53 protein-coding genes, 1 tRNA gene and 1 pseudogene (1 of these 55 running past the window's edge) are annotated in these 56,621 nt (G+C 60.9%); 26 read left to right on the forward strand and 29 right to left on the reverse strand.

Annotated features, from left to right (window positions below):
• Together C476_RS13425 and C476_RS13430 are read left to right on the forward strand one after the other, a co-directional pair.
• A pseudogene (locus tag C476_RS13425) lies at positions 1-1,117 on the forward strand (IS200/IS605 family accessory protein TnpB-related protein); the annotation flags it as partial.
• A gap of 91 nt (positions 1,118-1,208) precedes the next feature.
• A complete protein-coding gene (locus C476_RS13430) occupies positions 1,209-1,406 on the forward strand; it encodes a hypothetical protein (RefSeq protein WP_008013884.1) in 198 nt (65 codons plus the stop codon).
• 22 nt (positions 1,407-1,428) lie between these two features.
• On the opposite strand, the gene C476_RS13435 is transcribed toward C476_RS13430, so the two are convergent.
• On the reverse strand, positions 1,429-1,860 hold the full coding sequence (locus tag C476_RS13435) for a DUF488 domain-containing protein (protein ID WP_008013887.1): 432 nt from the start codon (positions 1,858-1,860) through the stop codon (positions 1,429-1,431).
• A 59-nt stretch (positions 1,861-1,919) separates the two neighbouring features.
• On the opposite strand from C476_RS13435, the gene C476_RS13440 reads away from it, so the two are divergent.
• Positions 1,920-2,741 carry a nucleoside phosphorylase gene (locus tag C476_RS13440; RefSeq protein ID WP_008013888.1) on the forward strand — a complete coding sequence of 274 codons (822 nt, stop codon included), beginning with the start codon at positions 1,920-1,922 and terminating at the stop codon, positions 2,739-2,741.
• 12 nt (positions 2,742-2,753) lie between these two features.
• On the opposite strand, the gene C476_RS13445 is transcribed toward C476_RS13440, so the two are convergent.
• The 3 genes from C476_RS13445 to C476_RS13455 form a co-directional block, all read right to left on the reverse strand.
• Positions 2,754-3,521 (reverse strand): mechanosensitive ion channel family protein, encoded by a 768-nt coding sequence (locus tag C476_RS13445; RefSeq protein ID WP_008013890.1) that lies wholly within the window; start codon positions 3,519-3,521, stop codon positions 2,754-2,756.
• Between the two features lies 1 nt (position 3,522).
• Positions 3,523-4,335 (reverse strand): diadenylate cyclase DacZ, encoded by an 813-nt coding sequence (gene dacZ, locus C476_RS13450; RefSeq protein WP_008013891.1) that lies wholly within the window; start codon positions 4,333-4,335, stop codon positions 3,523-3,525.
• A 218-nt stretch (positions 4,336-4,553) separates the two neighbouring features.
• Positions 4,554-4,638, reverse strand: a tRNA-Leu gene (locus C476_RS13455).
• A 433-nt stretch (positions 4,639-5,071) separates the two neighbouring features.
• Here C476_RS13455 and C476_RS13460 point away from each other — a divergent pair.
• The gene (locus C476_RS13460) at positions 5,072-5,380 is read left to right on the forward strand and encodes a transcription initiation factor IIB family protein (protein ID WP_008013895.1); all 309 of its coding nucleotides are present in this window, start codon (positions 5,072-5,074) and stop codon (positions 5,378-5,380) included.
• Between the two features lie 97 nt (positions 5,381-5,477).
• On the opposite strand, the gene C476_RS13465 is transcribed toward C476_RS13460, so the two are convergent.
• Positions 5,478-5,945: a phosphopantetheine adenylyltransferase gene (locus tag C476_RS13465; RefSeq protein ID WP_008013897.1), complete on the reverse strand. Its 468-nt coding sequence runs from the start codon at positions 5,943-5,945 to the stop codon at positions 5,478-5,480.
• 151 nt (positions 5,946-6,096) lie between these two features.
• On the opposite strand from C476_RS13465, the gene C476_RS13470 reads away from it, so the two are divergent.
• Together C476_RS13470 and C476_RS13475 are read left to right on the forward strand one after the other, a co-directional pair.
• On the forward strand, positions 6,097-8,352 hold the full coding sequence (locus C476_RS13470) for an NADP-dependent malic enzyme (RefSeq protein ID WP_008013899.1): 2,256 nt from the start codon (positions 6,097-6,099) through the stop codon (positions 8,350-8,352).
• Between the two features lie 4 nt (positions 8,353-8,356).
• Positions 8,357-9,790, forward strand: coding sequence for an outer membrane protein assembly factor BamB family protein (locus tag C476_RS13475; protein ID WP_008013901.1), 1,434 nt, complete (start codon positions 8,357-8,359; stop codon positions 9,788-9,790).
• A 6-nt stretch (positions 9,791-9,796) separates the two neighbouring features.
• On the opposite strand, the gene C476_RS13480 is transcribed toward C476_RS13475, so the two are convergent.
• Entirely contained in the window at positions 9,797-10,741 is a 945-nt protein-coding gene (locus C476_RS13480; protein WP_008013904.1) for a hypothetical protein, read from the reverse strand.
• 382 nt (positions 10,742-11,123) lie between these two features.
• Here C476_RS13480 and C476_RS13485 point away from each other — a divergent pair, with 382 nt between their 5' ends.
• Positions 11,124-11,495, forward strand: a complete 372-nt coding sequence (locus C476_RS13485) for a 30S ribosomal protein S8e (protein WP_049911865.1) — start codon at positions 11,124-11,126, stop codon at positions 11,493-11,495.
• A gap of 216 nt (positions 11,496-11,711) precedes the next feature.
• On the opposite strand, the gene C476_RS13490 is transcribed toward C476_RS13485, so the two are convergent.
• The 4 genes from C476_RS13490 to C476_RS13505 form a co-directional block, all read right to left on the reverse strand.
• Positions 11,712-12,707 carry a phosphate uptake regulator PhoU gene (locus C476_RS13490; protein ID WP_008013907.1) on the reverse strand — a complete coding sequence of 332 codons (996 nt, stop codon included), beginning with the start codon at positions 12,705-12,707 and terminating at the stop codon, positions 11,712-11,714.
• A 191-nt stretch (positions 12,708-12,898) separates the two neighbouring features.
• Positions 12,899-13,126 carry a DUF7511 domain-containing protein gene (locus C476_RS13495; protein WP_049911876.1) on the reverse strand — a complete coding sequence of 76 codons (228 nt, stop codon included), beginning with the start codon at positions 13,124-13,126 and terminating at the stop codon, positions 12,899-12,901.
• A 272-nt stretch (positions 13,127-13,398) separates the two neighbouring features.
• Entirely contained in the window at positions 13,399-15,825 is a 2,427-nt protein-coding gene (gene ppk1 / locus C476_RS13500) for a polyphosphate kinase 1 (RefSeq protein WP_049911879.1), read from the reverse strand.
• Between the two features lie 13 nt (positions 15,826-15,838).
• On the reverse strand, positions 15,839-16,531 hold the full coding sequence (locus tag C476_RS13505) for a metallophosphoesterase family protein (protein ID WP_008013912.1): 693 nt from the start codon (positions 16,529-16,531) through the stop codon (positions 15,839-15,841).
• 169 nt (positions 16,532-16,700) lie between these two features.
• Between C476_RS13505 and C476_RS13510 the strand changes: the two genes are divergently transcribed.
• Positions 16,701-17,366 (forward strand): 2,5-diamino-6-(ribosylamino)-4(3H)-pyrimidinone 5'-phosphate reductase, encoded by a 666-nt coding sequence (locus C476_RS13510; protein ID WP_008013914.1) that lies wholly within the window; start codon positions 16,701-16,703, stop codon positions 17,364-17,366.
• Positions 17,367-17,369: 3 nt separating this feature from the next.
• Here C476_RS13510 and C476_RS13515 read toward each other — a convergent pair whose 3' ends face one another.
• Entirely contained in the window at positions 17,370-18,140 is a 771-nt protein-coding gene (locus C476_RS13515) for an enoyl-CoA hydratase/isomerase family protein (RefSeq protein WP_008013915.1), read from the reverse strand.
• Between the two features lie 123 nt (positions 18,141-18,263).
• Here C476_RS13515 and msrA point away from each other — a divergent pair, with 123 nt between their 5' ends.
• The 3 genes from msrA to C476_RS13530 all read left to right on the forward strand — a co-directional run bounded on the left by msrA (position 18,264) and on the right by C476_RS13530 (position 21,049).
• Positions 18,264-18,797: a peptide-methionine (S)-S-oxide reductase MsrA gene (gene msrA, locus C476_RS13520; protein WP_008013917.1), complete on the forward strand. Its 534-nt coding sequence runs from the start codon at positions 18,264-18,266 to the stop codon at positions 18,795-18,797.
• A gap of 56 nt (positions 18,798-18,853) precedes the next feature.
• Positions 18,854-20,077, forward strand: a complete 1,224-nt coding sequence (locus C476_RS13525; protein WP_008013920.1) for an FAD-dependent oxidoreductase — start codon at positions 18,854-18,856, stop codon at positions 20,075-20,077.
• 126 nt (positions 20,078-20,203) lie between these two features.
• Positions 20,204-21,049: a hypothetical protein gene (locus C476_RS13530; RefSeq protein WP_008013922.1), complete on the forward strand. Its 846-nt coding sequence runs from the start codon at positions 20,204-20,206 to the stop codon at positions 21,047-21,049.
• 60 nt (positions 21,050-21,109) lie between these two features.
• Here the strand turns inward: C476_RS13530 and C476_RS13535 are convergent, their stop codons facing one another.
• Positions 21,110-21,475 (reverse strand): winged helix-turn-helix domain-containing protein, encoded by a 366-nt coding sequence (locus C476_RS13535; protein WP_008013924.1) that lies wholly within the window; start codon positions 21,473-21,475, stop codon positions 21,110-21,112.
• 112 nt (positions 21,476-21,587) lie between these two features.
• Between C476_RS13535 and C476_RS13540 the strand changes: the two genes are divergently transcribed.
• The 3 genes from C476_RS13540 (at position 21,588) to C476_RS13550 (ending at position 22,910) form a co-directional block, all read left to right on the forward strand.
• A complete protein-coding gene (locus C476_RS13540; protein ID WP_049911881.1) occupies positions 21,588-22,277 on the forward strand; it encodes a cob(I)yrinic acid a,c-diamide adenosyltransferase in 690 nt (229 codons plus the stop codon).
• A 70-nt stretch (positions 22,278-22,347) separates the two neighbouring features.
• Positions 22,348-22,626, forward strand: coding sequence for an acylphosphatase (locus C476_RS13545; RefSeq protein ID WP_008013929.1), 279 nt, complete (start codon positions 22,348-22,350; stop codon positions 22,624-22,626).
• A 38-nt stretch (positions 22,627-22,664) separates the two neighbouring features.
• Positions 22,665-22,910 (forward strand): hypothetical protein, encoded by a 246-nt coding sequence (locus C476_RS13550; RefSeq protein WP_008013930.1) that lies wholly within the window; start codon positions 22,665-22,667, stop codon positions 22,908-22,910.
• 11 nt (positions 22,911-22,921) lie between these two features.
• On the opposite strand, the gene C476_RS13555 is transcribed toward C476_RS13550, so the two are convergent.
• Together C476_RS13555 and C476_RS13560 are read right to left on the reverse strand one after the other, a co-directional pair.
• Entirely contained in the window at positions 22,922-23,236 is a 315-nt protein-coding gene (locus C476_RS13555) for a DUF3784 domain-containing protein (RefSeq protein ID WP_008013932.1), read from the reverse strand.
• A 64-nt stretch (positions 23,237-23,300) separates the two neighbouring features.
• Positions 23,301-24,200, reverse strand: coding sequence for a DNA-3-methyladenine glycosylase family protein (locus C476_RS13560; RefSeq protein WP_008013935.1), 900 nt, complete (start codon positions 24,198-24,200; stop codon positions 23,301-23,303).
• A 155-nt stretch (positions 24,201-24,355) separates the two neighbouring features.
• Between C476_RS13560 and C476_RS13565 the strand changes: the two genes are divergently transcribed.
• Complete coding sequence (locus tag C476_RS13565) at positions 24,356-24,808, forward strand: DUF555 domain-containing protein (RefSeq protein WP_008013938.1); 453 nt, start codon at positions 24,356-24,358, stop codon at positions 24,806-24,808.
• 151 nt (positions 24,809-24,959) lie between these two features.
• On the opposite strand, the gene C476_RS13570 is transcribed toward C476_RS13565, so the two are convergent.
• The 4 genes from C476_RS13570 to C476_RS13585 form a co-directional block, all read right to left on the reverse strand.
• Positions 24,960-25,196: a UPF0058 family protein gene (locus tag C476_RS13570; RefSeq protein WP_008013940.1), complete on the reverse strand. Its 237-nt coding sequence runs from the start codon at positions 25,194-25,196 to the stop codon at positions 24,960-24,962.
• 413 nt (positions 25,197-25,609) lie between these two features.
• On the reverse strand, positions 25,610-25,789 hold the full coding sequence (locus C476_RS13575) for a DUF7836 family putative zinc-binding protein (protein WP_049911868.1): 180 nt from the start codon (positions 25,787-25,789) through the stop codon (positions 25,610-25,612).
• A 100-nt stretch (positions 25,790-25,889) separates the two neighbouring features.
• Positions 25,890-26,867, reverse strand: a complete 978-nt coding sequence (locus tag C476_RS13580; protein WP_008013943.1) for a transcription initiation factor IIB — start codon at positions 26,865-26,867, stop codon at positions 25,890-25,892.
• Positions 26,868-27,125: 258 nt separating this feature from the next.
• The gene (locus C476_RS13585) at positions 27,126-27,413 is read right to left on the reverse strand and encodes a DUF357 domain-containing protein (RefSeq protein WP_008013945.1); all 288 of its coding nucleotides are present in this window, start codon (positions 27,411-27,413) and stop codon (positions 27,126-27,128) included.
• A 247-nt stretch (positions 27,414-27,660) separates the two neighbouring features.
• On the opposite strand from C476_RS13585, the gene C476_RS13590 reads away from it, so the two are divergent.
• From C476_RS13590 to C476_RS13600, 3 genes are all read left to right on the forward strand, one after another.
• Positions 27,661-28,989, forward strand: a complete 1,329-nt coding sequence (locus C476_RS13590; protein WP_008013946.1) for an FAD-dependent oxidoreductase — start codon at positions 27,661-27,663, stop codon at positions 28,987-28,989.
• Positions 28,990-29,344: 355 nt separating this feature from the next.
• Positions 29,345-30,934 (forward strand): COG1361 S-layer family protein, encoded by a 1,590-nt coding sequence (locus C476_RS13595; protein ID WP_008013947.1) that lies wholly within the window; start codon positions 29,345-29,347, stop codon positions 30,932-30,934.
• Positions 30,935-30,937: 3 nt separating this feature from the next.
• Positions 30,938-33,424 carry an efflux RND transporter permease subunit gene (locus tag C476_RS13600; protein WP_008013948.1) on the forward strand — a complete coding sequence of 829 codons (2,487 nt, stop codon included), beginning with the start codon at positions 30,938-30,940 and terminating at the stop codon, positions 33,422-33,424.
• Between the two features lie 1,069 nt (positions 33,425-34,493).
• Here the strand turns inward: C476_RS13600 and csg are convergent.
• Entirely contained in the window at positions 34,494-37,364 is a 2,871-nt protein-coding gene (gene csg / locus C476_RS13605; RefSeq protein ID WP_008013949.1) for an HVO_2072 family ArtA-dependent S-layer glycoprotein, read from the reverse strand.
• Positions 37,365-37,920: 556 nt separating this feature from the next.
• Positions 37,921-38,526, reverse strand: coding sequence for a TetR/AcrR family transcriptional regulator (locus C476_RS13610; protein WP_008013950.1), 606 nt, complete (start codon positions 38,524-38,526; stop codon positions 37,921-37,923).
• Positions 38,527-38,902: 376 nt separating this feature from the next.
• Between C476_RS13610 and C476_RS13615 the strand changes: the two genes are divergently transcribed.
• Together C476_RS13615 and C476_RS13620 are read left to right on the forward strand one after the other, a co-directional pair.
• Positions 38,903-39,142 (forward strand): hypothetical protein, encoded by a 240-nt coding sequence (locus tag C476_RS13615; RefSeq protein WP_008013951.1) that lies wholly within the window; start codon positions 38,903-38,905, stop codon positions 39,140-39,142.
• Positions 39,139-39,492 carry a type II toxin-antitoxin system PemK/MazF family toxin gene (locus tag C476_RS13620; protein ID WP_008013952.1) on the forward strand — a complete coding sequence of 118 codons (354 nt, stop codon included), beginning with the start codon at positions 39,139-39,141 and terminating at the stop codon, positions 39,490-39,492. Before C476_RS13615 ends, C476_RS13620 begins: the two co-directional genes overlap by 4 nt.
• Positions 39,493-39,719: 227 nt before the next feature.
• On the opposite strand, the gene C476_RS13625 is transcribed toward C476_RS13620, so the two are convergent.
• The 4 genes from C476_RS13625 to C476_RS13640 form a co-directional block, all read right to left on the reverse strand.
• Entirely contained in the window at positions 39,720-40,004 is a 285-nt protein-coding gene (locus C476_RS13625) for a type II toxin-antitoxin system RelE family toxin (RefSeq protein WP_008013953.1), read from the reverse strand.
• The gene (locus C476_RS13630) at positions 39,997-40,281 is read right to left on the reverse strand and encodes a ribbon-helix-helix domain-containing protein (RefSeq protein ID WP_008013954.1); all 285 of its coding nucleotides are present in this window, start codon (positions 40,279-40,281) and stop codon (positions 39,997-39,999) included. The genes C476_RS13625 and C476_RS13630 overlap by 8 nt, the downstream gene beginning before the upstream one ends.
• A 100-nt stretch (positions 40,282-40,381) precedes the next feature.
• Positions 40,382-40,717 carry a chorismate mutase gene (locus tag C476_RS13635; RefSeq protein ID WP_049911873.1) on the reverse strand — a complete coding sequence of 112 codons (336 nt, stop codon included), beginning with the start codon at positions 40,715-40,717 and terminating at the stop codon, positions 40,382-40,384.
• Positions 40,714-41,586, reverse strand: a complete 873-nt coding sequence (locus C476_RS13640) for a shikimate kinase (protein WP_008013956.1) — start codon at positions 41,584-41,586, stop codon at positions 40,714-40,716. Before C476_RS13640 ends, C476_RS13635 begins: the two co-directional genes overlap by 4 nt.
• Positions 41,587-41,720: 134 nt before the next feature.
• Here C476_RS13640 and C476_RS13645 point away from each other — a divergent pair, with 134 nt between their 5' ends.
• The gene (locus C476_RS13645; protein ID WP_049911882.1) at positions 41,721-42,152 is read left to right on the forward strand and encodes a DUF5796 family protein; all 432 of its coding nucleotides are present in this window, start codon (positions 41,721-41,723) and stop codon (positions 42,150-42,152) included.
• Complete coding sequence (locus C476_RS13650) at positions 42,152-42,397, forward strand: DUF7508 domain-containing protein (RefSeq protein WP_008013959.1); 246 nt, start codon at positions 42,152-42,154, stop codon at positions 42,395-42,397. The genes C476_RS13645 and C476_RS13650 overlap by 1 nt, the downstream gene beginning before the upstream one ends.
• A 24-nt stretch (positions 42,398-42,421) precedes the next feature.
• On the opposite strand, the gene C476_RS19680 is transcribed toward C476_RS13650, so the two are convergent.
• Entirely contained in the window at positions 42,422-42,556 is a 135-nt protein-coding gene (locus C476_RS19680) for a DUF7128 family protein (protein WP_008013960.1), read from the reverse strand.
• A 140-nt stretch (positions 42,557-42,696) separates the two neighbouring features.
• On the opposite strand from C476_RS19680, the gene C476_RS13660 reads away from it, so the two are divergent.
• A complete protein-coding gene (locus tag C476_RS13660; RefSeq protein ID WP_008013961.1) occupies positions 42,697-44,925 on the forward strand; it encodes an AAA family ATPase in 2,229 nt (742 codons plus the stop codon).
• A 186-nt stretch (positions 44,926-45,111) separates the two neighbouring features.
• Here C476_RS13660 and C476_RS13665 read toward each other — a convergent pair whose 3' ends face one another.
• Positions 45,112-47,343 (reverse strand): CDC48 family AAA ATPase, encoded by a 2,232-nt coding sequence (locus C476_RS13665; protein ID WP_008013962.1) that lies wholly within the window; start codon positions 47,341-47,343, stop codon positions 45,112-45,114.
• Positions 47,344-47,551: 208 nt separating this feature from the next.
• Between C476_RS13665 and larC the strand changes: the two genes are divergently transcribed.
• Complete coding sequence (larC, locus tag C476_RS13670) at positions 47,552-48,925, forward strand: nickel pincer cofactor biosynthesis protein LarC (protein WP_049911884.1); 1,374 nt, start codon at positions 47,552-47,554, stop codon at positions 48,923-48,925.
• A 186-nt stretch (positions 48,926-49,111) separates the two neighbouring features.
• Here the strand turns inward: larC and C476_RS17895 are convergent, their stop codons facing one another.
• The gene (locus C476_RS17895; RefSeq protein ID WP_152418210.1) at positions 49,112-50,002 is read right to left on the reverse strand and encodes a hypothetical protein; all 891 of its coding nucleotides are present in this window, start codon (positions 50,000-50,002) and stop codon (positions 49,112-49,114) included.
• Positions 50,003-51,157: 1,155 nt separating this feature from the next.
• On the opposite strand from C476_RS17895, the gene C476_RS13680 reads away from it, so the two are divergent.
• Positions 51,158-52,213 (forward strand): PGF-CTERM sorting domain-containing protein, encoded by a 1,056-nt coding sequence (locus C476_RS13680; RefSeq protein WP_083857066.1) that lies wholly within the window; start codon positions 51,158-51,160, stop codon positions 52,211-52,213.
• A 234-nt stretch (positions 52,214-52,447) separates the two neighbouring features.
• On the opposite strand, the gene C476_RS13685 is transcribed toward C476_RS13680, so the two are convergent.
• Together C476_RS13685 and C476_RS13690 are read right to left on the reverse strand one after the other, a co-directional pair.
• Positions 52,448-52,897, reverse strand: a complete 450-nt coding sequence (locus C476_RS13685; protein WP_008013966.1) for a hypothetical protein — start codon at positions 52,895-52,897, stop codon at positions 52,448-52,450.
• 938 nt (positions 52,898-53,835) lie between these two features.
• Positions 53,836-54,285, reverse strand: coding sequence for a hypothetical protein (locus tag C476_RS13690; RefSeq protein WP_008013968.1), 450 nt, complete (start codon positions 54,283-54,285; stop codon positions 53,836-53,838).
• Positions 54,286-54,913: 628 nt separating this feature from the next.
• Here C476_RS13690 and C476_RS13695 point away from each other — a divergent pair.
• Positions 54,914-56,621, forward strand: partial view of a PGF-CTERM sorting domain-containing protein gene (locus C476_RS13695; protein WP_008013970.1) — the 5' portion only. The gene runs 140 nt beyond the window's last position; only the first 1,708 of its 1,848 coding nucleotides appear in the window; the start codon lies at positions 54,914-54,916; the stop codon falls past the right edge of the window.

Raw genomic sequence — 56,621 nt, forward strand, 5'->3', positions numbered from 1 at the left:
ACGTCCTACGCGAAGGACGCGCTCAAGAACTACGTCCCACAACTCCGCCGGACATACAACGCGTCGGAACTCGAAGACGACCATCCGGTCCGGTTCACCAACCGGGGGTTCCGAATCGATCACTCTGACGAGCGAACGCACGAGTTCTGCTGGCGCGTTCCGCAGGCCGGACGTGGCAACGCCTTCTGGATTCCACTTCGAATCAACCCCGAACAGGAATCGCTCTGGTTCGACCTGCTCGACGAGGATGTGACGGTTGGGGAGTTNGGCAACGCCTTCTGGATTCCACTTCGAATCAACCCCGAACAGGAATCGCTCTGGTTCGACCTGCTCGACGAGGATGTGACGGTTGGGGAGTTCCGACTCCAACAGCACCGCACGAATTGGGTGCTGCACGTCACCGTCGAGTACGAGGTCGCCGACCCAGAGATCCCGGACGACCCGACCCGAATTGGTTTCGATATCGGTGAGTCCAAGCTTCTGACGGGCTGTGCCTGTCAGAACGATACTCCGACTCAACCGTACATCTACNGAGCAGTGGCGCGTGGACGAACGCTTCGACCACTACCAGAACGCCCTGACGGACATCGTCGAGAAGGCGTCTCGAGAAGCCGTCGAGTATGCTGAGTCCTTTGACGATCCAGTGATCGTGCTCGAGGACCTGTCGTATATCCGTGAGAATCTGGATTACGGGAAGTACATGAACCGGCGCTTGCACTCGTGGGCATTCGCCCGACTCACCGACCGTATCGAGGACAAGGCCCTCGAAGCCGGTGTCCCAGTCGAATACGTGAACCCGCGTTACACGAGTCAGACGTGNGCCCGACTCACCGACCGTATCGAGGACAAGGCCCTCGAAGCCGGTGTCCCAGTCGAATACGTGAACCCGCGTTACACGAGTCAGACGTGCCACGCTTGCGGTCACATCGGCCGTCGTGGGGCGCAAGCTGAGTTTACGTGTACGAACGCGGAGTGTTGGGTGACGGAGTATCAAGCGGATATCAATGCAGCAGCGAACATCGCTGGTCGCGTTGACCCGTGGGGAGAGAGCGTTCCTTGGAAACCGGAACGCGATGACTCGCCACGGGATGGGAGCCGTTGTNCTTGCGCTCTTTGAGTCCTGAAATCTCCCTCGACGCGAGGCTTCCCTTGTAGGAAGCCCCGTCCTTTAGGACGGGCGAGGATGTCACACGGTGAATCCTGACAAGATGCCCAAGGCTGACAAATGTATTCCGGTAACCGAAGAAACACACGAGCAACTCCATCGACTCAAGGGAACGAACCAGACCTATAATGAACTCCTCCGAGAACTGGCTCAGGAACGCAACCGCAAAGAGCTCCAGCAGAAGGCCCGCGAGGTCGAACAGAAGGTCGCCGACGAACTGACGTCGCTGGAAAATGTCTGAGTACCGGGTGCTACTCGCAGTCTCACGAGGTCTCCTCGAGTTGCTCTCGAAGAATCGTCCGATGACACCGCTTTTTGTCAGTGTTCTCGTAGCAGACCAAGGCTAGTGATTCGCCGGCCGAGAGCCGATCTTCGAGCTCTGACAGTACTGCTTGCGCTTCGGCCGACTCCTCAAGATACGCTCGATACGCCGCGTCGAATCCGACCTGCTCCCACGCGGCGTTGTGGGCACCTTCCTCACAGAACCCCTGCAGCTTCATGTCAGCTTCGGCGTCACGAAACGCCTCGAGCAGGTCGGTCGGTGGCCCGAGTTCGGGCTGATTCTCATCGACGGCTGCGTAAAACCACCCGGTCGGTTGCCGAACGACGCCGACGCGAGTTACGTCCGGCGGCAGATCGGCCAAATCGTGCTGGATGGCAGCGACGTATGTGTCTGTGAGTTCGCCCCATGACATAGCGTGACTCTACTCTCCCTGCAGTTATATACCGTGACGGATCGAATCGCCGCTGTTCAATGGCTCGCGACAGCGAAGATCCGAACGCCGACGTCCAGTACCATCTCGAGGTCGGCCCCGACGACGTGGCAGACACCGTGCTGTTGCCCGGTAATCCCGAACGACTCGAGAAAATCGTCGCGTTCTGGGACGACCACGAGATTCGGGCCCACCACCGCGAGTATCGGACGGCGACGGGCACGTGCGAGGGGACGCCGATTTCGGTCACCTCGACTGGCATCGGTAGCCCGTCGGCGGCGATCGCCGTCGAAGAACTGGCTCGCGTGGGCGTCGAGACGATGATCCGCGTTGGGTCATGTGGGGCGATCCAGCCGGAGATGGCCGTCGGCGATCTGGTGATCACGACCGGTGCGGTCCGTCAGGAGGGAACCAGCGACGAGTACGTCCGCGAGGACTACCCGGCCGCCGCGGATTACGAGGTTGTTTCCGCACTCGTTGCCGCCGCCGAACGACTCGGCTACGACTACCATACCGGTGTCACGATGAGCGCAGATTCGTTCTACGCCGGACAGGGTCGACCCGGCTTCGACGGGTTCGAAGCCGCCGGCGCTGACGACTTGGTCGACGATCTCAAAGCGGCGAACGTCAAAAACATCGAGATGGAGGCGAGCGCGATTCTCACGCTTGCAAACCTGTACGGTCTCCGTGCGGGTGCAGTCTGTACCGTTTACGCCAACCGCGAAACCGGCGAATTCAGAACCGAAGGCGAATCGCGGGCCGCCGAGACTGCGACACTCGCGACCCATCTCCTGGCGAAAATGGATGCCGTCAAACGCGAGGCCGGCGTCGACCGCTGGCACGCCGGTCTCTCGCTCGAATAGTCCTTCCCTTCCTTACTCCCGAATACGGACGATCCCGTCCTCGAAGACCTTTCGATTCGGGACGATGTATTCCTCGGAGTCATCTTCGATCTTGGTGACGAACAGATCGACCTCTTGGACGATCCCTCGCTGGTCGCCGATCCGAACCTGATCACCGATCCCATAGGGCTGGTTGAGCAGCAGGTAGATCCCCGCTGCACTCGAGACGAGGAAATCCTTGAACGCGACTGTGCCGACGATGACGACGCCAACGGCATAGACCGTCAGCAGGATCAGCAAGGCGAGGACGTGGACGCCGATTTGGCCAAGTGCGATGATGAAGGTGACGTACAGCACGGAGTATTTGACCAACTTCGGGATGATCGATACTTCAGGGAGCTTCACGCCGCGCAGATACTCGCTGACGACGAGTTCGGACTTGTCCGCGACGATGAACCCGATGATGAGCACGAGGACCGCAATAAACAGCTGTGGGATAAACTCCGTCACCCGAAGCCAGAAGGCGTTCGTATCGAGCAGTTGCGCGATGTGGATCGCCGTAAGGACTGCGATACCGTAGATAAACCACGAACTCAGTCGGGCGATAATCTCGACCGTCGAGGTGCCAAGCGACTGGGCGGTCCGCTCGAACGGCGTCCCCTCGACAGCGTCCGGAACACCCGACGCCGAGAGCAACTCCTCGTTGAGTCGGCCGACGAAGTACCCGACGATGAGCCCGAGCGCAAGCACTGCCGCCGCGATGACCGCCGGCTCATTGAGCAACGACTGCCAGACTACCATATCAGTACGCCTCCGGGTCGACCTCCAGGATGAGTTCACCGCCTTTGAACGCTCGGACGAGCCCGTCGCTCTCCGAAAGCACGATCGCGATCGCGTTTGTATCCCGCGTGATCGCGCCGCCAGCCATGTGACGTGCACCCAGCCCCTTCGGAATGTCGACACCCTCCGCAGAGGGCTCTAAGTAGCGATACGCCGAGACGATCTTGCCCGCATCCGAGATGACGAACGCGCCGTCGAGTCGCGAGAATTCCTTTAACATCACGTTGACGATCGGATCGCCGACGTGGACGTGGGACTTCTCGAAGGGGTTGTACGACAGGGGCCGGGACTTGTTCATCACCTTCCCGGCGTCGCCGACGACGAACAACGCGCCCACCGGTTTTCCCTTCTGCCCCTTCTGTCCCAGTTCGATCGCCAGCTCGAGGACCGCCTTGACCACCTCGGGGTCGGCACGGGATTTGGCGAAGAGATCGTAGATCCCCGTGTGGGATTCTGCGTCCGCACGAACCCGCGAGATCGTATCGATCCCGTCGCTGAAGGCGCTGGTCGCACAGAGGAGTTCGTCGCCATCCTCAATGACGTCCTGTTCTAACGCCCCCTCGAGACCAAACCGGATCCGCTCGGTGACGTCCTCGAACTCGAGCGGCAACTCGACGAACGTTTCCGCGCCGACGCTGTTTTCGGTGCCGACAACGATCACGTTCAGGTCCTCGACGGCTGCGACCTGTTCGTAGTAGGAGCCGCTGGGCGAAAAGAGGGCCACGCCATCCACACTCGCAAAGAGATCCCCAAACACGTCGTCTAACCCAGCCATTGATACTACAACTCGTTCCTGCGCGAATAAGCGTTATGGGGTGTCTGACGCACGTCTTTCGATTATCGGTCGTGGCGGTCGAATTCAAGTCGGCTGTCGAACCGTGGCCGGCACTCCCTGTCGGGCGATCGATCGCTGGACGCTGGCTCGAGCGCTGTGACTTGCAGAGTTCGAACCGGCCGGCGATGCTTCTCCGCGAGAAACTGTTTGGAGAAACATGCGCGGGACCGGATTCGAACCGGCGGACCCCTACGGGACAGCGTCCTAAGCGCTGCGCCGTTGGCCTAGCTTGGCTACCCGCGCTCGTCTTCGCCTTTTGCCGAATCGAGTAAGTACCTGTCGGTCCGCGTTAGCAACGAGTCACTGATTCCTCCGGCGACCAATCCGGTGGTACGATGTACGTCACGTGCTCGGGATCTCGCGACTGATGTAACTCAGCGGCCTCTTCGGCGAGCGCCCGATCCTGATAGGGCATCTCGAGACCGCAGCCAGTACAGACGAGTTCACACGTTGGCTCTGTCATGGGCGTCGTGGACCGCTACCGACCGCTGGCGTTGCGCCCTGATCCGGTCGGCAACCGGTTTAGTAGGCGTCTTCTAGTGCAATCCGTGGTGAACGGCTGTGCTACTGATCTGTTCGTAGCACACTGTTGCGGGCGGTAGTGTCGAATTGGGGCGCGATGGACACGGATCGGACGGGCCCACACGTTTATTTTATCCGACCCGATAGGCGACGTATGCACAGCGCGCGTGACCGCATCGAGTACGAACCGTGGCTCGAGGAACTCTCGGAGATCGCCGACCGGCTGGAGCTGTCGACGGAGGCGCGGTCGTGTGCGGCCGATCTCTTTCTCGCCGACGTTCCCGACTCCGATCGATCGAAGCAAGCGGTGTTGGCCGCAAGCGTGTACGCCGGCTCACTCGTCGCCGGTGACGGTCGCACCCAGAGTGCAGTCGCCGACGCCGCGGACGTCTCCCGGCTATCGATTCAGTCCCGCTGGAAGGACCTGCTCGAGTCGGCAGGGCTCGAACCGCCGCGCTGGTAGCCTGTAACGACCCCGTACAACTGCCACGGCTGACGCTCTGAGACAACGATTGGCGTAAGTATCTGCTACGAGATCATTCCTGCGTCGGAGAGACACGTCAATCGTCGTTACGAACAGCGCCATGCTCGTCGATCTCGCCGTTGACGATCCGTGTACTCGAGATGATGTCGCCGTCCTCGGCGAGGACGTGCGGGACGACGACGACCTCGAGCGGGTCGTGGCCGCGCTCGCGGCGAATCTCGTTGATCCGTGCGCCGCCCTCGCGGGTTTCCGGAGAGACAACGAGGTAGTCGAACTGTGGTTCCGTCGCAATCCCCGTCGGCGACTCGAGTTTGCGAATCGCGAACTCGCGGTCGTACTCGGCCGCGATCGACTCGAGTTCGGCCGCAAGCGTCTCCGTTCGCTCGTCGTACGACCGTACCTGCCGATCCGAGTCCCGTGTCTTCGGCGCGAGTTCGTCGCTGGTCAACCCGACCGTCACGTCTCCGAGCTCGAACGCCCGTTCGAACAGCCGCCGATGACCGTCATGAACGGGGTCGAAGGTCCCACCAAGCGCGACGTCCATACCCCACGTCACTCTCGCGGCCCGTATAAAACGGTCGAATTGCTGTGTTTTCTCGCTCACACTCTCGGCTCTCAGTTTCGCCCTTGATATTCGACGATCGTCGATTGTCCCCTTCACATTGTTTTTAGTGGTCGCCGACAGTGTCCCCAATATGGGATTAGACGAGGACGCACTGGAGTACCATCGGACGGATCCCCCAGGCAAGATTGAGATTTCGACGACGAAACCGACGAATACGCAGCGTGATCTCGCGCTTGCGTACTCGCCGGGCGTCGCCGCGCCGTGTCTCGACATCGATGAGGACGAAACCGACGCCTACAGTTACACGGCGAAGGGCAACCTCGTCGGTGTCGTCTCGAACGGGTCGGCCGTGCTCGGACTCGGTGACATCGGCGCACAGGCCTCGAAGCCCGTCATGGAGGGGAAAGGCGTCCTGTTCAAGCGGTTTGCCGATATCGACGTCTTCGATATCGAACTCGACGAAGCAGACCCCGACAAACTGGTTGAGGCCGTCAAGATGATGGAGCCGACCTTCGGCGGGATCAATCTCGAGGACATCAAAGCCCCCGAGTGTTTCACCGTCGAGGAACGCCTACGCGAGGAGATCGACATCCCGGTCTTCCACGACGACCAGCACGGCACCGCGATTATTTCCGGTGCAGCGCTGCTCAACGCCGCCGACGTCGCGGATAAGAACCTCGACGAACTCGAGGTCACGTTCTCGGGTGCGGGAGCGAGTGCGATCGCGACCGCCCGATTCTACGTCTCGCTTGGCGTCCAGAAAGAGAACATCACGATGTGTGATTCGACGGGGATCATCACTGAAGAACGCGCTCAATCGGGTGACGTCAACGAGTACAAACAGCAGTTCGCTCGTGACGTCCCCGAGGGAAGCCTCGCGGACGCAATGGACGGCGCGGACGTCTTCGTCGGCCTCTCGGCCGGCGGCATCGTCAGTCAGGAGATGGTCGCGTCGATGGCGGACAACCCGATCGTCTTCGCGATGGCCAATCCCGACCCGGAAATCGGCTACGAGGAAGCCAAGGCGGCCCGTGATGACAACGTCATCATGGCTACTGGCCGCTCGGACTACCCCAATCAGGTCAATAACGTCCTTGGGTTCCCCTTTATTTTCCGCGGCGCACTCGACGTGCGCGCGACGGAGATCAACGAGCAGATGAAAGTCGCCTGCGCCGAGGCACTGGCCGAACTCGCACGCCAAGACGTGCCCGACGCCGTCGTCAAGGCATACGGCGACGAGCCACTGCAGTACGGCCCCGACTACATCATCCCCAAGCCCGTCGATCCGCGCGTGCTCTTCCGCGTCGCACCAGCGATCGCCGAGGCTGCGATGGAATCCGGTGCTGCCCGCACCGAACTCGACTTAGAGGAGTACGAAGAAGAACTCGAGGCCCGGCTGGGCAAGTCCCGCGAGATGATGCGCGTCGTCCTCAACAAGGCCAAGAGCGATCCCAAGACGATCGCGCTCGCAGAGGGCGAAAACGAGAAGATGATCCGGGCGGCCTACCAGATCCAAGAGCAGGGAATCGCCCTGCCGATCCTCATCGGCGACGAAGACGAGATCAAGGGAACGGCTGCGAACCTCGGTCTCGACTACGATCCGCAGGTCGCTGATCCGTCCGTCGGCGACTACGAGGAGTACGCCGACCGACTCCACGAGCTTCGCGCACGCAAGGGAATTACGCGAAGCGAGGCCGGCGAACTCATCGAACACGATACGAACTACTTCGGGAGCGTCATGGTCGAACAGGGCGACGCCGACGCCTTGCTATCCGGACTCTCCCATCACTACCCGTCGGCACTCCGACCACCGCTGCAGGTGATCGGTACCGCTGACGACGTCGACTACGCGGCGGGCGTCTACATGCTGACGTTCAAGAACCGCGTGATCTTCATCGCCGACGCGACAGTCAACCAAGCGCCCGACGAAGACGTGCTCGCGGAAGTCACCAAACAGACCGGAAAACTCGCACGCCGGTTCAATGTCGAACCCCGCGCAGCCCTGCTCTCGTACTCGAACTTCGGCAGCGTCGACAACGAAGGAACACGCAAACCGCGCAAGGCGGCCGCGATGCTCCGAGAGGACCCCGAAGTCGACTTCCCCGTCGACGGCGAGATGCAGGCCGACACCGCCGTCGTCGAGGATATCCTCGAGGGCACCTACGGCTTTTCCGACCTCGACGAGCCCGCGAACGTGCTGGTCTTCCCGAACCTCGAGTCAGGGAACATCGGCTACAAGCTGCTCCAGCGCCTCGGCGGTGCAGACGCGATCGGTCCGATGCTGGTTGGCATGGACGAGCCGGTTCACGTCCTCCAGCGCGGCGACGAAGTCAAAGACATCGTGAACCTCGCGGGTGTGGCAGTCGTCGACGCCCAGAAAAACTAGACGTGTGAGCGAGGAGGCCGCCGACCGTCGGGACGAAACGTCCGACCGAGAGGGCGAGATAGCCGACGGGCCGCGGTTCTCCAGACGCCAGCTGCTCTGTACTGCCGGCACTGCTGGCATGGTGGGTCTTGCCGGCTGTTCTGGACGACCGTATCGCTCGAGACCCGAGTGTTCGCCCATCACTGCCGCGATGAATACGGACGGATACGTCCCGCTTCCGGCAGACGACGACATCTCGATGTTTCGCCGTGGCCTGCGCCGGTATGGTTACTACCCCAACGAAACCGTTCCCTCGTCCGTACGCGTCGATTGGTCGTTCCCAGTCAACGGCATCGGCCACACCGCGGCCAAGTCGACGCCCCGGCCGACGCCCGACGGCGAGACGATCCTCATTGCCGGCGATACCGGGACGATTCACGCCGTCAGGCCAACCGGCGAGCGCCGCTGGACGCTCGAGACGGGAGCCGGTCGCAGCCTCGGCTTTCATGGCACGCCAGCGATCGTCGGCGACACCGCCTACATCGGCGGCTACGACGGCGAACTCTACGCTATCGATATCCCGTCGGGGACCATCGTCTGGCACACCCGACTGCGCGAGTTCGGCGGCTCGATCGCGATCGGCTCGAGTCCCGCCTACATCGATGGCAATCTCTACCTCGTCGCGGAGTACAAAAACCCCGCCAAGGGCGCATTGTGGGAGGTCGACGCCGAAACGGGAACGCCGACCTGGAGCGACGACCGCATCTGGGGGATGCCCCATCCCTCGCCGGCGATCGACTGCGAGGCCGGCAAGCTCGTTACCGGTTCCAATGACGGCGTTGTCTACTGCTGGGAGTTTCCTTCCCTCGAGTTCGCCTGGTCGTTCCAGGCCGGCGGCGAGGGTGGCCCCGACGGCAAGCCGATGGCCGACGGACGATTCAACCTCGGCGCACAGATCAAGGGGACGATCCCAGTCTACGACGGCGCGGCGTTTGTCGGCTCCTGGGACGGCCGCTTTTATCGGCTCGATCTCGAAGACGGCAGCGAGGAATGGTCGTTCGACACCGGAGATATCGTCATGTCGAATCCGGCGATCGACCCCGACCAGGGCATCGTCTACGTCGGCGGCGACGACCACCACGTCCGTGCGCTCGACGCTGCAACCGGCGACGAACGCTGGTCGGCGTACGTCGGTGACCGCGTCATCGGCTCGATCACGGCGACTGCCGACACGATTCTCGTCGGGTCCTACGATACGAACCTGTATGCACTCGACAGAGCAACTGGCGACCGCCGCTGGCGGGTCAACAACCGTGGCCACGTGACCAGCGGTGCGATCCCCCACGACGGGCGGCTCTACTACGCCGAACGCGGCATCTTCTCGAACTACTACGACGAGGACGAGGAAACGGTGCTCGAGGAGCGTGGTCACGCATACTGTTTGGTTCCCGACGAGTGAGGGCGTCTACCGACAGCCCTCCCCCTCGAACCGGTCGAATGCTTCGATGGTGACTGCAATCGCATCCTGCTCCGGGAGGTCACGGACTGCGTACGCGGTCGGGTAGCGACCGGCCTTGGCGTACGTTTCGGGCTGTGCGATCGTTCGCCGGTCGGTCCCGGAATGCTCGCGGAGGTACGCCCGGGTGAGCATTGGCTCGACGAACGTGAGCGTTGCAGTCCCGTCGCCGTCCGGGTCAGCGGCTCCCCAGATGAGCGTGTTCGTAAACGTCCCACCGTTCATCTCGGGGACGGTGGGGTCGACCAGGTGTTCGCCCATGTCGGTGATGACCCGTTCGTCGACGACTGGATTTCGAGCGTATCCCTCGGGGATGTATCTGGCCGGGAGATCGTAGGTCGGCGCGGCCGGCCCAGTGATGGCGTCGACAGTCTCGGTCGGCAGCATATGAAAGTGGACGTCGAAGTGAGGCACCGTCCAGACGCCATCCGGCGGATGGCCTCCTGGGTTCCAGTTCAGCCCGAGGAACGTCACTGGTGTCGCATCCGTCTCCGGAAACGGAACGAAGAATTCCTGGGACCATTTGTGGTGGATGATCGTCGACTCACCGTTCGAACCGTACTTGTCTGTGTACTCGTCCTCGCCCGAGTTTGCGAGTGCATCGGCCGACGGGAGCCCCTCGAGGACGGCCCGCTCTATCAAGAGGCCATGATATTTCGGCCTCCCTGACGGCGTGACAGTCGTGAACGGCGTCGCCTCGCCGTGTCCGAGGCTGACGGATCGTCCCCATTCAGTGATGCCAGCTGGGGGGAATCCCTCATTCGTGTCTGCAGTTGCCAGTCCACTCAGTCCGATAGCCGCGCCACTGGCAGCTACGGTCCCGATAAATTGTCGTCTCCCGCCGTGAAATCGATCGTGGTCAGCGTTCCGCTCTCGAGTGTGTTTTCGTGTCATTGGTGACTGAGAGTGCCGCGGTAACAATCCCTCTCGAGCCCATACCACATCAAGATGGTAAGGTAACACGCATCATAATCGGCGGATAATCTCGCACCGGTAGACGTGAGCCAGTCCATCGGCAGCTGGCCATCTCGGAGCGTCTGTCAGACGACAACGGTGCTGTACCTTCGCCCTACGATGCTCTTCGGCCGCTTCACTCTCCAATCGCTCGAGGGATCGTCAATCACCACCATCCGAGAAACCGACGGTTTCGCTTGCTGATGCGATGCCGGAACCGGCTCGAGCCACGCTGCTTCGTCAACACGAGGCAACAGCAACCGAATCTCAGGTGGAATTTCGTAGCAGTGCATTCAAGTAGACGCCAAGATTTTGATCTGGTATGCAAGATCAGGGACGCTCTATGCGCAAGCGAACCGGTGGTCGACTGAAGAACGTTCGAAAGCGCCGCAAAGACGAACTCGGTCGGCTGCCGACGGAGACGCAGGTCGGCGAGCCACGATTCCGCACCGTCGACGTTCGCGGCAACGGCACGAAGATGCGTGCGCTCGCGACGGACGTCGCAAGCGTCAACAAAGGCGGCGAGACGGTCTCCGCGGAGATCGAAGACGTCGTCGAGAACGACGCGAACCCGAACTACGTCCGCCGGAACATCATCACGAAGGGTGCCGTCATCGAGACCTCGGAAGGACAGGCACGTGTCACGTCCCGTCCCGGTCAGACCGGTCAGGTCAACGCCGTCCTCGTCGAATAACGCCGATTCTGCCGAACTGAACTGTTCTCCGATTGTTGCTCGTGGGCGAGGAGAGTCGTCTCTCCTCGCCGCTTCGTATCGGCAGCGATCCCACTGTCACGCGCCCCTTCGGCTCTAGAATTCTCGAGTACTAAACCTGACAGCCAGCCGATCGGCGAGGCTCGAGAAGCAAAGTGGCGTGAGCGGCCGGAGAAAGGTACCGATGACCGAGAGCAATTAGGGTCGCGGTGCGGCCTTCTGGAGTGCCGTTTCGGCAATGTTGCCGCCGTAGTCGGCGCTTCGGGATAGCGAGTCGACGATCAGTCCGAGCGACTGGGCCTGTGCGGGCTCGAGATCACGGAGTTTGTCGTCGATTCTGCGAGTGTGTTCGTCGATGTCGACGACGGCTGCAAGCGCATCGTGGCCGAGTCGGTTTGCCTCGTCGGCCTCCTCGGCAAATAGCGCGTCCATCGACTGTTCAAAGACACTGCCTGCTTCGGCGTGGAGGCCGTGAATCGCGTCGGCGACGTCCGCCGGGAGGTCGTCGAGTTTGAGCGCGATGTCGCTGATCTTGACGGCGTGGTCGGCGATCCGCTCGAGCTGGCGGGCACTCGAGTGGAAGTCGAAACAGTCCTCGCGGGAGACACCCAGTTCCTCGACTGCCCGTGGCGAACGAAGCGTCGCGCGAAAGATCCGCGAGACGACGAGCCAAAGTCGGTCGACGTCGTCGTCGCGCTCGATCACGTCGTGGGCGATGTCGTCGTCGTTTTCGACCAGCGCACGGACGGCGTCTTCGAGCATCGACTGGGCGATCAGGCGCATCCGTGTGACCGCGTTGACGATCGAGAGTTCGGCGGAATCGAGCAAGTCCTGAATGACGACGCTGTCGCTCGTCTCCTCGATCACTTCGACGCCGACGAGGCGCTGGGTCGCATCGCGAATCGCGCTGCGCTGGTCGGTCGTGATCCGGCTGGCCTCGAGCCTGATAATATCGAAGCCGCTGACGTACATCGTCATCACGGCCCGCATCAGCTGTTCGTCCTCGAGACCGGAGACATCGATCGACCCCTTCTGTCGTCGGGTTTCCCGCTCGGGGGTCAAGAGCAATTCGTCGCCTTCGGGATAGAATTCGACTGTCGTCCCGCTACTGACGTCGTTCTCGGTCGCCCACGTTTTCGGCAGCGAAACGGTATACGTCGACCCACCAGTCATCTGGACCTTTCGCGTCTCCATACGCGGCGCTTTCTACTACAACAATATAAATCCACTAGACTATAGAGCGATATGGTGATAGCGAGATTGGCGATAGAGCGACTAAATATGCTGTTTTCGGCACCTCCGGAGTGATATCCCTCTATCGATAACAATTATCAACAATAGGTCTATATAGATGTTCCACTCCGTATATCCGGAGCGGCGTGTCGCTAGCGCACCTCGTCGAGATCGACGACCGCCTCGAGATCCACTGACAGCCACGTGGTCAACCGCTCGGCTTCGGAACACTCGCGTGGCGCGATCGTACACCGATCCGGTCCGTCCTCGTATCGGACGACGGTCGACTCGAGGGCGAACGTGTCCTGCTCGTACTGTGTGGCCGTGGCAAGTCGCTGTCGGGTGGTCCGGTCGTCGTAGCCGCTGGTGGATCCGGTCATGAGTTCGTGGAGTCGCGTATTCGAACCGACCAACGGCACGTACAAAGCCACTGCTAGTTGTGCTATTGAGATGTTTGTATCAGTTCCAGCCACTCCATACGGATGTCACAGACGGCTGTCGGTTCTACAGGCGGTGCAAGGCGAGTGCTTCGGGGCTTGACCCCGAGGCGGTTCACGGCAATGCAGAATCTTGCATGCGGGACGACAAAACCAAAGCGGCGATAGCAAGCGAGACGGCTGTGTCCACTCCAGCGTGCAAGTGCCCGGCGTTACTACGGTCGGGGATCGGCCTGTCCGTCGTCAAGCGCTCTCCGCATGGAGGTCTCGTGGACATCCGTCGTCGAACCGTCCTCATCGGGACGACATCGCTCGTAGCTCCCGTCAGAGCGCATCACCCATCGGTTCTGGTTGTCCGACAGCAGCGTCTCGAGATTCGTCTCGAGGCGGTCCTGCAGCCGTGGTGCTTCGATCGGCGTAATCGCCTCGACCCGGCTATCGAGGTTGCGGGTCATCCAGTCGGCCGAGCCGGTGTAGTATCGATCCTCGCCGCCCGCCAGGAAATAGAAGATTCGGGAGTGTTCGAGAAAGCGGCCGACGACGCTGTAGACGTCGATCGTCTCGCTGATCCCCTCGAGGCCAGGCCGGAGCCGGCAGATGTCACGGACGACGAGATCGATGTCGACGCCGGCCATCGATGCCTCGTAGAGTTCGCGGACGATTGCGGGATCCTCGAGCCGGTTCATCTTGGCGACGATGCGAGCGTCCTCCCCGTTGCGGGCGCGCTCGGCTTCCGCCCGGATGAGCTCGACGAAGCGATCGCGCATGTTCCCGGGCGCGATCAAGAGCTTCCGGTAGTCGCGGTGCATCGAGTGACCCGTGAAGTAGTTGAATAGCTTGACGAGGTCCTGCCCCACGTCTCGATCGACCGTCAGCAAGCCGAGATCCTCGTAGTGCTTTGCGGTCTCTGAGTGATAGTTACCGGTGCCGACGTGGGAGTACAGTCGTACCCCGTCGTCTTCCTGGCGGACGACCAGCGACGTTTTCGTGTGGGTCTTGTAGCCGATCGTCCCGTAGGCGACGTGAATCCCTTCTTCTTCGAGTTTCTTCGCCCACTCGAGGTTGTTCTCCTCGTCGAAGCGAGCTTTGAGTTCGACCATGACGGCGACTTGCTTGCCGTTGCGCGCGGCCTCGAGCAAGCTCTCGATGATCTGTGAGTCGCTAGCGGTCCGGTAGATCGCGGCCTTGATCGCGAGGACGTCGGGATCGTTGGCCGCTGCCTCGAGGAATCGCTGGACGGTTCCCTCGAAGGAGTGATAGGGGTGATGGACAAGCACGTCGTCGTTGCTGATCACGTCGAAGACCGTCATGCCGTCGTCAGCCCGCTTGAGCCGCGGATGGGGCTGTGGCGACCACGCGGGAAGTTTCAGGTCCGGACGATCGAGGTCCGTCAGCTCTGCGAAGTCCCGATAGTCGAGGGGGCCGTCGAGTTCGAACACTTCCCGCTCGTCGAGATCGAGTTCGCGCGTCAGAATCTCACGGACCGCCTCGGGCGCGTCGCGTTCGATCTCGAGTCGAACAGCGGTCGCAAAGCGCCGTTCCTCGATGACTTCCTCGATCATCTCGATCAGGTCCTCGGCGACCTCCTCGTTGCGCCGAACCTCCGCGTTGCGCGTGACTCGGAACAGCGCGGTGTCGACGATTTCGACGTCCGGGAAGAGCAACTCGAGGTTGGCTCGAACGATGTCCTCGAGCAGGACGTACCGTGTGTCGTCGCCGAGCTGGACAAATCGGAGTTGGTTACGGGGAATCTTCACCCGCGAGAAGGTGAGTTCGGCATCGGGCCGTTCCCGTGTCAGGACCGCCAAGGAGAGGCTCTGATTCGAAATGAAGGGGAACGGATGGGCTGGATCGAACGTCAGCGGCGTCAGCGTCGGCAGGACGGAACTCTCGAAGTACTCGCGTAGGTGTTGGCGTTCGGCAGTGGCGAGGTCGTCATAGTCGACGATCTGAATTCCTTCCTCCGCCAGTGCGGGCCGGATTTCCTCGCGGTAACACTCGGCTTGGCGCTCGAACAACGGTCGGGCCTCCTCGAGGGCGTCAACCCACTGCTCGTAGGGCGTGCGTCCGTCGGGCGTCTCCTCGGTGACGCCGACCGCGATCTGCTGTTTCAGGCCACCGATGCGCTTGCGAAAGAACTCATCGAGGTTCGTCGTGACGATCGCGAGAAACTTCACGCGCTCTAACAGCGGGTTGTCCTCGTCTTCGACCTCGTGGAGGACGCGCCGCTGGAAGGCGAGTTCGCTGAGCTCGCGGTTGAGATAGTACGACGGGTCCGAGAGATCGACCGTATGGCTCGCGGTGTCGGATTCCGTGCTGTCACCTGTGGTCGTCGCATCGAGTGCCGCCGATTCGAGGTCGGCGGCTGCCATCGGGTCGGCATCGACCGCTCGATCGGGTCCCCCGTCCTCGAGTGGACCGAGCCGTGCAGCCGATTCGCTGTCGGCGGGGAGCACCCCATCTTCAGCGTTCCCGTCAGTCAGCCGGTCGGGTGCACTCGAGTCGCCGTTTTCGCTCGTCTCGTCCAGCATCGACCGAAACGAGACTGTATCCGTGTTCGCGCCGTCTGTCACCGAGTCATGCCGTTGATCGTCCGATTCTTCCCTCCCCTCGTCGTTCTCCGTCGTGTGTCCATCGCTCATCGAATCGTCCACCTCAGCTATCGCCAAGCGCGACGATTTTCGCGGCCGAGCGTTCGACGTGATCAGGCCCGGAGACGCTGTGGAAGCGATCGCGTCGAACGTCGTACGCGGTAAGTTCACCACCGTAGACACAGCCGGTATCGAGGCCGACCGCCCACTCCTGATTGATCGGCTCATCCAGGACGGTGTGGCCGAAAAAGACCCGCGGCTGCCCCTCGTAGGTCTCGAACCAGAACGGACCGTCGTAGCCGTCGCCGTCCGGCGCTCGCATCGTCAACAGGTCCTCGGTGGCGTGTTCCGACAGCGGTCGGTTCGGATCGATGCCGCCGTGGACGACGAGGCCACCGTCCCACGAGATCGCCGTCGGAAGCGACTCCAGGTACTGCTGGTCGGCCAGGTCGAGCGACGACAGCGACTTCTCCCCGTCGATAAGCTTCTGTTCGTTGTTCCCCCTCACCGATAGCAGCCGTGGCGACCGCCTGACGCGATCGAGGACGGCCTTGCTCTCCGGTCCCTTTCGAACCAGATCTCCGACGAACACGGCGAGGTCGTTATCGGCGAGATCGAGCGTCTCTAGGAGTTCCTCGAGCGCGTCCAGACAGCCGTGAACGTCACCGATGACGTAGACGTCGTCCCGTTTCTCGAGGTCGATATGCCGGTGGTCGAACGATACCGCGTCGTCGAGCGCGAAGTTCCCGGTCGTCACGTGCTTTCTGTTGCAGTGCTCCAGCGAGACCGGATAAGTCGTTTATATGTGTTGTATTGCATACTATGTAGTACCCTATAGCCGGGATGCCTGTCGACAGACCCGTTGGTGTCTGTCGGCGAAGGCTCGAGACACAGGATTTCTTTACGCCCGACATCCCACCACAGATATGCACGTCGTCGTCAACGCCGCCATGAGTGCGGACGGCAAACTTTCCTCGCGTCGACGCGAACAGATCGCGATCAGCGGCGAGGCAGACTTCGACCGCGTCGACCGACTCCGGGCGGACAGCGACGCCGTCGTGGTCGGCGTCGGGACCGTCCTCGCGGACGACCCACACCTGACTGTCAAAGACGAAACCTTACGCGAGAAGCGCCGCGAGAGCGACCGCCCGGCAAACCCCGCGCGTGTCGTCGTGGACTCGAGCGGCCGGACCCCAACAGATGCAGCGATCCTCGACGACGCGGCGACGACCTACGTCTGTCTGAGCGAGGCTGCATCCGTCGAGCGCCGCGCAGCCCTCGCTGACAGCGCTGAGTTGGTCACCGCAGGCGAGGAACGGGTGGATCTCCTCCGTGCGTTCGCGACGCTCCAAGAACAGGGCCTCGAGCAGGTCATGGTCGAAGGCGGCGGCGAACTCATCTTTTCGCTGTTCGACGCCGGGCTGGTCGATGAACTCCGGGTATTCATTGGCTCGAAAATTATCGGCGGCCGCGACGCCCCGACGCTGGCCGACGGTGAGGGGTTCGTCACGGAATTTCCATCGCTCGACCTCGAGTCGGTTGACCGACTCGACGACGGCGTGGTCCTGACTTGGCGCGTCGCCGATCGCTAGGCGTTATTCGAAGTCTGGTTCGCGATCCTCGACGAACGCCGCCATTCCCTCGCGCTGGTCGTGCGTCCCGAAGAGACTCGCGAAGGCGCGCTTTTCGTACGCGATACCGCTCTCCTGGGACCCTTCGTGGGTCTGGTTGATCGCTTGCTTGGCGGTCTGCATCGCAAAGGCCGGCTTCGCGGCGATTTGATCGGCCAGTTCGCCGACAACATCCTCGAGTTCGTCGTCAGGAACAACCTCACCGATGAGTCCTGCCTCGGCAGCCGACTCGGCGTCGAGGCGCTCGCCGAGGAAGATCATCCGGCGTGCGGTCTCGTCACCGACCAGGCGCGGCAGCCGCTGAGTGGCACCCCAGCCGGGGATGATCCCGAGATCGATCTCGGTGTTGCCGATCAGTGCCGACTCGGCTGCGACCCGCAGATCGCAGGCCATCGCCATCTCGCAGCCGCCACCGAACGCGTAGCCGTTGATCGCGGCGATCGTCGGCGCGGGGAACGCCTCGAGCGCGTCAGCGACGTCGTGGCCGAGCGCGCCCCACTCTTCACCCTCCGCCGTGGAGAGGTCCTGCATATACTTGATGTCGGCACCGGCGATGAACGCGTCGCCGGCCCCCGTCAGGACGAGCGCGCGAGCGCCCTCCGCGGCGGCTTCCTCGAGTGCTTCACCCATCGCCTCGAGCGTCTCGATGTTCAACGCGTTCAGCGCGTCGGGTCGGTCGACAGTTAGCGTTGCAACGTCTCCGTCCCACTCGAGTCGGACTGTGTCCCAAGACATACTCCGGCGTTTGACGGCCACCGTCAAATCCTTTCGGACACGGTGACGGTTCGGCGAATCGACGATCGATTTTTGATCCCGGTCCCCGCCACATCTTTCTTCGCGCAGGCTCTTAAATCGGATATGGAACGAGCCACGTTCGGCGGCGGGTGTTTCTGGTGTATCGAGGCGGCCTTCGAGGAACTCGAGGGCGTTGAATCGGTGACCTCTGGCTATGCCGGCGGTCACACCGAGGACCCGGGTTATCGGGAGGTCTGTTCCGGCCAGACCGGCCACGCTGAGGTCGTCCAGATCGAATACGATCCCGATCAGATCGCCTACGAGGACTTACTCGAGGTCTTCTTTACGATCCACGACCCAACGACCAAGGACCGTCAGGGCCCGGACGTAGGTTCCCAGTACCGGTCGGCGATCTACGCACACAGCGACGCGCAACTCGAGACCGCCGAGGCGTTCGCTGCGGAACTGGAACAGGAAGGCGTCTACGACGGGATCGTGACCGAGATCGAGCCACTTGACACGTTCTACGAGGCCGAGGAGTATCACCAGAACTACTTCGAAAAGAACCCGACCGACGCCTATTGTCGGATGCACGCGGCACCGAAAGTCGAGAAGGTCCGCGAGAAGTTCGCTGAGAACGCGGCCGCAGACGACTGAATCAGTCGCTTGCCGACTGGTGAAAGGTATCTCCGTCTCGAGTCAAACAAGCACATATGGAGAGTCACCCGGACGTCCTCGTTATCGGCGGCGGCGCGACCGGAACGGGAATCGCCAGAGACCTCGCACTGCGGGGCGTCGACGTTACACTCGTCGAACGAGACGGACTCGCGGCCGGCACCTCCGGTCGCTCGCACGGCCTGCTCCACAGCGGCGCTCGCTACGCCGAGGCCGACGGGCCGGAGGCCAGGGAATGTCTCGAGGAAAACCGCATCCTTCGTGCGATCGCCGGAGCGTGTATCCGGGACACTCGGGGTCTGTTCGTCCAACTCGCCGACGACGACCCGGCGTACTTCGACGCAAAGCGAGCCGCCTGCGACGACGTTGGCATCCCGACCGACGTGATCGACGGCGCGACCGCTCGCGAGGCAGTCCCGACCCTCACAGGCGACGTCGAACGGGCGATGTGGGTCCCGGATGGCGTCGTCGCTCCATCCCGGCTGGTCGCTGCTAACGCGGTCGACGCCCGCGAGCACGGCGCTCACATCCGTACGCATGCGCCGGTTACGTCGATGACCGTCGAGCGCGGGCGGGTGACGAGCGTCACGCTCGGTGGTGACGCGGACGAGACGATTCACCCGCGCTACGTCGTGAACGCGGCCGGACCCCACGCCGGCCACGTCGCCGAACTGGCCGGCGTCACCGTCGCGATGCGGCCGACCCGGGGTGTCATGGTTTCAGTCGACTACGAAGGCCTCGAGCCAGTGCTCAACCGGTGTCGCGAGCCCGACGACGGTGATATCATCGTGCCACATGACGGGCAGGTCGTCTTGGGGACGACGAGCGTGCCGGTCGACGATCCGGACGACTACGAGCGGGCCGACTGGGAACTCGAGCGAACGATCGACGAGTGTGCGGCGATGCTCCCGCCGGTTGCCGACGCCGAACACGTCCGGACGTGGTGGGGCGTGCGGCCGCTGTACGAACCCGAGGAAGCCGCCCATGGCGGACGTGGCATCTCGAGAGGATTTCACCTGCTCGATCACGCCGGTGAGGGCGTCGAGAACTGCTGTAGCATCGTCGGCGGGAAACTGACGACCTATCGGGTGATGGCCGAAGCGACGGCCGATCTGGTCTGTGACCGGCTCGGCGTTGATGCCGACTGTCGCACGGCGGAGACCGAACTCCCGGGCGCGTCGGACCCCGAAAGGCTCGATGCGTTCGTCGAAGAGTTCGACGGACAGGGACCGACAGATGCGGACATCGTCGACTCGAGCTGAACTGGAACGCCAGCAGCCGAATGTGGACGGCGTCGCTCCGCCACGCGCGCTCATCGGTTTCGAGATCTGACTGTCTTTTCGACCGTGAATTGGCTTTCTTACCCCTGCTGGTGTGCGATGGGGTGCATGAGCGACGACACCGACTCGTCACGGCCGACGATCGATCGACGGTCCACCCTCCGTGCGATGGGGACCACGTTGACGGGACTGGGAACACTCACAGCAGTCCAGACAGCGGCCGCACAGCGCGATCACGAGTGGCCCGCCGGCGGCTCACACGGGCACTCTGATCGGGAGCACGAACGGGACAGAGAGCACGTCGACGATCAGGAGTACGAAGACCAGCAGACGGTCACCGACGACACCGAAACCATCGAAGTCACGATTCCGGCCGCCTGGAGCGACGTCGACACGACGCCGGCCAGCATCGGTCCCTCGATCTGGGCCGCGCCGGATCTCGACGCGTTCATCGCCAGTTGGGACGTTCCCGGCATCGAAGTGTACACGACGACGGAACTAGGTTCCGACCTCGAGACGGCCCTCGACCAGTATCTCGAGGAACTCGAGGTCGGTGAGCAGTGTACCGACGGCGGCCAGCAGCTGTTCAGGACCGCCGAGTACGTGTTCCTGAGTCAGCTCTTTGCCCAGTGTGGTGACAGCGAAACGGTATTTTTGGCGATGGCCGGTGCGCCAGTCGACGAATCGGCGGACGAACTACCGGGCGGAAACACGACGGCTGACCAGCAGATGATGCAAAACGAGACGCCGCGCGGAAACGCAACGCCGGGCGGCGTCCCCGGACCTGGGTTCCCGGGCGGTTCCCAATCCGACGTGTCTGACGATCAAATTCCATCGGACGCCCCGTACGTGATTCTCTTCGGCGCCCAGATTGTCACGGAACGTGACGTTAGGGCTGTCGTCACTGCCCTCGACTCGCTCGAGGCACAGGAACCCGACACAGAAAACACCTGATCGAACAAGCCACCAGCCGCGGCTCGAGCACGTTCCTGGCTCGCTCGGCGGCCGGCGCGTTCAGATATCCCGGCCAGCGTTCGACCAGATACCGAGCGATCGACCGCTCGAGCGATCGACGTCGATGCGAAACGTGTCTTCGTCGTTGAGGCCGATCGTGATTCGATTGAAATCTACCACGTATCGCGACGTCTGGTGGCGGCCCTGCCGAACGCCGAGGGGTTCGCTGACGAGCCCAGCCTTTGTCAGCTGATCGAGCTTTCGATAGGTCGTCGACAGCGGTAGATCCGCTGTCGCTGCGATCTCGGTGGCGGTTTTCGGTGTCTTGAGAACCGCGATGATCTCCCGGCAGCCGTCGTCGTCCAGTGCGGCAAGGACACGCTCGAGTTCGGGTGTTTCGCCGGGGGCAGAAGCCTCGAGAGCCATTGCTGACGGTTGGTTTGCAGCCAGCGGTAAAGACACGTTTGGTTCGGCGTATCATCGACCCAGCAGATAGCGAGTGGCCAACTACATGTCCGCTCAGTTCGATCGGTCGGATATGAGTAACGACCAGTCATCCGACGAACCGATCGAAAACACGCCCGGACAGGGACGGACGCCCGAAGCCGAGCGGATCGAGCCAGCCGCCCCCGAGGAGTTCGGCCTCGTGCAGGTCTGGTGGGGCGACGGCAAGGGGAAGACGACCGCGACGCTCGGTATGGGCATGCGCGCCGCTGGCCACGGCTACCGTGTCCACATGCTTCAGTTCATGAAGGGTGGTGCCTCGAGCGTCGACGCGGTTCGCGGCGAGTACAACGCGATCGCTGCCCTCCCCGGCATCAGCTATGAGAATCTCGGCCACTACGGCTGGCATGGAATGGCAGACGGCAGCGACGAGGCCGACCACGAAGCCGAAGCGCAGGCCGGCCTCGAACGCGCCCACGAACTGCTCGAGGCGGCCGACGGCGCCGCCCTTGACGAGCCGATCGCCCTCGACGCGGAGCCGGAGGCGGGAATGCACATGCTGATCCTCGATGAGGTCCTCTACGCCGCGGACCGCGGACTGCTCTCTGAGGACGACGTTCACGGGCTCATCGACGCGAAGCCCGACGATCTCGAACTGGTGCTGTCGGGAAGCCACACTGAGCCGTCGTATCTCGAGGACCGCGCGGACCTGATCACGAACGTTCGGAAGGTGAAACACCCAATCGACGACGGACAGCGGGCACGACGCGGCACCGAATTCTGATCGCCACAGCGGGTCCCGACCCTGCTCGAATGGACCCGGATTTTTGCCGGTCGAAGCCGACGACTCGCGTATGGCAGAACGGACTCGCGCACACGTGTTCGTCTCCGGAACCGTACAGGGCGTCTATTACCGCGCGAACACTCGTGATACAGCCCGCGAGAAGGGCGTCAACGGCTGGGTGAAAAATCTCGAGGACGGCCGCGTCGAGGCGGTTTTCGAAGGGGCCGAAGATGCGGTCGAGTCGATGATCGAGTGGTGTCACACAGGCAGCCCCGCGGCTGAGGTCGAGGACGTCGAAGCCGAATACGAGGAGCCACAGGGCGAAGACGGATTCGAGATTCGCTACTGACCCGGCGAACAGACTGACTCCACGCCGACAGATCGCGAATGGGAATCATCGACCGCTTCGAAGAGGAATATCTCGATGTCTCGAGCAGCCGCGCAACGGTCCGAGAGTTGCTCGAGTTGTTCGTCGGCGCAGTGTTGTTCGTCGTCGGTGCGAGCGCGCTAGCGTCCTATCTGCTCGGGCAGCAGGTCGCAATGTGGCTCGCTGTAGCGCTGACCATCGTGTTCACGATCACGATCGTCTCACAGGCCTACTGGGCCATGACCGGGCGCGAGGATTATGACTAACGACTGTTCAGTCACTCGTCGATCTCGTAACGGCGAGCACCGCGTATCATGCGGATTGTGAGCAGTCCAACACCGGCGACGAACGCGATCCAGACCGGATCGGCTCTGTCGGGGGCCGTTGCCTCGACGACTGCGACGAGCAGGGTAAGCGCCGCGACGTACAGGACGTTCGTTCCGACGAACTCGGCGAGCCCTTCCTCGTCGGTGACGCGATCAGGGTCGTAACCCGCGATCAACTCAACCATCCCCACGTACTTGATCAGGATCCCCAGCGCACCGACGAATCCCGCGGTCGCGAGGAGCGTGCCAACCGACGCGGTGGCCATACTAAGAAGCGACAACCAGTTCACAAAACAGTTCCGGGCGATCCGGTCGGCAATAGCTGGGCAGTCAGTCCGTAGTTCTGAGATGATGGAAAATATACGTCTGAGCGTACCCGGCGTACTCACCGCCGAGCCGGTCACGGAGCGCCCGTGAGGTGGCAGCGTACGAACCGTGATCGCACTCTGGATAGTACTCCTCGATCGCCGATTTGATCCAGGTGTCGAGCGGGACCGCCTCGTCGAAGCCAAGCGAAAACAACAGGACACAGTCAGCTACCTTGTCGCCAACGCCGACGAACCGTGTCAGGTACTTTCGTGCGTCCCCGTACTCGAGGTCCCGCGCAGCTTCCGGATGGGCCTCACCGTTTGCGACCATCTCTGCCGTGCGGACGACGTAGGGGGCGCGATAGCCCAACCCGAGGTCGCGAAGGTCGGCTTCGGTCGCGGTCGCGAGCTGTTCCGGCGTCGGGAACGCGTGATAGGTCTCGCCGTCGAACGCGACTTCGTCGCCGTACTCCCGTGCCAGCGTCGTGACCATCGTGTGAATACGACTGACCCGCATCTGGGCCGAGCAAATAAACGAAATGAGACAGCCGAAGGCCGGATCATCTACGAGTCGCATCCCACGGTGGGCCTCGTATGCCTCGCGGAGCAGTGGATCGTCCGGCCCGGCCGCGACGATCCCCTCGAGATCGTCGTCGAGGCGCAACAATCGGCGGACGATCGGCTCGGCGTCGGTCGTCGACTCCCACTCGAGGCTGCCGTCGCGGGTCCGCACGCGGATCACGTCCCCGTCGCCTGTGCCGTCCGAGCCGACGACCGTCGTATACCACGCGTCGGGTGCCGGCGTGCCGCCATACATCTCGCCGTCAGAGCGCTGCCAGAGGTAGCTCTGACCGCTCTCGAGCGTTCGGTACAGATCGAAGCCACCGGCGAGTTCGTCGATCGAGATCGTCCCCGTCTCCATTCGTCCGACCCTTCGACGGTGTGGGCTTTTGCCTTTCGACCCACCGCCGAGCTATCAATCACTCGATTATTGCTGGATCGGATGGCACAATGAGACGGGCGATGAGAACTCGTGCGAGGCGAACCTTCTTACTGTAGGCCATCCAATGTCACGGTATGAATTGCAGGGTCGTCGTTGAAGCCGCCGTGCCGGTCTTCGACGTTGAGACGGAGGACGAGGCGATCCGGATCGCCATCTCGAAGACGGGAGAGATGTTGAACCCTGATCTAAACTACGTCGAGATCAACATGGGCGAGCGTACCTCTCCATCGGGAGAGGAACTCCCACCTGCGTTTATCGCGGCCGACGAAGCACTCGTTGCACTCGAGTTGGAGATGACCGTCTTCAACGTCGAGCGTGAAGAACACGCCTCGCGGATCGCACGAAAGGAGATCGGCCAACGTCTCGAGAACATTCCACTCGAGGTGATGGAGGTTGAGGTCATCGAAGAGGAATCGGCTGACGAGGACGCGACCGACGAGTCGACGGATACGGAATCAACCGACGAGACGGAGGAGACAGCGGACGACGACGAGATCCTTCCCGAGTTCGAGGATCTCGTCGAATAACGGCCTCATTTTCCCGATCGGTACGAGACACCGATCCACACCGCATCGTTATCTTTTGGCGCAAACGGCGGAACGGACTCTGCATAGACAAATTGTGCGACGAGTCTCGCCAGTCACCAGTAAGCAACGATCGGAGGATGCGACGATATTCTTAGTCCGCAGTTGCGGCGACTGCTTCCTGCTCCCCTTCCCGCATGTTCTTCGTGATTCCCCCGGCGAGCGCAAAAACAGCAGCTTTGTGGTCGGTCTTCGATTTGTGGATGGATGTCGGCCGAATGCCTCGTGATTCGTATTCTTCGAGGTCGATCTGGCAGTCATCCCACTCTGCACACTGGTTTGATACCTCCGCAAGAAGGCCGTGAAGGTGAATGAGCTCCTGCTTCTTCATAACCATCCACTCCTACCCACTGCAGGGTTATATTATTATCTTGAGTCGCGTTAACACGCAACCTATGTTAAGCGATTGGTGTGTCATCAGCGGAAACGATTCGAATGCTGTGATTACGTGAGCGGAACCAGGTGATGAAACTGTGTTAGGCGTTTGTTTATCGGTGTAATAGCGGCTTTCGTTATATTTTCTGCGACGCTCGAGTGAGTATTAAGCAGTTCATACTCGAGCGTCGGGCGCACGGAAGGCGGCCAGTGACGATCCACGAGGGCAACACAACGTCCGCAACTCACCCATGTTTTGTACCGATCGTGGAGCGGGCATACGATCGGACGAAGTGGTGTGACTGGTCGCTGCAAGAACTGTCGCTGGTCGATGAGTGCGATTGCCCTCCAATCGGAGGAGCGACGATCTTAACCGAGTTGTTTCAGCGTCTGAAGGTCACGATCCGTCCGCATGAACTCGGCAGTGCGATGTGAGGCATGACAGTTCGGGCAGTGAAACATGTCAGCGGGTGCGGGGAGTTCGTCCGGAGAAACCTGCCAATCCTTCGCACATTCGGGACACAACAGTTGGACGGTCGTTTTATCCATGTCACACTCTTTCACACGAGAGGTCAAAAACATTGCCGCAGTTCCAGTCGGTCGAAAATACCACCCGCGACAGCCTGCGAGCGACCGTCAAAAGGGGTCGTTATGCAGGTGCAGCCGTATCAGAGGCCTCGAGCAGCTCCTTGTACCGGTTGCGGATGGTGACTTCGGAGATGCTTGCGACTTCGCTGACCTCGTTTTGGGTGACCTTTTCGTTGGTCAGCAAGGCAGCAGCGTAGACCGACGCGGCCGCGAGGCCGACCGGCGACTTGCCGCTGTGGACACCCTCCTGGCGGGCCGACTCGAGCAGTTCGCGGGCCATGCGCTCGGTCTCGTCGGAGAGATCGAGGTCACTGACGAACCGCGGGACGTAGTGTTCGGGGTCGGCCGGCTTGACCTCGAGGCCGAGTTCCCGGATGATGTAGCGGTAGGTGCGGGTCAGCTCCATCTTCTCGACGCGGGAGACCGCCGAAATCTCATCGAGGCTGCGCGGCGTGCCGGCCTGTCGGGCAGCGGCGTACAGCGACGCGGTCGCGACGCCTTCGATCGACCGGCCCGGCAGCAGGTCCTCCTCGAGTGCGCGTCGATAGATGACACTCGCCGTCTCGCGGACGTTCTCGGGGAGGCCGAGCGCGGATGCCATCCGGTCGATCTCGCCGAGTGCCTGCTTGAGGTTGCGCTCCTTGGAGTCGCGGGTGCGGAAGCGCTCGTTCCAGGTGCGAAGTCGTTGCATCTTCTGGCGCTGGCGGCTCGAGAGCGCCCGGCCGTAGGCGTCTTTGTCCTGCCAGCCGATGTTGGTCGACAGCCCCTGGTCGTGCATCATGTTCGTCGTCGGCGCGCCGACGCGGGACTTCTCGTCTTTCTCGGCGGCGTCGAACGCACGCCATTCGGGGCCGCGGTCGATCTCGTCTTCCTCGACGACGAGACCACACTCGGTACAGACCGTCTCGGCGTGCTCGTCGTCCGAGACCAGTCGGCCGCCACACTCCGGGCAGCGTTCGCGCTCGTCGGATACCGACTCGGTTTCGTCCCTCTCGGTCTCTCGCTCGTTCGTATAGGTTCTGATGTTTGTATCTGTCATCGTGTATCGGGTGGGTTACTTGGGACTCCCGGGTGGGATAACCAGAAGAAACCCGGTCGCCTCAGCTAACATAGAGTAAGGCCGTAAAGCATATAAAGTTTTCGCCTACTTTATAAACCATCTGGGTTTGTTGGTATATATGTTCCGGTTATATGGTGATCGATTATGTTGGATACAGCGACTCGGCGTTCCGTTCGTTCCAGCCTTCCTATCGTCGACCGACCAACTCACGGTTCGATCACACGCGAGCGGCCGTTACTATTCGACGGTGAAAAGATGTCCCTCCCGCGGGACGTCGAACAGCCCGACGCGAGCACCGGCATCGAGCCACGCGTGGCCGTAGGAAAACGACGCCAACGCGTTGACGAGGTCGTCTTGGTCCCGAAAGTGAGTCCCATCCTCGAGATACGACGCCGCCATCTCGTAACAATCGGCGGCCGCATCCGCCATCGGGGTCCCCTCGGGCGGCGCGATCGTCGCCGCATCGAGCGCCTCTGCGAGTAACTCGCCGTACCGGTCCGTTTTCTCCTCGAGATCAGCAGCCATAGTCGGTGATCGTCGCTTGACCCCGTAAGTGCGTCGTGTCGATACAAGACGTGACCTCGCTCGGCGGTCACGCACGCGCCCGTTCATAGGCTCGCTGTGTGCCTCGAGAAACGCTATTGCACCGATCACCGCTGGGTTTCCTACAGCAGAACAAAGCCTGTTGACAGCCCAGCAGCACCGTCACAGCAAGGGGGTGTCGTTGCTGCGAGCACAAGCGGTTTAGGCGCTCTGGACCAACACCTGCAATATGACCGACCAGCCACGCGTCGAGATCTATACCAAGGACGACTGTTCACACTGCGATCGAGTCACGGACCTCTTCGAGGGCAAGGGCGTCGACTACGAGGAGTACAACGTCTCGGAGAACGACGAACGATTCGAAGAGATGGTCGAGCGGACAGACGGCCGCAAGACCGCGCCGGAAGTATTCATCGACGACGAACACGTCGGTGGCTGGGACGACACACACGAACTCGACGAGACCGGTGCGCTCGACGAACTGCTTGGCATTGCCGACGGCGAGATCGTCGACCACCGCCCACTGATCATTGCCGGCACCGGTATCGCGGGCCTGACCGCGGCGATCTACGCCGGCCGTGCGAACAACGAGCCGCTGGTCATCGAAGGCGACGAACCCGGTGGTCAGCTGACACTGACCACTGACGTCGCCAACTATCCCGGCTTCCCCGAGGGCATCGGCGGCCCCGACCTCGTCAACCGGATGAAAGAGCAGGCCACGCAGTTCGGTGCCGAGCTGAAAAACGGGATCATCGAGTCAGTCGAGCGCGTCGAGCAACGCTCGAGCCGTCCCTTCCGCGTCGAACTCAGAAACGGCGACGTCTATACCGCCGACGCCGTCATCGCTGCTTCGGGAGCCAGCGCACGGACGCTCGGGATTCCCGGCGAAGACGAACTCATGGGCTATGGCCTCTCGACGTGTGCCACCTGTGACGGCGCGTTCTTCCGCGGCGAGGACATGCTCGTCGTCGGCGGTGGCGACGCCGCCATGGAGGAAGCGACCTTCCTCACGAAGTTCGCCGACACCGTCTACATCGCCCACCGCCGCGAGGAATTCCGCGCGGAGGACTACTGGGTCGACCGCGTCCACGAAAAGGTCGAGGAAGGCGAGATCGAGATCATGAAAAACACCGAACTGATCGAGATCCACGGCTCTCAGGAAGACGGCGTCGACCACGTCACGCTCGTCGAAAACGACAAGGGCCACCCCACCGACCGCCTCGACGACCCCGAGACCGAGGAGTTCGACTTCGACGTCAGTGCAGTCTTCTATGCGATCGGTCACACCCCCAACACCAACTACCTCGAGGACACCGGCGTCGAAATGGACGACGAGGGATACCTGCAGACCAAAGGCGGCGACGGCGGCGGCCAGACCGAAACACACGTCCCCGGCCTCTTCGGTGCCGGCGACGTCGTCGACTTCCACTACCAGCAGGCCGTCACTGCCGCTGGTATGGGCTCGAAAGCCGCGTTAGATTCGGATGAATACCTCGAGGATCGAGAGCGTGCTGGCTCGAGCGCTGAAGAGGCTGAACCTGCGGCTGCTGACGACTGACGACTTCGGCGCTATCGAACAGGCATACTGATCAGTACAACGAACCATTTCTCACCTATTTTCCGGTCGGACAGCGAAACGGAACGCGAACTTGCTTCGTTTGAACGGGTGTCGTTCTCGAGTGATTGCAGTGTTGCTGCTGTGAAGAATTTTCGATAGAATGCAGACCCACGAGCGTGTATTCGGCAATTTCGCTCGAGATGCATACTACTATATGAGTGGCGTAATACAGCATTAACTGAATGAATATTCAACTCTGCATAGCCGAGAGACTGCGTAGACGGGATGGAAAACCGATCGCGGACTCGAGCGGGGGGATACAATGAAACGGCGTACTCGAGTCGCATCGCTCTTGATGGTTGTACTACTCACGACCGCAGGGGTTGGCCCCGCAATCGCACAACAGTCGTCGGGTCAGGTCGTCGGACAGCCGGACATCTCGATCGACACGTCCGCCGGAAAACTGGCTCCCGGGACATCTGTTAAGCTCCCATTATCGATTACGAACCGTGGGCAGATCGACCGCGCGGGCCCACAGCAGTACGAGAGTCGCGTCACGACCGCACGCGGCATGACGATGACGTTTCAGGATGGTCAGTCGCCGATCGAGGTCAATAGTGGCCCGGTCGCCGTCGGGAACGTCCCGACTGGGACGCGAGACGTTTCCCCAGTCGAGATCACCGTCCCGGAAAACCTCGAGCCAGGCGTCTACGAACTACCGGTCGAATACGAGTACGCGTACACGCGCGTCGCCGAGTTCAACACACAAAGTGCGGAGTACAACGACCTGACGCGAACGCGAACGGAAACGCTCACGATCGAGGTCGACGACAAGCCACAGTTCGATGTCGTCGACGTCGACTCGAACGCACAGATCGGCGATGAAAAGGACGTCTCGATCACGCTCGAGAACACCGGAACCGAACCGGCACGGGACGCGAGCGTGACGGCCCAGTCGGGAACGGGCCAGCTGTCGTTTGGAACCGACCAAAGCCAAAGCTCGACGGGATACGTCGGTGCCTGGGAACCTGGCGAAGCGAAGACGGTCACCTATCGCGCTTCGCTGACGCCTGACGCCTCACATCGATCCTACGCTACTGACGTCACCGTTGCGTACACCGACACGAACGGCATCGACCAAAAATCCGAACAACTCACGGCCGGCATCTCGACTGCCGCCGAACAGTCGTTCGACCTCGAAAACGTCTCCTCGACGCTGCGCGTCGGCGAGGACGGCGAGATTACGGGCACCGTCACGAACACGGGGCCGAACGCGGTCGACAACGCCGTCGTCCGGTTTACCGACCAAGACTCGCCGAACGTGATCCCGATCGAACAGTCCGTCGCCGTCGGGGCGCTCGAGGCCGGCGAGTCGACGTCGTTCCGACTCCCAATCGAAGTGAGCAGCGAAGCCGAAGCGGGCACGAAATCGTTCGACTTCGGGGTACAGTATCGAAACTCGGACGACGAGAAACGCCAGTACGACAAACTCAGTGTTGTCACTGCAGTCGCACCGGAGCGCGATCAGTTCGCCGTCGATATCGAAGAGACGACGATCGGCGCTGGCAACGAGCAGGCGCTCACTGTCGAGGTCACGAACAACCTCAACCAGACAGTGACTGACGTTGAAGCGCGTATCTTTGCCGACGATCCGCTCAGCACCGGTGATGACGATACAGGCTACGTCGAATCGCTCAAACCCGGCGAATCGGTCACGATGTCGTTCGAACTGAGTGCTGCTGAGTCAGCCACCGAGAAGACGTATCCGGTTTCGTTCGACTTCCGATACGATGACGAGCGCGGCAACAGCCAGCTCTCGAACACGATCCGTGTGCCGATGGCCGTCTCCAGCAGCGACGGCGGTGGCTTCCCACTCACGTCGATTCTGGTCGTTGGCTCGCTCGTCGCCGGCGCAGTCGGTGTCCTCTGGCATCGGAGGGACTGACCGATGACAACCGGTGAGCGAATCGAGGCCGCAACCGAAGCCCTCAACGAGGTCATCGTCTCTCGATCGAAGACGGTCGTGGTCGCGTTTCTGGTCATGACCGTCGTCTTCGCCGGTGGATTCGGACTGGTCTCTACCGATACGGACTCGACGGATTCGTTTACCAATGACCTCCCCGAACAGGACGCCCTCGACGCCGTCAACGAGGAATTCGAGGGGCCCTTTGAAGCCTCGGACGAATCCACACAGCTGGTCCACAGCGGCAACAACGTCCTCACGAAGACGGAACTCGTTCGGAGTCTGGCGGTCATCGAACGCGTCGAACAACGCGACGACCTCCGAATGGCGTCTGCAAACGGCCCGGCCCCGCTGATCGCACAGACTATCGACCCGACGGCAACCACTGCAGCCGAGCAGCGTCGGGTGATCGAGTCGGCGACGTCCACCGAGATCCGACAGGCGATCCGGGACCGCAGCGACGACCCGCGGTTTACGGGAGTCGTCTCCGAGGACTTCAACCCGACAGCGGCGTCCGCGTCGGCATCGATCACGACCATTACACACGACGTCCCAAGCGAGTTCAGCGACGACGATCTCGCCGAGATTCAACTCTCCATCGAGACGATCGCAAACGAGGAGTCGGGCGACATCCGCGCGTTTGGGTCCGGGATCGTCGACGCGGAGACCGGAACCGTCATCGGCGATTCGATGACGCTCGTCATGCCCGTCGTCGTCGTGCTCTTGCTCGTGTTTCTCATCGTTGCATATCGCGACCCGATCGACCTCGCACTGGGGCTGTTGGCGCTGTTGATGACGGTCGTCTGGACGTTCGGCTTCCTCGGCTACTCCGGGATTCCGTTCAACCAGCAGATGATCTCCGTCCCCGTCTTGCTGTTGGCAGTCGGCGTCGACTTCGGGATCCACATCATCAATCGCTACCGCGAAGAGACGGTCCAGGGCTTCGAACCGCTCGAGGCGATGCGGACCGCGAACAACCAGCTCATGGTCGCGTTCGTCATCGTCACGGTGACGACGGTCTTCGGATTCGGGGCGAACATCGCCTCGGATCTGGGCCCCATCCGGAACATGGGGATCGCCTCGAGCATCGGTATCATCTTTACGTTCCTCATCTTCGGGCTCTTCCTTCCCGCAGCCAAACTCGAGGTCGACGAACTCCGCGAGCGGTTCGGCGTGCCGGAGTTCAACTCCGAGCCGATCGCCTCCGAGGAGTCGACACTGGGTCGTCTCCTCGCGATGCCCGCCAGGGCGAGCCAGCACGCGCCGTTGGTGTTCGTCGTCGTGATCCTCGTCTCTGGTGCTGCAGCAGCCAGCTACGGAGCTGGTGTCGATACCAGCTTCGAAGAGAAAGACTTCCTGCCGCCGGAGGAGCAGCCGGCATACCTCGAATACGTCCCGGGGCCACTCGCCCCTGGCGAGTATACGGTGACCGAGACGTACAATCTCCTCGAAGACAAGTTCGCGACGAACCAGGACCAGTCCGTGAAAATATACGTCAAAGGATCCTTCGAGGAAGACCACGCGCTCGAGGCGCTGGCCAGTCCGAACGACGATCCACCGAGTAATCTCGCCGTCGGCGATGGCGGTGAGGCGGATGCCCGGAGTATCATCACGGTCATCCAGACCTATGCCGACCAGAATCCCGAGTTCGCCGCCCTCGTCGAGCGGAACGATCGCAACGACAACGGGATTCCCGACCGGAATCTCGACGTGATCTACGACGAACTGTTCGCGTCGCCGGCCGCGCCACAGGCCGAACGGTACCTGACCGAGGACCGGCGCAGCGCACAGGTCGAGTACGCGATCGACGCCGATGCGTCACAGCGAGCGGCGGCCGCGGATGCCGCCGAATTCGCCGATGACTTCCGGTATACGGCGACGGCGACGGGCGGAATCGTCGTCTTCGCCGCCGTGACCGACCTGATCTTCGCGTCGGCGATCGAGGGGCTGATCCTCGCAGTCGGGTTGACCGCCGTGTTCCTCGTCATCTCCTACGCTGCACTCGAGCGCAAGCCGTTGCTCGGGATCGTCAACGTGTTCCCGATCCTGATCGCGATCGCGTTCCTGATCGGCACGATGCGGTATCTCGGGATGTCGCTGAACGCGTTGACGGCGACGATCCTGTCGATCTCTGTCGGCCTCGGGATCGCCTACTCCGTCCACGCGACACACCGGTTCATCGACGAACTCAAAACGGCCGACGACGCGCTTACAGCGCTCGTCACGACGCTGTCGGGAACTGGGGGCGCGCTCATGGGGAGTATGCTCACGACGTCGCTGGGGACCGGAGCACTTGCCCTGGCGATCACCCCCGTGCTGGGCGACTTCGGCTTGCTGATGGCTCTGAGCGTCGCCTACTCGTTCATCACCTCGATCGTCGCACTACCGCCCGCGATGCTGTTGTGGGCCAGATACAACCGGTCACAGTCGCTGTGGAATCGCGTCGTCGCAACGGTCGATAGCTCCAGGTAGTTCCTCCGTCGCTTTTCTCTCGGTGTTGTGTCGTCCGTTCGCCGACGAGTGACATCGAGTCGAGCGCATGTGCGAACGGCACTGTTCGTGGTGGGTGTCGTCTGGACACTCCTCGAGGAGTGTCTGTCCACTGCTCGCGCCGTCTCCGCATGGACGTCGTGTCCGGGCGACCGTCTGAGCAGCTCCTCGAGGCCGTCCCATTCATGTGGCTGTCGACACGTCGGCCACCGTCGGCAACGGGTTGCCGACCTCCGTGCTTCGAATGCCGTCCGTGCGCGGTCTTCAGAGGCAGTGGTCTCGAGCGACGGGACTTACACCGGGCTCCGAGACACGGTCTCGGAGTCGGTCGGCAGGGTGCTGTCCTCGAGCGATACGAATCGCGGCCGACGAACGATTCGCTGTTGTCGGTCGTCTCCATCGTGGGTGGTTCGCGAGGCGATCGGCAACTGTGCTGTGTGCTCGATTCGGTAGCGACTCCTGGAAGTCACTGCATCTCGGTCGTCGCTTCTCGTGTGTCGTGTGTGAACCGATTTTGAGCTGTATAAATCTCCTCGAGTGTCGTATCCGTACTGCACTGATGGCGTGATTGCTGCGGGGTCGGACGCTCGCCGGCAGGAGTTCATTGCTCTGTCGTCCAGACCATCCTGATGGCATCCCAGTAGTGGATTGACTGGTATCGCACTCGTCGCGGTTGCCAGCCGTTACCTCGTCGAACAGCTGTGTCCGTCCCACGGCTAGTTCGCGCTCTCCGCTCGCCGCTTGCGGTTTCTGTCGCCACCCCGTTGCAGGTCACAGATCAATTACCCGCCGACTGACCACCTCTCGAGTCGTGGATGTAGCGGGGCGGCTGCTCGACTCTACGAACTACGAACGAGACGGCTGCAAGCACTCACGCGATCGTGCCGTGTCCGTTCGGTGTCAGTGAGCCACTGCCGTCCGGTCACACGTCGTCGTTGGTCGGCGACTCGATCGCGGGATAGACGGCGTCGCCACTGTCGGAGTAGTGCGTCGAAAGAAAGGAAGGATGCGGCAAAGGCCGGGCGAGTGCCCGGTAGTTAGTTATCAGCGCTTAGTTGTTGCGGCGGAGTGCAACCAGCGCAGCGCCGAGGAGGGCGACGAGGGCGACGCCGACACCGAAGCCGGGCGTACCGTCGGAGCCTTCGTCAGTACCTTCGTCAGTACCTTCGTCGGTCTCGTCAGTCTCGTCGGTCTCGTCGGTTTCGTTGGTCTCGTCCGTCTCGTCCGTCTCGTCTGTCTCGTCCGTCTCGTCCGTCTCGTCGGACTCGTCGGTCTCGTCAGACTCGTCGGTCTCGTTGGATTCGTCCGTCTCGTTGCCTTCGTCAGGCTGCTCGTCCTCGACTTCTTCGACGATCTCGATCTGAGCGCGGTCGGTCGTTTCGCCGTCGTCAGACTCGAGCGTGTAGGTTCCGATGTCGAGGTCCTCGGTGCTGATCTCGAGGGTCCACTGACCGTCAGCGTTCCACTCGTCGGTGCTGGTGATCGTCTGCGAGTTACCGTCCTCGTTCAGGACCTCCACCGTGATCGTGTTGTCGTCAGGCTGGAGGTTGGTCTGACCGTCGACGACGATCTCGCCGTTAGCCGGGACAGGGTTGACGCCGTCGGCGTCAGCGCCTGCGGGGTAGACGGAGTCGATCGTGGTCGACGCGTCGGTGTAGCGGAAGTTCTCCGTGACCATGCGGTCGTCGCTAGCCGAAGCGTCGACCGTCTCTTCGCTGATGCGGTCGCGGATCTGCTCACCGGTCAGGTCCTCGTCGTTGAAGTCAGTGAGCCAGGTCTGGAGTGCGTCGGCGTCAGTGCCATTGACCGCACCGTCGTCGCCCCACACACCGTCACGACCGTTGGAGAGGACGTGTGCGGAGACAGTTCCCTGCGAGAGGTCGCCCAGCGAGAGGTCTTCCTCATCGAAGGTGTAGTCGTCGGAGTCAACCGAGGAGGTGTACGCTTCAACGTTACCACGCTCGTCGACGAACGCGACGACAACGTTATTTTCGCCCATGGCGGTACCGTTGACGTCGATGTCTTCGTCGACGTCAGAGGAGATTTCGCCGCCGATGGTCTCGAAGTCGGCACTCAGGCTACCTTCGGTCACGCGGATCGACATAGTAGCGCTGGATCCCGAGTTGAAGTCGGAGGTGCCGATTTCGTCGTCTTCCATGTACTCGTCAACCGTCGACTGGTCAACGACACCGAAGCGGTACGTACCAGGCATGCTCAGGATGTCCGAGCCCTTTGCAAGATCACTGCTCGAGAGGACGTAGTCCTCTTCGTCGTAGGTGTCGTCGGAGTCAACGTCGACGTTCTGTTCGATGAGTTCCCAGTCGCCGTTGTCGCGGGCGAAGAACGCAACTTCATCTGCGCCTTCAGCCGTACCGTTCACGTCGACTTCGGAGCTGACGACGTAGGTGTCGTCAGGACTGTCGATCGTAATCTCGCCTTCCGAGACTTCGAGGGAAGCGTCGTCTTCGTAGTTGTCGCTAACGTTGTGGAGAGCGACGTCAGTGTCGTACGCCTCGATGTCGACCGAGGAGTCATCGAGGTACTGCGTTTCGATCGAGCCGACGGCCGTCGTGCCGTCCATCTCGACTTGTGCGTACGCGAAGTCGACAACGTCTGCAGTGCTGTTGTCAGTGTCGTTGACGCTACCGTTGATCGCGTCGTAATCATCAACACTGCTGACATTGTGGTCCTCAGAGAACACGCCAACTTCTTCCGTGTCGTCGACGTTACGGAAGATCTTCTCGGCGTTCTCCAGGCTGACTCCGTCGCGGAAGTCCGAGCTGTCAATCACTACATAGTGGAGGTTCTCGTCACTACCGCCAGTGACGGTGTACTGGACGTTGTCACCGCGGACGGCGTCGCCCGAAGCGAGCTCGAGGCCGAGGTCGTCGTCAGTGGAGAGGGAAACCGTCGTGGTTTCGGTTGCACTGTCAACCTCGTCGAGATTCTCCTGACCCTGCACGATGAACGTGTAGTCGCCAGCGTCCTCGTCTTCGAGGTTGACAACGACATCATCGTCCTCGCCGTTGAACAGCGAGTCGCCGCTGGTGACGACCGAGTCCGTGATGTCGGAGCCACTCTCGTCTTCGACGATGAGCTCAGCGTACTCGGCACTCTCGTAGTTGTAGAGGGCCGAGACGTGAAGCTCGTCTGCTTCACCAGTCGTCACACTCGAGCCAGCGATGTCGGGACCGTCCGCACCGCCGCGGTTGATCTCGACTTTGTCAACGCTCGGCTCGGAGACTCGCACATTGAACTCACCGTCACCGTACGTACCAGTTTCCTGGTCCTCTGGGATTACGCCAGTGAGCGAGAGCGATTCACCCTCGGTACCGTTCTCTTCAGAACCGTACAGTTCACTTCGAGTGGTGTCGAACTCGAGGTCTTCCTCGCCCTGGAAGACGGTTTCTCCAGATTCGACAACGTTGGAGTTAGACTGATCGTCGTTGTAACGCGGTCCAGTGTATTCCTCGATCGTGACGTCACTTAGTTCCTCGCCGTCACCAAAGGAGAGCGTATCGTCTGCCCCGATCTGTGCGGCGTAGACCGCGTAGGACGACCCGTCCTCACTAGTCGTATCGAGGCTGAAGGTCGTATTGCTTGCTTCCGAAACGTTCACCTCATCGGTAACATCATCGGTTGCAACGATGTCGCCGTTGCCGCTAGTGTTAGCGAGGTAAACGTAGACGTTATCGTTATCGTTTCCGTTGCCATCTACTTCAACTGTACCACTAATTGTGTCTCCCTCAACGACGGTGATAGAGCCGCTATCAGCGTCGTCAACGAAAGATGTCGATTGATTTACTGCTGCTGCCGCGCCGCCCGCAAACGCTGCGGACATCGCAACAACAGACAGCACCATCATCGCGGTCAGGAACACTGCGCGTCCCTTCTCACGATATGAGATTTCGTTTTCTGTCATGTGTTATGTTGTTATTTCGCTTGTGCGGCCACGCTTGCGTTCCGATCGAGTAACCCGGTAATCAGATCTTACATCCGATCGCCGAGATGTTGGCCGATCGTACTTGCTTGCACGACCATGGGTAGGGGTACGAGTGTTCGTTGCGACCGGTTGCATATATGCTTTGTTGTCCAATGCAGTTCTAACCATATGAATAATCGCACTATCTGACTGTATTTATTGTATATTACCCTCGAGTGCGTCAGACAAAATCAAACGATAGCAGTTACCACGCCTGCGCTATCGCGGGTTTGGCGTGGGTGACTCGATCCGTATGAGTGCCACTGAACTGTCCGGGTCGGTCCCGATCGATCGCCACTCGGACTGTCACTAATCGATACTTACTCGTACAGTTTCGTGGCCCTCGAGCCCGCCACTTGCAGTAAACACGGCTTTCGACGATTGGCGACTACCGCTACGTGTCGCGGTGCCGATCCATCAGTCACACGAACCAGTCAGTGTGGTGTCCCAACAGCCAGACACGGGGTGTGGCCTGACACTGACGCGGTCTCTCCGGTCAGGCGTACACGCGCGTTTCAAGATACTGTTGGACCTCGCTTTGGACGTCCACAGCCCACTCCTCGAGGTCGTCAGCAGTACTGGCCAACCGCAAGAGCCGCCCGAAAAAGAGCAGCTGAAGCCGCTCCGCGACGACAGCCGGCTCACACTCGCGGAACTCGCCGGACTCGACGCCAGCGCGGATGATCGACGCGATCGACTCCGTGAACACCCGATCACTCCGGGTGAAGTGATCCCGATAAGCCGGATCGTGGATCGCCTGGACGCGCAACTCGAGGACCGTCTGCATAAACGCCTGCCACTCGTCGCTCATCCCGGTGCCAAAGCCCCAGTCGAGGAGCCCCTCGAGTCGCTTGCGGGGGTCTTCGATCGGTCCCCGCCCGAGTTCGCCCTCGAAGTGATCGAGCAGATACTCGAGACAGGCGAGGACGAGCGCGTCCTTGTCCTCGTAGTGGTGGTAGATCAGTGAGGGGCTCTGCTCGAGTTCGTCGCCAATCTTCTGGATCGTCAGGTCGGCGTAGCCGTGTCGCTGCAGACTTCGATAGGTCGCTGCCAGGATTGCTTCGCGAGTCGTCGCCGGATCGTCGAAGATGTCGTTGTTCACGGGTGGTCACCTCGCCAGTAGCTGCGCCTCCACTGTACCCGGAAGATAGCTGCCGATCTGGGTCTCGGCATGCGCGAATGCATTGCCCGAACTCTCTCCTTGGAGCACATAATCGATTTGATCGCGTTGGTGGCGGTCCTCGAGATCATGACTGGCTGCCAAGACCAGCTGTGGCAAATCTCTTCGTCCGGCTCGAGAGTAATTGTGGCAACGCAGTTACGGCCCTCTCGAGCGCTAGAATATGGCCTGATTTCGACTATCGACGCTTTCGCTGTTTACGTTCGTTCGCATCGGATCCATAGTGCCACTCACAGACGGGTAGTCCAGTGGGTAATAGTGGGCAAGGCTTATTCAGTGACAGGGCCTACTGAGCAGCATGACGAAAGTGGATGCTCGTGACTTCCAAACCAGCGAGACCGACGACCGAGGTCGAATCTATCTCGGGACGGAATACGCGAATAAGCGCGTGACTGTCGCCGTCGTTGAGGTCGAATCCGACCATCCCGATGAAGACGAATTAGCTGCCGCATACCGCGAGGCTTCTGAAAGTGCGGACGAACTTGCCGAAGAGTGGGACGAGGCGTCGGACGAAGCCTGGAACGAATTGGATGAATGAGTGGGGAGTCGGACATTCGTCGCGGTGACGTTGTAATCGTTCGACTTGACCCTGCTGAAGGACACGAAATGGAGAAAACGCGTCCCGCAGTCGTCGTCCAGAACGATGTCGGGAACAAAAATGCCAGCACGACTATCGTTGCACCTGCGACAGGGGCGTACAGAGGTTACCCCTTCGAGGTACTCGTCGAAGCAGCAGAGTCACCGTTCGAGAAGGACTCGTCGGTCCGTCTTGATCAGATTCGCGTCGTCTCCATCGAGAAACGGATTCACTCGGTGATCGGGAGTCTCGATACAGAGGTAATGGAGGCAGTCGACGAAGCGTTGAAACTGAGCCTTGGACTAGACTGACGAACGTAATACAGTCTTCCAAAGAGAAACCGACTGGTGGCTTCTGATACAGACATTGTATTTGCCCACCCACTGAATAGCATCTGGAAAATTTTCACTCGCTACTCCCCCGATGTGGAGATACGGATTCCAATTCTGGCTACCGATTCTCGCGCTGCTTGACCTTGTTCAGGTCTTGGACTGATATTACAGATTTCGTCTACTTTGGCGGTGTCCAGTACAGTTTCTCAGTCGTCGTCAGCTGTATACGCGCCTCCACGACGCTTGATTCGAGCAACGACCATTCGGTGCTCGTCACGGCGGAAAGTAACCGCAAGACGGAACTCGCCGATACGCACCTTACGACGTGAGCTGTTCTGGAGTGGCTCACCATAGTCTGGTGGATCACGCCACGGAGAATCGACGATTTCGTCGAGCTTGTCGATGATGCGCTGCTGTTCGTTCGAATTGAGGGCAGTGAGGTCGTCCTGCGCTTTCGATGCGAGTTCCCACGTCCACCCGTCGTCACTCATTCGTCCCGTCAGTGCCGAACCGTTCGCGTGTCTCTTCAGCACTCATCGTCCGTTGCTCACGAACATCCTCTTCGGCTTGGAGGAGTGCAACGAGTTCGTCGCGGTCGAACGTGGGATGTTCGATGGCATCGCGTAAGGTATACCGAATAAATTCGCTCCGGCTGTTGAATCCACGTCCTTGCCACGTGTCTTCGATTTCGTCGAGGAACGACCGTGTGACTTTGAAGTTCACCGTGACAATCTCGTCGTCGCCGTTGTTTGTGGCCGCTTCGGACATACGTCTGTATTACTTGCGTGTTACTGTAGGTGTTTCGCCGTCCGAACGCTGAAGTTATTAACGAAAAGAAACAACAGATACGTGAAATACGTATTTCTTGCTACCGACTCTCTCGTTGCTCAACTTTGTTCAGCTCGATCAGCAGCCGGAAAATCGCTTTGACGAGATTCGCGTCGACGTCGAACTGCTCTGCGTTGTCGCCCGCACGTTCCATGACCTGCTGTTCCTGTTTCTCGTCAGTCGTCGGCAGCCCCTGTTCGTCTTTGACCGCCGCGATCGTGTCCGCGACGTAGGTTCGCTGGGCGATCAGCTCGACGATCTCCTGGTCGATCGTCCGGATCTCCTCGCGCAGTTCGTCGAGGCTCATCTCCTCGGGTGTCAGTGTTTCGTCGTCGATTCCACCGTCCATCGCTGTGTCTGTTGACTCTCGAGTCATTGTATTCGTGTTCCGTCGGTTCGCGTTTGCAGTAATCGTGTCGTTCCGTCGCGGTCGTCCCATCGCTCGCGGACGGCCTCGAGCGAGTCTCGATCGCCGACGGCGACGTAGCTGGGGCCGGTCCCAGAAAGCGAGACGCCGTCGACGTCGGGCATGGCGTCGATCATCGGCCCCGTCGAGAACTCAAGGGCAGCGGAGAAGGCAAACCCGTTGACGGTCATCGCCTCGCCATAGCGGCCGTCGAGTGCGAGTTCTTCGACGAGTGTGGCCATCGGCGCGATTTGCTCGCAGGCCGAGACGTCGGCGTCGGCGCTGTAGGCTTGTTCAGGTGGCGTATAGACCAGCGCCCACCAGTCGACTTCGTCGCGGGCGAGCAGCGCGTCGCTCGTGTTGTCGGTCACGGTCACGCCGCCGAGCATGCTCGCGCTCGCGTCGTCGAACGCGCCCGTCGCCGTTACACCGGCGTCGCGAGCCGCTCGAACCCCGAGCCGGCAGGCGTCGATCCGGTCGACCGCATCGGCGACTGCGAGGGCGTCGAGGGTTGCGAGTACCGTCGCATTGGCCGCGGCGCTGGAACTTTTGAGGCCGGCGGCCATCGGTACCTCGCTTTCGGTGCGGACGCGAGCGCCCACGTCGGTTTCGTCGAGTCCCGCCGCGTCGGCGTACTCGTCGATCGTCAGTTCGGCACAGCGCTCGATGAGCGCCGTGTCGGCGTCGGGCTGACCGTCGATCTCGCCGACGATTTCGCCGTCGTCAGTGAGATCGACGGTCGCCGTCGTCTCGAGGTCGATCGCGAACGCCGAGCCGGTCCCGGTCGCGAGCGCGTTGAGTACCGTCCCAGCTGCGGGGGCGACAGCACGGCCATCCATATCCGGACACTCACAGACCGAATACTTACGGCTGACGATCCTCGTGATACGTCGACATGGAGAGCGTCGGTTTTCGACAGCTCGCTGGTGCCCAGAACGCACGCCTTTTGCCGGATCCGACCGAACGTGTGGTCATGAGCGCGCGCAACGACGTCGCCCCCAGCACGATCGGCGTCGATCTCGTCGACGGCGGCATCGTCGTCCAGTATCTCGACGGTCGAGAGGTGTTCTACCACGGGCCGCCCAAACCCGTCGAGGGGCCGCTGACGACCCCGCCGGGCAAGGAGGTACACGTCCTCGTCACTGATCCCGACGGCGTCGAGGGTGTCATGACCTACGTCAACGATCGGAACACCCACGACGACATCCTCGAGTCGACTGGCGTCGGCCGCGTGATGCTCGACCGCGACGACGAGGAGGAACTGTTCCCGGGCGTACGCGTCGCGACGGAGGCCTACTCGGTCCGCGTCGATGCCGACCTCTCGGCCGTCGACGGGCGCGTCTTCGTCTTTGCCGAAGACGAGATGAGCGAACACGCCTACGAACTCGTCGAGAGCGCCGACTGATGCCCTTACAAAAACCCTGGCGTGACCTTACCCGCGAGACGGTCGCCGCTGCCCCGGATCGGCCCGGCGTCTACGAACTGGGCGACGCGTCGGGAACGGTGCTGGCGATCGACCACGGTGTCCTTCGGGACGAACTCAAATCCGCGTTGGCCTACGGCGACGGCGACCGCGTCCGGTGGACGGACACCCACACGATAGAGCAGGCACGCGACCTCGCGGCCGAGCATCGCGACCGCCTCGAGTAACCGATTTCGGATCTAGCGGCTGTCCTACTGAATGTAGGATGGGTCGCTGTCGTCACACATCCGTTCGTGGTCCGTTGCATCCGACTGCTCGTCGAAAAGGAGCCCGCAGGTCTCACACTCGTACCAGGTCGTGTCGTCGCGTTCTGTCTGGACGACCATACGTTTTCATGGGAGACGAACAACAAAAGGCGTTTTTTCAGTTGTCGTGACCGAATGGGCCTCGAGAATCCCGTGTTCGGTGGCGTCTCACGACGCCCGCGGGGACAATTCTCAAGGTGGCTGGCCCGAAAGGAACGACTATGAGTTCGTCGGAGGGAGACGGCGTGACGCTGTCGGTACGCGCTGCCGAGAAGGGGGACGCAGGCCGAGGTGTCGCACGGATTCCCGAGCCGGTGCGGCGACAGCTCGGTATCCTGAGCGGCGACGCCGTCGTCATCGACGGCGAGTCGACGACGGTTGCCAAGATGTGGCCTGCAGACCCGTCCGTTCCGGACGACGCCGTTCAGATCGACGGAGACACGAGAGCCAACGCCGGCGTTCACGTTGGCGACACCGTGACCGTGCGCGCGAAGGACAAATCGACGATCACCGATGCCGACCGCGTCACGCTGATCGCGCCGCCAGGACTCGCCGAGAATCAGCAGCGAGCCGCAGAAACCGGTGCAGCGGATAAACTCCGTAATCGACCGGTTCGTGCCGGCGAGCAGGTCCGAATCGAGGGTATCGATCAACAGCCGTTCAAAGTCACCGACACGGATCCCGACGGCGACGTGCGGATCACGCGGGAGACGACGGTCCGAATCGTCGATACGGATTCGAGTCCCGCAACACCTGCTGGCTCACGAGATGCCGGAACCGCCGTCCGCGATCCTCGCTCGAGCGACTCGACTGACACGGCGACTGCAGCCACGTCCGACGCCGGGGCCGACGAGCCCCCCACGAGTTCTGGCGTCACCTACGAGGACATCGGCGGCTTAGACGAGGAACTCGAGTTAGTCCGCGAGATGATCGAACTCCCGCTGTCTGAACCGGAGCTGTTCAGACGGCTCGGTGTCGAGCCACCGTCCGGCGTCTTGCTGCACGGCCCGCCGGGGACCGGGAAGACACTGATCGCCCGCGCGGTGGCCAACGAGGTCGACGCCCGCTTCGAGACGATCTCGGGCCCGGAGGTCATGTCGAAATACAAGGGCGAGTCGGAAGAACAGCTTCGGCGAACCTTCGAGACGGCGCGCGAGAACGCGCCGACGATCATCTTTTTCGACGAGATCGACTCGATCGCCGGCACGCGCGACGACGACAGCGACGCCGAAAACCGGATCGTCGGCCAGTTGCTGACACTGATGGATGGCTTGGACGCCCGCGGCGAAGTGATCGTCATCGGTGCGACCAACCGTGTCGACGCGATCGATCCCGCGCTCCGGCGTGGCGGGCGCTTCGACCGCGAGATCGGGATCGGCGTGCCCGACGAGACCGGTCGCCGGGAAATCCTCGAGGTTCACACACGCGGGATGCCGCTCGCCGACGATGTCGATATCGACGCGATCGCACGCCGGACGCACGGCTTCGTCGGCGCAGACCTCGACGCCGTCGCGAGCGAGGCCGCGATGGCCGCCATCCGTGATCGACCGGCAGCCGACGACGAGCGCCGCGAGTGGAATCGGAACCCGACAGTCCAGAAAGCCCACTTCGACGCGGCGCTGGCCTCTGTCGAACCCTCGGCGATGCGCGAGTACGTCGCCGAATCGCCGACGACGGACTTTTCGGATGTTGGTGGCCTCGAGGATGCAAAGCAAACGCTCCGCGAATCCGTCGAGTGGCCGCTGACCTACGATCGGCTCTTCGAGGAGACGAACACGAGTCCGCCTTCGGGCGTCTTGCTCTACGGCCCGCCGGGGACCGGAAAGACACTGCTCGCGCGCGCGTTAGCCGGTGAAACTGACGTCAACTTCGTTCGCGTCGACGGCCCCGAGATCATCGACCGCTACGTCGGCGAGAGTGAAAAGGCGATCCGCAAGGTGTTCGAGCGGGCCCGCCAGGCGTCGCCGTCGATCGTCTTCTTCGACGAGATCGACGCGATCACGGCCGCTCGAGGCGAGGGCCACGAGGTCACCGAACGCGTCGTCTCACAACTGCTGACCGAACTCGACGGGATGCGCGAAAACCCCAATCTCGTCGTGTTGGCTGCGACCAATCGCAAAGACGGGATCGATCCGGCGCTGCTCCGACCTGGCCGACTCGACACACACGTCTTCGTCGGCGAACCCGACCTGGAAGCGCGCGAGAAGATCCTCACAGTCCACACCCGCGGCAAACCCCTCGCCGACGACGTTGACATCGATGCCCTCGCGGCCGAGCTCGATGGCTACACCGGTGCCGACCTCGAGGCGCTAGTCAGGGACGCCTCGATGCGGGCGATCCGCGAGGTCGCAAGCGAGCACGATCCAGCGACGGCAAACGAGAAGGCGTCGACGGTCCGCATCGAACGACGACACTTCGAGGCGGCTCGAGAATCAACTGATCGATTATAGGTGCGACGGTCACTGGGTCTCAGCGTCACCGCACGACGATCGAAGGGACGTCAATACTGACGACGACGGTCTGACTCGAGCGCTGCCGGAGGTCCGTGTGCTTTGATCGGCTCCGCTCACGTCACGGAAGGACGGCAAACGAAGTCGGGTACGGAACAGCGGAAAACTGGGGTCGCGAGATCGAGGTTATTGGAAGCCGATCCGACTACCGCGCCGACCAGTTGGGTCGGGGCCGCCGGCCGTGCCGCCGCGGAACTCCTCTTCGATCTGTTCGTAGTACTCGAGGATCTCGTCGGTGATCGTCGGCCGGACGTTCTCCATCGCCTGCCGGAAGTGACGCATCTCGACGATGTCGGCTTCTTCGTCCTCGCGGAGGGCCTCGATGGCCGCTTCACGGGCGATCGACTCGAGGTCGCTGCCGACGTAGCCGTCGGTGATCTCGGCGATCTCCCGCAGCGTGACGTCGGCGGCCAGTGGCGTGTCCTCGGTGTGGATCTCGAGGATGCGTTCGCGGCCGTCGACGTCGGGTTCGCCGATCATGACGAGGCGGTCGAACCGACCCGAGCGCAACAATGCGGGGTCGATCATGTCCGGTCGGTTGGTCGCACCGATGACCATGACGTTGCCCATCTCCTCTAACCCGTCGAGTTCGGTCAGCAGCTGGTTGACAACGCGTTCCGAGACGTTCGAGCCGACCTCGCCGCCTCGTCCCGGAGCGAGCGCGTCCAGCTCGTCGAAGAAGATCACCGTCGGCGAGACCTGCCGCGCCTTGCGGAAGGTCTGCCGGATCGCCTTCTCCGATTCGCCGACCCACTTGCTGAGCAGTTGCGGGCCACGCACCGAGATGAAGTTCGCGTTGGTCTCGTTGGCAACGGCTTTAGCCATCAGGGTCTTCCCGGTGCCCGGCGGCCCGTACAGCAGGACGCCGGCCGGTGGGTCGACGCCCAGCCGGTCGAACCGCTCGGGGCTCGAGAGCGGCCACTCGACGGACTCTTTGACCTGTTCTTTGGGATCTGAAAGACCACCGACGTCGTCCCAGGTGACTTTCGGGAGCTCGACGAGCACCTCCCGCATCGCCGAGGGTTCGACCTCCGCGAGCGCGCCGCGGAAGTCCTCGCGTTTGACGATCATCCGATCGATGAGACTCGGCGGGATGTCCTCCTCGTCGAGGTCGATCTCGGGGAGGTACCGGCGCAGCGCTTTCATCGCTGCTTCCTTGGTCAGGCTCTCGATGTCGGCTCCGACGAAGCCGTGGGTCTCGTCGGCCAGATGGCCGAGGCTGACGTCATCCGACAGCGGCATGCCGCGCGTGTGGATCTGGAGGATCTCCTCGCGGCCCGTCTCGTCGGGGACGCCGATCTCGATCTCGCGGTCGAACCGGCCCGGCCGGCGCAGGGCAGGATCGACGCTGTCGACGCGGTTGGTCGCCGCGATGACGATGACCTGCCCGCGTGACTCGAGGCCGTCCATCATCGTTAGCAACTGGGCGACGACGCGGCGTTCGACCTCGCCGGTGACGTCTTCGCGCTTGGGCGCGATCGAGTCGAGTTCGTCGATGAAGATAATCGAGGGAGACTCCTCGGTGGCGTCCTCGAAGATCTCACGGAGTTGCTGTTCGGACTCGCCGTAGTACTTCGAGATGATCTCCGGCCCCGCGATAGAGAAGAAACTGGCGGAGGTCTCGTTGGCGACGGCTTTCGCGAGCAGGGTCTTCCCGGTGCCCGGCGGGCCGTGGAGCAAGACACCCTGTGGCGGCTCGATGCCGAGTTTCTTGAAGATCTGCGGGTGTTTCATCGGGAGTTCGACCATCTCCCGGACCCGCTGGATCTCGTTTTGGAGGCCACCGATGTCCTCGTAGGTGATCCCGCCGCCGGTCTTCTCGAAGCCCGAGATCGGTTCCTCGCGGAGTTCGACGTCGGTGTCCTCGGTGATGAGGACGACGCCCTCGGGTTCGGTTTCGACGGCGATCAGCGGGATCGCCTGCCCCGGCGAGCGCATGAACGGGTGGTTCGTCGAGCTCATGACGGGGACGATGTCGCGGCCGACGACCGGCCGTTTGAGGATCTGGCGTTTCACCATGCCGGCGGCGTCAGAGCCGAACTGGACCGACGCCTCTTCCGGCGGCGCAAGCGTCAGCTTATCCGCTTTCGTCGCCTCGGCTTTGCGGATCGTCACGCGCTCGCCGATGCCGACGTCTGCGTTCTGGCGGGTGAAACCATCGATACGGACGGTATCGGTGTTCCAGTCCTGCCGGTCTGCACGCCAGACCTTCGCGGCGGTGGTGTCTGCACCTTCGATTTCGATAATGTCGCCCGGACTGAGCTTCAAATGCAACAGCGTGTCCGGGTCGAGTCGGGCGATACCACGACCCGAATCGTTCGGGTACGCCTTCGCGACCTCGAGTTGGACTTCGTTCATGATTTAGGGATGGACGGCGATGTCAATGACTCCGATACGTGATCGGATAGGTTTTGTGTTAGCCCACATCTATGTGCTAGTCGGTACCATAGATACTTGGGGCGGGATGCTACAAAGATGTACCGGCCTCGGTGGGTTTTGGCCCTACCGACAGCGTGCCGAACCGCCGGAGAGATGGCTTTTTCTCGCTTGCCAACCGATTATGGACATGCGCGTTCTCGCTTTCGATGGCCGGATGGGGGCAAGCGGCGATATGATCCTCGCCGCCCTCCTCGATGCCGGTGCCGACCCCGACGTCTTAGCGCCTGTGACCGACGCCCTCGAGGTCGAATATAAGATCGACACCGTCGACAAAAGCGGCATCGCCGCGACGTCGGTCGACGTGTTCCTGACAGACGACGACTCGGACGGCCACGACCACGAGGAGTCGGACCACGATCAGGGCGACTCGAGTCACGATCACGAGCACAGCCACGACCATGGCAATGGTCACAGCCACGGGCACGATCATAACCATGGACACCACGATCACGGCCATGACCACGATCACGATGGCGTCCACGCCGAAGGACACGGCCCCCACCGCAGCTATCTCGAGGTCCGCGAAATCGTCGCCGACATGGACCTCGAGCCAGCGGTCGAACGCGACGCGCTCGCGATCTTCGAACTCCTCGGCGAGGCTGAAGCGGGCGTCCACGGCGAGGACCTCGAGTCGATTCACTTCCACGAGGTCGGGGCCGACGACGCGATCGCGGACGTGGTCGGCGCCGCGGCGCTGCTCCATGACCTCGAGCCAGAGCGCGTCGTCACCACACCGCTTGCGACAGGCGGTGGAACCGTGTCGATGAGCCACGGTGAGTACCCCATCCCCGCGCCAGCGGTCGTCGAAATCGCCGAGCGGGCCGACTGGTCGCTCCGTGGCGGCCCAGTCGACGCCGAACTGCTGACGCCGACTGGCGCAGCGATTTTGGGCCACATTGCCGAAGGTATCGAGACACTGCCGACGCTCTCGCTCGAGGGGTCGGGCTACGGCGCAGGTGGCTACGATCTCGATCCGCACCCGAACGTCCTCCGCGTGCTGGTCGGCGACGGCAGCGGCAAGGGTGAGTTAGTCGAAGACGACATCGCTGTCCTCGAGACCAACCTCGACGACGCGACGCCCGAAGTGCTGGGCGGGCTGCAAGAGTCACTCGCGGACGCGGGCGCGCGCGATGTGTCGATCATCCCTGCGACGATGAAGAAGTCCCGGCCTGGCCACCTCGTGAAAGTGATCTGCAAACCCGACGATCGGGAACGCGTCGCTCGAGCGCTGGCCGAAGAGACGGGCACGCTGGGGATTCGTGACGCAGGGGCAACCCACCGGTGGATCGCCACCCGGGAGTTCGAGGCGGTGACACTCGAGGTCGATGGCGACGAATACGAGGTCGCCGTGAAAATCGCGAGTGACTCCGAGGGCAACGTATACGACGTGAGTGCAGAGTACGACGATGCGGCGGCGGTCGCACGGGAAACGACGCTCCCGATTCGAACCGTGTTGAAACGGGCCGAAGCGGCTGCCAGTGTCGATCGCACGGGAGAGTGATCGTCGCGACGGCCCATCGTCTCTCGAGGTGAACTGTGTTCGCGATCAGGACGAAGTCACTGTCAGTCCCCCTCGAGCGTGCTCAAAACGACACCCGTCACACCGTGACGGCCGATCGGCGTTCGATGTCGGTCCGTCAACCAGTTCCAACCAACAAATAAAAAGACAGTATCGTAATCGATCGTCTCAGCTAGAGAGGATCGGAATCAGATCTCCGAAATCGAAGTCGTCGTCACCATCGTTGTTGTCGCCGTTGTCCTCGGATATGTCCTCGGAGGAGACAGTGCCGGTGAACGGATAGCTGGTCGTATCGACCTCGTAGTCATGCGTCTCACCGTCGGCAGCGATGCTGACGATATCGGGGGCATCAGCGCCGGCGTATCCTTCGTAGGTCCACTCCACTTCGACCGGGCCATTCTCGTTGTAGTCTTTGACGTTCAGCGAGATCTCGTCGTTCTTGTCTACCTTTTCGATCGCGAACTGGTCACCAGTCCACGTTGCCTGCGCTAACTGCTCGAGTTCGCCGCCATCGTCGTTGTAAAACGTGATCGTATCGATAGCGGCCGCCTCGCTGTCGGCTTCCTCAGTACCGTCATCGGCGCTGTCGCCATCACCATCGCCGACAGTGTCGCCGTCACCGTTGCTGTCGTCGTTATCGTCTGCCGACATATCGTAGGAGTCGACCGTGCCGGTGAACGGATAGCTGGTCGTATCGACCTCGTAGTCACGCGTCTCACCGTCGGCAGTGACGCGGACGATATCGGGGGCATCAGCGCCGGCGTACCCTTCGTAGGTCCACTCCACTTCGACCGGGCCGTTGTCATTGTAGTCTTTGACGTTCAGCGAGATTTCGTCGTTCTTGTCCAACTTTTCGACCGTGAACTCGTCGTGATCGTCGTTCCACGTCGCCTGTGCGAGCTGCTCGAGTTCGCCACCATCGTCGTTATAAAACGTGATGGTGTCGATAGCAGCTGCCTCGCTATCGTGTTCCTCGGCAGTCGCCGTTCCGGCGACACCTGCGAACAGCATGCTACCGACGAGAGCGACCGCCAGCAGTACAGTGAATTTCCGTTTCATAGTGTGTTGATATTGGTTGTCTGGGTGATCGCACACGTACTCGAACAGGTGTCCGATCAGGACGTAGATCGTCACGGAGCGTCGTGTCGCTTGCAACCCGTGACTCCCTGCCCCTTCCCACGATGCGTCACCCAGTCGAAATCGACCGTATCGGCCCACATGAAGGCGGAACACCGTTCAAACTGATAGCTACTATCTAAATTGCGTAATGGTGCACGTGATATTAAAACAAAGAATGTATTTATTTGCTGTATTTAAAAGATAAAATCATATGATAGCGTTAGGAGGCTGATATACATCGCAGTCCAAAGTATAGGGTACGTAGTATCTTTAGCGGTCATATCACGGATAGCATAATTCACCAAATTGGTAGCGAGTCGGTGGACAGGCAGTGACGTGGCGTACCGATACAAGCAAGATAGCAGTCGTCAGTCTCACTCTGAGCACAGCCAAACTGCTGGCGATACTGATCGCAGGGCTGTCGCGTGATGAAGTTTGATACGGGCTCCTGTCAGCCAGTCCCGGTGGGGCCACGGCCGCCCTTCGGTCCCACCGGGACATCGGGACAGCAGACCGGATGAATGACGATCGGTGGCTTTCGACGGGACAACTCGAGACAAAGCACCGTCTCTAGCTCTCGAGCTGACGCACATTCCACTAGACAGTCTCTCAGCGCAGTGATTCTGATCCAACTGTACTCGAGGGACGCGGTCTCTACTGAGTGGCCGCGATCACGACTGGCGTCTTTCGGCGTGTGACGCTGTGTTTCGACGAGTCGATGTGGCCGCGATACCTGGGTTGTTCCTCGCAGAAGCCGAGAGCGGGGCGAGAGATAACTGCATCTGAGAGTCAGGGTAGGCAGTTACTTCGATCTGGTAACCTGTCTATTCCGAACTCATTGCTGTGTATAGTAAAGTTACCACTCCCAATACGCTGTTTCACCCCGAAAGGGTGAGTGAGACAGATGGTACACGAAATTAGACGGTTGCACCGAACTGAAAGTACTGCCCTCGCGAACGTCGCGGGGGCAGGTACGGATACGGCCGCCGTCTTCACGAGCCAGCGACTGCGTCCGGCAGATCTGGACTCGCGAGCTCACGACGCTGACAGTCGACTCGGTCTCTGACTACTCGAAAACAGACAACCAATACAAAAATGACAACAAAACCGACAACTCTCGAAAAAGGACGCGCAGTAGTACTGGCGGGACTCATGGTCCTGTCCGTGATTGCGATGTCCGTGGCGTTTGCAGGCGGAGCAGCGGCAGCAACCGAAGACAGTGTCACGTTCAACGATCAGGCCATCGGTGTCTATAACGGCTCAGACACCATGGTCGTTGGGCCCATCTACGCTCAGGAAGGACAGTACCTCGAGGTCACAGACGAGTCCGGAGAGGTCGTTGATGAGATGGTGATTCCTGAGGATGCCACGGATGCTGCTATCTTCGTGACCCCTGACGAACCGGGAGAGTACACTGCGACGCTCTACTCCGAAGAGGGCGGTGACGAAATAGACGACGATGACGCGATGATCTACGACGCCACCATCGAACTGTCCGATCAGAAATCTGCGAAGGGCACGCTCGAGCAGGTCACTGTCGACACAGCGAGCCTGCTGGATGGCGACGATGACGACACCGAGTTCGATGTCGTCCTGACTGATTCGGACGGCAACGAACTCGGTCGTGCAACCGAGCTAACCGGGACGAACGAAGATGTCACGATCGACACATCGAAGATTACTGCGCAGACCGAGGTTACGGCGACGATCTTCGTCGACGATGAACCGCTCCAGACCTACGATGAAGACGCCGGAAACTTCGTTTCCGTGTCCGACTCGGCCACCGTGGACCCGGACATGAAGAACAAACACGACGACAAGGAAGACGATACCAAGCACGACAAGAAGAAAGGTGACAAGGACTACACCGAGAAAGGTGAGAAGGACAAGTCTGCTGGCGGCGATAGCGCCAACGGCGATGACAGCACCGACTCGGGAGTCTCGAACGATGCGAGCACCGACCAGGATACGTCTGCGGAAACAAATCAGGACCAAAACGTCGATCAATCGAACGATCAAGACGCTGAGAACGACCAGGATCAGGACGCGTCGCAGTCGAACAGCGGTGACAGTATGCCCGGGTTCGGCGTCGGCGTCGCCCTGGTCGCACTCCTCGGCGCAGCCATGCTGGCATTCCGTCAGCAGAACTAAGCTGCAGTAACTACCGAATCACTTCGGCCACTCCGGTTTCATTTTCCCGGCACTGCTATTTTTCAGAGCGGTCTGGTACTTACTTGGCGGCGGCAGCTGAGGCACCGCCAAAGGAGATCGCGTTGCTATTCCTCGGCATCGATAACGGTTCCCGTGATCCGCTTGGTTTTGGGCCCGGGATCAACTACGATAAAAAGCGTGGATCGAAAATCGGAGATGGGTTTTGCCGCGGTGTTACAGTGCGGCGTTGACGAACTCCTCTAGATTGACGATTGGGACGGCGACACTGTTTGCATTAGTGTCAGCATCCTGGTCCTGGTCAGCATCTGGCTGGTTCGTCTGCTCGTTCGTGGCTTCTTGGTCTTGGGTGAGGTCGTTCGTCTGGGTGGCGTCGTTGGATGCATCCGCATTACCGTCGCCAGCCAGTGCGATGTTGTCACCCTGCTCAGCCTCGTTCGACTGCTCAGCCTCTTGGTCTTGGTTGTTCTCGGCGTCTTGCTCGTTCGACTGATCGACGTCTTGGTTCTGGTCAGTCGTCGCCTCCGTATTTTGGTCGACGCTAGCGTCGGTATCGACGCCAGCGTTGTTCTGGAATTCGCCTGCGGCCGCTGTTCCAGCGACCCCCACGAATGTGAGGCCGCCGATCACTGCTACCGTCAGTGCGAGTGTGAGTGCGCGTTTCATAGTTATAGCCGTTTACGGGCGCACGTGTCAATTAGATTCGACCCGTCACTAGTCTCTTCTCGCCGCTACCAATCTCGCTCCGCTATAGCACGTTGCCCAACTGGTAGCCACCTCGGAGATGAATATGAACCCCGGGAACGGTTTCGATTAAAACGCCGAATTAGTCCATCAAAAGGCATCAAAACGATGTTCTCGTATCTCTGAATGTTGCCTATTTATATTCCATATATGCGACTACAAAAACAAATATTTAAGCACACGTTCAGAACAAAGTCCGTTCTAATAAATAAAAATCCTAATTCATTTCTAATGGACAATCGAGCACCGAACACTGCAAATCTGAAGAGATACTCATGGATACGATAGACTGACCCGTACTTATTTACAGTCGTTTCATTCTGTCCGTGTCTTGCAGTTTCAATCGTATAGCCGAATGTTTCCCTGTGAGATGGTTCGACGACTGGTTGCGATTCGTCTCTCAGTAGTGCTTTTCTCGAGACTACAGTATCTCCCGCACTATTAGCGAGATCTGGTCTTTTTCAATTCATCATCGTAAATACAAATATCAGAATTAATAGTCTAAAACCACTATAACACTACAGAGTATCAGAATGTCGAGTCAATGACAGCACTCCGCAACCGTGCTGGGGTGGGACGGAAACTCGAGACAGCAACCCGGATCAATAGCCGGAACAGAGCCGGGATCGCTGTTGCTGCAGTGACGGCTGGGTCGCGAGCCGAACCGAATATGACGGCTGAAGCAGCACACCCTCGAGAACGGCAACGATCTCTACTTCGCCTTTGGCATAGAACTCAGTAATCAGCTGCGTGATAAGTGTTGGTGCAGATACCGTTTCTCGTGGGCTGCTTCGTTCTGAACTCGAGATCAGTTGCAGAAAAAACGCGGAACGAAAATCGATGTGGATGTTACCGCAGCGTTACAGTGCGGCGTTGACGAAGTCGGTCAGGTTGGTTATCGGGACAGCGATGCTACCTGCACCAGTCTTCCCTTTCTGGTCCTGGTCCGCATCTGGCTTGTTGTCCTGATCGTTCTTGGCCTCTTGATCCTGGTGGAGCTTGTTCGTCTGGTCAGCATTGTTGAATGCATACGCGTTACCGCCGCCAGACAGTGCGATGTTGTCACCCTGGTCAAGTTCGTTCCCTTGCTCAGCCTCCTGGTCCTGTTCGTTCTCGCCGTCTTGCTCGGACGACTGATCAGTGTCTTGGGCCTGATCAGTCGCCGCATCCGTACCTTGGTCGACGCTATTGTCGGTATCGACGCCAGCGTCGTTCTGGAAGTTGCCTGCGGCCGCTGTTCCAGCGAACCCCATGAATGTGAGGCCGCCGATCAGTGCTACCGTCAGTGCGAGCGTGAGTGCACGTTTCATAGTTTTTGCGTGTCGGGCATACGTGTCGGATCATCCGACACAGCTCGTCGCCAACTCCTCGTCAACGCTACTGATCTTTCACTGCCATGGCACGTTGCCCAGGTGATAGCCACCTCGGAGACCAATATGAACCCCAGGAACAGTTTCGACTAAAACGCCGAATTGGCGGGTATAAGGCCCAGAGAACAGCTTTCTTGCATCTCTGACTATCCTCTGTACGAGTTCGATATCAAATCATCAGCAAATAAATACAGAGACGTAACTCCGAAAGATAGTCCACTTTCACGATCAAATCAATCCGTTATTTTCGAGCCACATCTGTATAATGAATGTGTACAATATGATCTGTTATTGATGTATACAGTGGGCCGATCGGCACCCGCGTACACTTGTTCTGTCCTACCCGTGTTTTGTGGTTTCTGGGATCTAGTCAGCCATTTCTCCGAACGCCGTTTGATGACGTTGTGATTTTTACTCAGTGAAACTCTTGTCCCGCTGGTAGTCGGCTGCTGCGTTCTTATAACTGCTAGATAACAAAGACTGTGTCCGGCTGTTAGCAGTTTATACCGATGACAGTCAATACGAACGGACTCTCAGCACAGGTGTCTGGACCGGACAACAACAGCTTATGACGAGACTCTCGAGTCTAACAGCACTGTTGGTCGCTGCGCTGGTCGTCCTCTCGATGGCCGGACCTGGATCCGGGGCCGCTGTTGCCGCAGAGACAACCGAGACATCAGCCGAACCGAGTTCGACGGCCGAGGCCGTAACGACACTCGAGGACGACGACGAACTCTACTTCGTCTTCGGTGCAGACCTGGGGAATCAGTCGCTTGATGAGTTCCTCGAGTCCCAGCTGGCGACCCCGGCCGACCCGAGCGTCGATGCCAACCGGGAGGAAATCGCCGATGTTGTGCAGTACCAAGACGTCGAGAAGGTGAATTTCAATCAGCAAGGCGGGGCAGTCTCCATTGCGATCGGCGGCGGGGAGGCGACCGCCATTCAGGAGGAGACACAGCAGAACACGAACAGTCAGGTCGGTGAAGCGACCGCTGAGAGCACCGTGGCACCGTCCCAGGACCTCAGCTTCGAGAACGTCGGCGACGTACACATCGTCTTCGGTAACAGTGACGACCGGGGGTTCAACGGATGGAGCGTTCGTGACGAGACCGACGGCAGTGGTCGGGACAGCGGACTGGCGACTGAGACGTCGACCACCCAACAGCAAAACGTCAGCCAGGTCAATTTCAACGACCAGAGTACTGCCATCGCGCTCGCTGAGAACGAGAGCACCGCACTGGCGTATCAACGCTCTACACAGACCAACAAGAATCGACAGCAAGGATCGACGACCCTCCGCGAGACTGGCACTACTGCTGGCGCTGCCGATCAGTCTGCACAGGCAAGCATCGATCAGTCACAGACCCTCTCACAGAGCAACCAGAACCAACAGGGGATGGCAGTCGCGATTGCGGTCGGCAGCAACTCCGTTGCGACGGCCGTCCAGCTCACCGATCAAACGAATCTCAACGAACAGTACGCGTCCGTCGAAACGCTCTCCCACCTCGAGTCGATGGCAGGGATGAACGTCGCCACGGCGGACGAAGCCAACAGTAGCGTGCTGACGACGGGTGGCGAGGGGACCAACGGTGACGAGACAGCCGACGTCAGTATGACCCAATACCAACACACAGAACAGGTAAACATTAACTTACAGAGTGCAGCAGTCGCGGTCGCACTCGACGGAAGCAACGCGACCGCGATCCAGCTGGCCGAACAGCGTAATTACAACGAGCAGATCGGTGTGGCGACGGCAGCCTCCATCTACGAAAACGTCACCGCCAACGCCGGAACCGTGATTAGCAACGAAACGACGCTAACGATCGGCGGGGACGCCATTCGCGGAACGGCACCGATCACGATCGGGCACGACGGCGAGAACGGCGAGAACGACCAGCGGACCACCGACGAACAGTCCTCGAGTGCCCACTTCGAACAGATCCAGTTCGTCACCCAAGAAAACAGGAACCGGCAACAGGCCGCGATCGCCGTCGCCGAACGCAACGCGAGTGCGAACGCGTCGCAGATAACGATTCAGCGGAACAGAAACGTACGCTTCGCCGACGGTGAGGCGACCGTCGATACGAGCGGCGACACTACGGAGAGCGGCGACGGAACCGGCAGTGAAACGGTCGAAAACGGGTCCGGAAGCGATCCCGCCACCGGGCCAACCAAGAAGAAAGCAGCCAAGAAATCCGATCCGACTGATGATGAGACGAACGACAACGTGACTGACGACGAGACAACGTTGCCCGACACTGACGCTGGTGACGAGA

Source organism: Natrinema limicola JCM 13563 (assembly GCF_000337475.1).
Taxonomy (GTDB): domain Archaea; phylum Halobacteriota; class Halobacteria; order Halobacteriales; family Natrialbaceae; genus Natrinema; species Natrinema limicola.

What these genes read in the sequence shown, in the direction of transcription:
- C476_RS13430 (WP_008013884.1), top strand. Translation starts at nt 1,209, where the DNA reads ATGCCCAAGGCTGACAAATGTATTCCGGTAACCGAAGAAACACACGAG.
- C476_RS13435 (WP_008013887.1), bottom strand. Translation starts at nt 1,860, where the DNA reads ATGTCATGGGGCGAACTCACAGACACATACGTCGCTGCCATCCAGCAC.
- C476_RS13440 (WP_008013888.1), top strand. Translation starts at nt 1,920, where the DNA reads ATGGCTCGCGACAGCGAAGATCCGAACGCCGACGTCCAGTACCATCTC.
- C476_RS13445 (WP_008013890.1), bottom strand. Translation starts at nt 3,521, where the DNA reads ATGGTAGTCTGGCAGTCGTTGCTCAATGAGCCGGCGGTCATCGCGGCG.
- dacZ (WP_008013891.1), bottom strand. Translation starts at nt 4,335, where the DNA reads ATGGCTGGGTTAGACGACGTGTTTGGGGATCTCTTTGCGAGTGTGGAT.
- C476_RS13460 (WP_008013895.1), top strand. Translation starts at nt 5,072, where the DNA reads ATGCACAGCGCGCGTGACCGCATCGAGTACGAACCGTGGCTCGAGGAA.
- C476_RS13465 (WP_008013897.1), bottom strand. Translation starts at nt 5,945, where the DNA reads ATGGACGTCGCGCTTGGTGGGACCTTCGACCCCGTTCATGACGGTCAT.
- C476_RS13470 (WP_008013899.1), top strand. Translation starts at nt 6,097, where the DNA reads ATGGGATTAGACGAGGACGCACTGGAGTACCATCGGACGGATCCCCCA.
- C476_RS13480 (WP_008013904.1), bottom strand. Translation starts at nt 10,741, where the DNA reads ATGACACGAAAACACACTCGAGAGCGGAACGCTGACCACGATCGATTT.
- C476_RS13485 (WP_049911865.1), top strand. Translation starts at nt 11,124, where the DNA reads ATGCAAGATCAGGGACGCTCTATGCGCAAGCGAACCGGTGGTCGACTG.
- C476_RS13490 (WP_008013907.1), bottom strand. Translation starts at nt 12,707, where the DNA reads ATGGAGACGCGAAAGGTCCAGATGACTGGTGGGTCGACGTATACCGTT.
- C476_RS13495 (WP_049911876.1), bottom strand. Translation starts at nt 13,126, where the DNA reads ATGACCGGATCCACCAGCGGCTACGACGACCGGACCACCCGACAGCGA.
- ppk1 (WP_049911879.1), bottom strand. Translation starts at nt 15,825, where the DNA reads ATGAGCGATGGACACACGACGGAGAACGACGAGGGGAGGGAAGAATCG.
- C476_RS13510 (WP_008013914.1), top strand. Translation starts at nt 16,701, where the DNA reads ATGCACGTCGTCGTCAACGCCGCCATGAGTGCGGACGGCAAACTTTCC.
- C476_RS13515 (WP_008013915.1), bottom strand. Translation starts at nt 18,140, where the DNA reads ATGTCTTGGGACACAGTCCGACTCGAGTGGGACGGAGACGTTGCAACG.
- msrA (WP_008013917.1), top strand. Translation starts at nt 18,264, where the DNA reads ATGGAACGAGCCACGTTCGGCGGCGGGTGTTTCTGGTGTATCGAGGCG.
- C476_RS13525 (WP_008013920.1), top strand. Translation starts at nt 18,854, where the DNA reads ATGGAGAGTCACCCGGACGTCCTCGTTATCGGCGGCGGCGCGACCGGA.
- C476_RS13530 (WP_008013922.1), top strand. Translation starts at nt 20,204, where the DNA reads ATGAGCGACGACACCGACTCGTCACGGCCGACGATCGATCGACGGTCC.
- C476_RS13535 (WP_008013924.1), bottom strand. Translation starts at nt 21,475, where the DNA reads ATGGCTCTCGAGGCTTCTGCCCCCGGCGAAACACCCGAACTCGAGCGT.
- C476_RS13540 (WP_049911881.1), top strand. Translation starts at nt 21,588, where the DNA reads ATGAGTAACGACCAGTCATCCGACGAACCGATCGAAAACACGCCCGGA.
- C476_RS13545 (WP_008013929.1), top strand. Translation starts at nt 22,348, where the DNA reads ATGGCAGAACGGACTCGCGCACACGTGTTCGTCTCCGGAACCGTACAG.
- C476_RS13550 (WP_008013930.1), top strand. Translation starts at nt 22,665, where the DNA reads ATGGGAATCATCGACCGCTTCGAAGAGGAATATCTCGATGTCTCGAGC.
- C476_RS13555 (WP_008013932.1), bottom strand. Translation starts at nt 23,236, where the DNA reads ATGGCCACCGCGTCGGTTGGCACGCTCCTCGCGACCGCGGGATTCGTC.
- C476_RS13560 (WP_008013935.1), bottom strand. Translation starts at nt 24,200, where the DNA reads ATGGAGACGGGGACGATCTCGATCGACGAACTCGCCGGTGGCTTCGAT.
- C476_RS13565 (WP_008013938.1), top strand. Translation starts at nt 24,356, where the DNA reads ATGAATTGCAGGGTCGTCGTTGAAGCCGCCGTGCCGGTCTTCGACGTT.
- C476_RS13570 (WP_008013940.1), bottom strand. Translation starts at nt 25,196, where the DNA reads ATGAAGAAGCAGGAGCTCATTCACCTTCACGGCCTTCTTGCGGAGGTA.
- C476_RS13575 (WP_049911868.1), bottom strand. Translation starts at nt 25,789, where the DNA reads ATGGATAAAACGACCGTCCAACTGTTGTGTCCCGAATGTGCGAAGGAT.
- C476_RS13580 (WP_008013943.1), bottom strand. Translation starts at nt 26,867, where the DNA reads ATGACAGATACAAACATCAGAACCTATACGAACGAGCGAGAGACCGAG.
- C476_RS13585 (WP_008013945.1), bottom strand. Translation starts at nt 27,413, where the DNA reads ATGGCTGCTGATCTCGAGGAGAAAACGGACCGGTACGGCGAGTTACTC.
- C476_RS13590 (WP_008013946.1), top strand. Translation starts at nt 27,661, where the DNA reads ATGACCGACCAGCCACGCGTCGAGATCTATACCAAGGACGACTGTTCA.
- C476_RS13595 (WP_008013947.1), top strand. Translation starts at nt 29,345, where the DNA reads ATGGTTGTACTACTCACGACCGCAGGGGTTGGCCCCGCAATCGCACAA.
- C476_RS13600 (WP_008013948.1), top strand. Translation starts at nt 30,938, where the DNA reads ATGACAACCGGTGAGCGAATCGAGGCCGCAACCGAAGCCCTCAACGAG.
- csg (WP_008013949.1), bottom strand. Translation starts at nt 37,364, where the DNA reads ATGACAGAAAACGAAATCTCATATCGTGAGAAGGGACGCGCAGTGTTC.
- C476_RS13615 (WP_008013951.1), top strand. Translation starts at nt 38,903, where the DNA reads ATGACGAAAGTGGATGCTCGTGACTTCCAAACCAGCGAGACCGACGAC.
- C476_RS13620 (WP_008013952.1), top strand. Translation starts at nt 39,139, where the DNA reads ATGAGTGGGGAGTCGGACATTCGTCGCGGTGACGTTGTAATCGTTCGA.
- C476_RS13625 (WP_008013953.1), bottom strand. Translation starts at nt 40,004, where the DNA reads ATGAGTGACGACGGGTGGACGTGGGAACTCGCATCGAAAGCGCAGGAC.
- C476_RS13630 (WP_008013954.1), bottom strand. Translation starts at nt 40,281, where the DNA reads ATGTCCGAAGCGGCCACAAACAACGGCGACGACGAGATTGTCACGGTG.
- C476_RS13635 (WP_049911873.1), bottom strand. Translation starts at nt 40,717, where the DNA reads ATGACTCGAGAGTCAACAGACACAGCGATGGACGGTGGAATCGACGAC.
- C476_RS13640 (WP_008013956.1), bottom strand. Translation starts at nt 41,586, where the DNA reads ATGGATGGCCGTGCTGTCGCCCCCGCAGCTGGGACGGTACTCAACGCG.
- C476_RS13645 (WP_049911882.1), top strand. Translation starts at nt 41,721, where the DNA reads ATGAGCGCGCGCAACGACGTCGCCCCCAGCACGATCGGCGTCGATCTC.
- C476_RS13650 (WP_008013959.1), top strand. Translation starts at nt 42,152, where the DNA reads ATGCCCTTACAAAAACCCTGGCGTGACCTTACCCGCGAGACGGTCGCC.
- C476_RS19680 (WP_008013960.1), bottom strand. Translation starts at nt 42,556, where the DNA reads ATGGTCGTCCAGACAGAACGCGACGACACGACCTGGTACGAGTGTGAG.
- C476_RS13660 (WP_008013961.1), top strand. Translation starts at nt 42,697, where the DNA reads ATGAGTTCGTCGGAGGGAGACGGCGTGACGCTGTCGGTACGCGCTGCC.
- C476_RS13665 (WP_008013962.1), bottom strand. Translation starts at nt 47,343, where the DNA reads ATGAACGAAGTCCAACTCGAGGTCGCGAAGGCGTACCCGAACGATTCG.
- larC (WP_049911884.1), top strand. Translation starts at nt 47,552, where the DNA reads ATGCGCGTTCTCGCTTTCGATGGCCGGATGGGGGCAAGCGGCGATATG.
- C476_RS17895 (WP_152418210.1), bottom strand. Translation starts at nt 50,002, where the DNA reads ATGAAACGGAAATTCACTGTACTGCTGGCGGTCGCTCTCGTCGGTAGC.
- C476_RS13680 (WP_083857066.1), top strand. Translation starts at nt 51,158, where the DNA reads ATGACAACAAAACCGACAACTCTCGAAAAAGGACGCGCAGTAGTACTG.
- C476_RS13685 (WP_008013966.1), bottom strand. Translation starts at nt 52,897, where the DNA reads ATGAAACGCGCACTCACACTCGCACTGACGGTAGCAGTGATCGGCGGC.
- C476_RS13690 (WP_008013968.1), bottom strand. Translation starts at nt 54,285, where the DNA reads ATGAAACGTGCACTCACGCTCGCACTGACGGTAGCACTGATCGGCGGC.